The following is a 56,081-nucleotide window of genomic DNA, read 5'->3' on the forward strand; positions in this document are numbered from 1 at the left end:
TTCACTTCATTCGCTGTGACCAGCTTATGGCGGGACTTGCACCCGCAGGAGTGCGCCCATGCTGGGCGCACAACGACGAAGCGCCGCGGTCGGGCGACGCGCGGCGCTTCGTATCGTGCGCGTTTCAACTGAAGCGGTGCGCTCCGCGATCCGCTTGCCAGCGAGTCACAGGCCGGGACGCGGGCACGGATTGGGAGCTGCGCCCTGATATCCGCCGGCGACGGCGCCCAGCGCGGCGGCGGCCAGGGACGTGCCGAGCGCTTTCAACACCCCCTCCGTCGACAACGGCTCGCCGCTCGACATCACACGCCCCGAATACGCGGAGCATGCGGACGACGATGCAACCGTCTTCACGGGCCTGGCACTCCACGCGATATTGTCGGCAGGCGTATTGGCGAAGGCCGGCGCGGCCAGCATCAATGCCAGAACGGAAATCGGGATACGGACGGTGTGTTTCATCGGCGGGCCCCTCGGTGCGTTGTACTTCTTGTGCGGAAAGTAAGCACGATATTACACGCTACACGCGGCCGGTTTTTCGAGCGAGGTCCGATGCCGGGCGGCGAAATCGGCGTCAATAAAAAAGCGCTGCGGTCAGTCGACCGGCAGCGCTTTTTCGCGAACGGCCCCTGCCGGGGGCACGTTCGACTTCTGGTGCGTGAGGCCGGACTCGAACCGGCACACCCTTGCGGGCGTCAGGACCTAAACCTGGTGCGTCTACCAATTTCGCCACTCACGCGCATTTCCGTCGCCTGATCGCGCGGGACGCAAGATGCGTGCTCCACGCCCCCGGGACCGCTCGGGACACTTCAGCCGGCCCGAAAACCGGCACGCCCGATCAGGCGAGCGCGAGATTCTACCCGATCCGTGCGGCGTTGTCTCGCCCCGCCGGCACCTGTCGTGCCGCGGTGCTAGAATGCCGCGCTCGACGTTTCGGCAGCGCGCCGCCGCGCGTCCCCCGAACCCGCCCCATCCGATTGAGCCCGTGAACTTCGACGACTACTGTCAGCAAAAGGCCGCCCCCGCAGGCTCCAGCGTCTACTACGCGCTGCGTCAGGCGCCGCTCGCCACGCAGCCGCGCCTGACCGCGCTGTTCGCGCTGCGCCGCGAACTCGAGGAAACCGTCAAGGAAACCAGCGATCCGACCGTCGGACACACGAAGCTCGCGTGGTGGCACAAGGAACTCGCGGCGCTGGCCGACGGGCAACCGTCGCACCCCGTCACGAAGGCGCTCGCGCAGCATCACCCCGCGATCGCCGCCGAGGCCGATGCGCTGCGCACGCTCGTCAACGGTTACGGGATGGATCTCGAACAGGCGCGCTACCTCGATTTCGCGAACCTGCAGCGCTATATCGCGCAGGTCGGCGGCACCTTCGCGTCGCTGGTGGCGCGCGCCAGCTCGACGCACCCGGCCGACCCGCAGCCATGGGCCGCGGACGTCGGCCGCGCGCTGATGCTCGCGCAATTCGTGCAGGAGCTCGGCAACGACGCACGCCACGGCCGCATCTATCTGCCGATCGACGAACTGCAGCGCTACAACGTGACCGCGGCCGATCTGCTGAACCGCCGCTACAGCCCGGCGTTCACCGAATTGCTGCAATTCCAGACGACCCGCGCGCGCGAAGCGCTCGCGGCCGCCGATGCGGCGATTCCCGCCGCCGAACGCCGCGCGCAGCGCACGCTGCGCGCGCAGATCGCGCTGGCCGGCGCGCTGCTCGACGAAATCGCGCGCGACGGCTACCAGGTGCTGCATCAGCGCATCGCGCTGACGCCGATCCGCAAGCTGTGGATCGCGTGGCGCGCCGCGCGCCGCCGTTGAGCGGCGCGCATCACGCCTTCAGCAGCGGCAGCGTGTCGAAACGCTGCTGCAGCACGCGCGTCGCGTCGAGCCCCCACCAGGACGCGAGCACGGTCGCATAAAGCTGGCGGAAATCGACCGCGACCGGCAGGTTGCCGTTGCCGTCGAGCCGCCCGAACGCGGGCGGTGCACCGTACAGCCCACCCGCCACGCGACCGCCCATCACGAAATGCGGTGCGGCCGTGCCGTGATCGGTGCCGTTGCTCTGGTTCTCGCGCACGCGCCGGCCGAATTCCGCATACGTCATCACGAGCGTCTCGTTCCAGCGCCCGAGTTCGATCAGCGCCGCGCGCATCGCGCTCATCCCGTCCGCGAACTGCTTGAGCAGCGCGGCGTGCTGCCCCGGCTGGTTCTGGTGCGTGTCGAAGCCGTTGAGCGTCAGGCGCAGCACCGCGACACCGTCCTGCGCGCCGGACCCCGACGCTTCGCACGCGGCCAGCACCTGCATCGCGGTCTTCACCGACGTGCCGAACGCACCGGCCGGAAAGGCCGTCCTGAATTCGCGCATCCCGCCGCGCGGGCGCAGCCGGTCGGCCGCCTTCACGATGTCGTTCTCGACGTCGACGATGTGCGCGAGCGCCGGGTTCTGTTCGCGCAGCGACGACGGCTCGGCGAGCCGGGCCGCACGGATGAACTGCGCGGGATTGACGAGCGCGATCGCGCGCGCGCCGTTCGACAACGGCCCCATCTCGGCGCTGCCGAGCACGACGCCGTCCGCCGCGAAACCGGGCGGCACGGGCGCCTGCGCGAACGTGCGCGTGAGCCAGCCTTCGTGCAGGTACTGATCCGAGCGCGACGCGGTGTCCCAGATCTCGATCGAGCGGAAATGCGACAGGTTCGGCTGCGGATAGCCGACACCCTGCACGACCGCGACCTGCCCGTCACGCCACAGCGGCATCAGCGGCGCGAGCGACGGATGCAGCCCCGTCTGCGCGTCGAGCTGCAGCACCTGCTCGCGCTTGATGCCGATGCCGCGCCGGAACGAGTAGTACAGCGGGTCCGCGTACGGCACCACCGTGTTGAGGCCGTCGTTGCCGCCCTTGAGCTCGACGAGGATCAGCACGTTCGCATACCCGGCCGCAGGCTTTCGGCCGGCCTGCGGCGCGGCAGCCGCCACCGCGCTCGCCTGCCACATCGACACGCCGGCGGCCGCCGCGGCGCCCGTCAGTGTCAGAAAATCACGTCGGTTCATCGCACATCCTTTGGTTCGCCGCCCGCCTTGGCCGCGGCCGCCACCCGCTTCGTCGTCGTTCGCATCATTTCAGTTGATAGGCCGGATCCATCAGCAGCGCCTCGAGATACGCGCTGCCGGTCGAATCCGTGTCGATCGCCGCGACCGGCGAGAGTTGCAGCACCGCGTGCTGCAATTGCAACTCGGTGGACAATCCCACGATCGCCTGAGGCCGCGCACGATACTGCGCGAGCCAGCGCTCGAGGTCGAAACGCAAGCCGCCGCGCGCGGGCTTGGCGGGCATGCCGCGCGGGCCGGCGGCAGACGCCGCGTCGGCCACCGGCATCGCGTGCGCGCTCGGCGACGGCGCGATCGCACGGGCCGGCGGCCGCATGCCGGCCGTCTCGGTCGCGCGGAACAACTGCTCGACGAACTGCTTGCGCGACAGCAGCGTCGTGCTGTTGATCCACAGCGCGCCGCCTGGCCAGCCCTTCACGTTCGGCGGATAGAACAGGTTCTGTCCGAGCGTGCGCACGGTGTTCGCGAGCATCTGCGGATCGCCGTACGCCACGTCGAACAGCCGCACCGAGCCGACCACGAATTCCGCCGGCGACTTGACCAGCACGCCGCGGTTGCGCGGATCCCAGAACGCGTCGGTCGACCACAGCGCGGCGAGCGCCGCGCGAATGTCGTAGCCGCTCGCGCGAAACCGCTCGGCCACCGCGTCGAGCGCGCGCGGCTCCGGCGTATCGGACACGAACTCGCGCCACAGCTTGCCGGCGATGAAGCGCGCGGTGTCCGGCCGCTTCAGCAGGATGTCGAGAAAGCCGTCGCCGTCGAACGGCCCGGTTTCGCCGAGGATCGTCTTGTCGCCGGCATCGTGCCATTCGGGCCGCACCGCGAAGCGCAGCGTGTCGGGATCGACCGTCCAGCCCGTCATCGCGCGCGCGGCCTCGGTCACGTCGTATTGCGTGTAATGCCCTTCGCCGAGCGTGAACAGCTCCATCACCTCGCGCGCGAAATTCTCGTTCGGGCGCCCCTTGCGATTGCTCGCGCCGTCGAGATACTGCAGCATCGCCGGATCCTTCGCGACCGCGTGCAGCAGCGAGCCGAAGTTGCCGAGCGCCTCGCGGCGAAACAGCGCGTTCTGTGCGGCCATCGTCTGCGGGTAAGGCACCTTGTCCTGCCCGGACGTGAAATGCCCGTGCCAGAACAGCGTCATGCGCTCGGTGAGCGGCGACGGCGTCGCGACCATCTCGTTGACCCAGGCCGCGCGCAACGCATCGTAGCGGCGATTGCGCTCGCGCTGCTCGTCGCGCCGCATGTCGGGCGTCAGCGCCTGGCGCTGCGCGCGTGTCGGCGGCGGCTCGGCGAGCCAGTCGGGCCACGTCGTGACGGGTTCGCGTCGTGCATTGCCGAGCGTATCGGCCACGACCTGCGCGCGCGTCATGCCGACGATGCGCGCGACTTCGGCGGGAGCGGGAGAAAAACCGGTGCGGCCGAGAAAAAACACCGCGTCGTCGGCATCGAGCGGCGACTGCATGGCAGGCGACGACGCCGGTGCGGCAGCGTTCGCTTTCATCGTCATGGACTCCCGGAACGCACCGGCGGTGCGGATGCTCGTACAACGGCATTCGGCAGCCGAAAGTTGACGGAAAAAATGCTACGAATTCTTTCCGCGCGGGGATTTCCGCGCAAGGCGAACGACGGCACGCATCAGCGCTTGTACAACTCGCGCACGGCGTCTTCGATGTGCTGGCGCAACAGGTGCCGCTCTTCGGGTGTCATGTGCCCGTCGCGACGGCGCTGTTCGAGATCGGGAGGCACGGCGGAACGGGCCGTCATATCGGCGGCGCGATCGGGCTGCGGCGCTTTGCCGCGCGGCAGCTTGCGCGACGATGCGCCCTGCTCGGGGCGCTGCGCATACGCGAGGTTCGACGCATACGGACCGGCAAGCGCGATCGTCAGCATCAGTGCAATCCGGGCAGATCGCATGACCGTCCTCGCTTCTTTGGTCGATTTGTTCCCTTCGTCACGCGGCAACCGGCTACCTCTGGTACTTGAAAAACCCTGCGGAATTCGGGTGTACAAAGATGAAAGATGGAGTGCAGGGGAGTATCTACCGAATTTCGGCTTCGAGTAAAGGAATCTCTATAGCGTGCCTTTACTCGGCACGACACTACGGGTAAATTTTGTAACCGACTGTAACGCACGAAAATACGCGGCCGTGCGCCAATTCCCATTCACGATAAGATGCCGATCATGGAAACGAAAAACCCCTCCAAGATTCTCGTCGTCGACGACGACCCTCGCCTGCGCGATCTGCTGCGCCGCTATCTCGGCGAACAGGGTTTCAACGTCTACGTCGCGGAAAACGCAACCGCGATGAACAAGCTCTGGGTCCGCGAGCGTTTCGACCTGCTCGTGCTCGACCTGATGCTGCCCGGCGAAGACGGCCTGTCGATCTGCCGCCGGCTGCGCGGCAGCAACGACCGCACGCCGATCATCATGCTCACCGCGAAGGGCGAGGACGTCGATCGCATCGTCGGCCTCGAGATGGGCGCCGACGATTACCTGCCGAAGCCGTTCAATCCGCGCGAACTGGTCGCGCGCATTCATGCGGTGCTGCGCCGCCAGGCGCCGGCCGAACTGCCGGGCGCACCGTCGGAAACCACCGAGGTATTCGAGTTCGGCGAATTCTCGCTGAATCTCGCCACGCGCACGCTGACCAAGTCCGGCCAGGAAATTCCGCTGACCACCGGCGAATTCTCGGTGCTGAAAGTGTTCGCGCGTCATCCGCGCCAGCCGCTGTCGCGTGAAAAGCTGATGGAGCTCGCACGCGGCCGCGAATATGAAGTGTTCGACCGCAGCCTCGACGTGCAGATCTCGCGCCTGCGCAAGCTGATCGAACCGGATCCGGGCAGCCCGCGCTTCATCCAGACCGTCTGGGGCCTCGGCTACGTGTTCATCCCGGACGGCGCTGCCTGAGCTTTTTCCTTCCCGGTTTCGCCCCGCCCACGGCCCGTCCCATGCGTATCGACCGGCGCCTTCTGCAGCTCGCGTTCGGCGGGCTGTTCTGGCGCACCTTCCTGCTGATCGCGCTGCTGATCTCGGTCAGTCTCGCCGCGTGGTTCCAGAGCTTTCGCGTGATCGAGCGCGAGCCGCGTGCGCAACGCGTCGCGCTCCAGCTCGTCGCGGTCGTGAAGCTCACGCGCACCGCCCTGCTCTATTCCGATCCCGACTTGCGGCGCGCGCTGCTGCAGGATCTCGAGAGCAACGAGGGCGTGCGCGTGTACCCGCGCGAAAAAACCGACAAGTTCAAGTTGCAGCCCGACGAATCGCTGAACCGCCTGATCGAACACGACATCCGCAGCCGCCTCGGCGACGATACCGTGATCGCGCAGTCGGTCAACGACATTCCCGGCGTGTGGATCAGCTTCAAGATCGACGACGACGATTATTGGGTCGCACTCGATCGCGATCAGCTCGACAACGTCACGGGCCTGCAGTGGGCCGGCTGGGGGCTGTTCGCGCTCGCGCTGTCGCTGTTCGGCTCCGCGTTCATCACCAGCCTCGTGAACCGGCCGTTCTCGCGGCTCGCGCTCGCCGCGCGCCAGGTCGGTTCGGGCCAGGCGCCCGAGCCGCTGCCCGAGCGCGGGATGGGCGTCGCGGCCGAGACCAACCGCAGCTTCAACCAGATGGTGCGCGACCTCGAACAGCTCGAGGCCGATCGCGCGCTGATGCTCGCGGGCATCTCGCACGACCTGCGCACGCCGCTTGCGCGGCTGCGGCTCGAAACCGAGATGAGCCCGTCCGACCAGGCGACCAAGGACGCGATGGTCGACGACATCGAACAGATGGACCGCATCATCGCGGCCTTCATCGACTACGCGCGCCCGTCGCAGCGCAAGCCCGAGCCCGTCGATCTATCGTCGGTCGCGCAGGACGTCGCCGCGCGCGTGTCGGGCGAGGACGGCGTCGAAATCCGCACGCGGCTCGCGCCGAGCGCGATCATCGAAGCTGACGAGACCGACATGCGGCGCGTGATCGGCAACCTCGTCGAGAACGCGCGCAAGTACGGCCAGAGCAAGCAGGACGGCATCTCGCGGATCACGCTCGAGACGCGCGTGTCGCATGCGCGCGTCGAGCTGTCGGTGAGCGACGAAGGCCCCGGCATTCCCGAGGATCAGTTGCCGCTCGTGATGCGGCCGTTCTACCGCGTCGACACCGCGCGCACCAAGGCGGACGGCACAGGCCTCGGCATGGCGATCGTGCTGCGGCTCGTCGGCCGCTACCGCGGCGCGCTGCGCCTGCGCAACCGCCACCCGGACGCCGGCCTCGAAGTCACGCTCGAATTCCCCGGCGCCGGCAAGGCGCGTGCGACCGCATGACACGTTCGCGCACGCATCTTGCGCGTCACACTATCGATCCGGTTGACAAAAGCTATGAAGGGCGTTAGTCAAAATCTATTGAAGCGAAACATCAATAGTGTTATAGTCCCTTTCATGCTGTCACATCATCGTTGCAGCACCGAGGTAGCTTGACTCAGTCTTCTTCCCAACTCACACAGGAGTATCCGCATGAAAACCGTGGGCGATAAACTCGAAGCTTTCACCGTCGTAGCCGCGAAGCCGGGCTTCAACAATCACGAGGAAAACGGCCAGTCGGCGTTCGAGACCGTCACCGAAGCGTCGTTCCCGGGCAAGTGGAAGATCATCTACTTCTATCCGAAGGATTTCACGTTCGTGTGCCCGACGGAAATCGTCGAGTTCGCGAAGCTCACGAAGCAGTTCGAAGAGCGCGACGCCGTCCTGCTCGGCGGCAGCTCGGACAACGAATTCGTCAAGCTCGCATGGCGCCGTGAGCACAAGGACCTCGACAAGCTGAACCACTACTCGTTCGGCGACGTCAAGGGCGAACTGATCGACCAGCTCGGCGTGCGCGACAAGGAAGCCGGCGTGGCCCTGCGTGCGACGTTCATCGTCGATCCGGACAACACGATCCAGCACGTTTCGGTGAACAACCTGAACGTCGGCCGCAGCCCGGAAGAAGTCCTGCGCATTCTGGACGGCCTGCAAACGGACGAACTGTGCCCGTGCAACCGTGCAGTCGGCGGCGCAACGCTGTAAGCGCATCGATGCACGAAGCCCGCGGCGCACGTCCTGCCTGCGGGCTTTTTTAACGGCCAACCCATAGGAGATATCAATGGAATTCATCGACTCGATTAAGGCACGTATTCCCGACTACGCGAAGGACATTCGCCTGAACCTCGACGGCACGATCTCGCGCTCGTCGCTCGAAGGCACCGACGCGGTCGGCGTGGCGCTGGCGGCGGCCATCGCGGCGAAGAGCACGGTGCTCGTCAAGACGATTCGCGAAGCCGGCGTGCTGTCGCCCGAGGAGACGAACGCCGTGCTGACGGCGGCCGCGCTGATGGGGATGAACAACACCTGGTATCCGTATGTCGAGATGGCCGACGACGCCGACCTGAAGACGCAGCGCGCCGAATTGCGGATGGGCGCGTATGCAACGCACGGTGGCGTCGACAAGCGCAAGTTCGAGATGTACGCGCTCGCTGCGTCGATCGTCGGCAAGTGCCACTTCTGCGTGAAGTCGCACTATGCGCTGCTGAAGAACGAGCAAGGGATGACCGTCACGCAACTGCGCGACGTCGGCCGCATCGCGTCGGTGATCAACGCCGCCGCGCAGGTGATCGCCGCCGAAGGCGAATAAGCGATCCGGTCGCGCGGCCGCGAGAGCCGTGCCGGCTGCCAACGAAAATGCCACGCATTCGCGTGGCATTTTTCATTTCGGCGGTGTGGCGTGCGGCGCGAACCGCACGCCACGCCGGACGTCAGCCGCTCCGCTTCACCAGCAGCGCGGCGGCCTGCGCCTCGATACCCTCGCCGCGGCCGAGATAGCCGAGCTTCTCGTTGGTCTTCGCCTTCACGTTCACGCGGTCGAGCGGCAGCCCGAGATCGGCCGCGATGTTCGCGCGCATCCCGTCGATATGCGGCGCGAGCTTCGGCGCCTGCGCGATCACGGTGCTGTCGACGTTCTGGATCGCGAAGCCGGCCGCGTTCACGCGGGCGACGCACTCGCGCAGCAGCACGCGGCTGTCCGCGCCCTTGAACGCCGCATCCGTGTCGGAGAAATGGCGGCCGATGTCGCCGAGCGCGGCCGCGCCGAACAGCGCGTCGGTGATCGCGTGCAGCAGCACGTCCGCGTCCGAGTGGCCGAGCAGGCCGCGCGCGTACGGAATCGTCACGCCGCCGATGATGAGGGGGCGCCCTTCGACGAGCTGGTGCACGTCGTAGCCTTGTCCGATTCTGAAATCCATGCGTAATCCGGTTTGAGATGAGGGGAAAGTCAGGAAGCGTTCGCGGCCCGCGCGAGAATCGCTTCCGCGAGCGCGAAATCTTCCGGGTACGTGACCTTGAAGTTGCGCAGGCTGCCCTGCACGACGCGCGGCGTGTGGCCGGCCCATTCGATCGCGCTCGCTTCGTCGGTCAGGTCGTGCCCTTCGCGCTGAGCCTGCAGGATCGCGTCGCGCAGCATGCCGATGCGGAACATCTGCGGGGTCTGCGCCTGCCACAGCGCGTCGCGCGACTCCGTGCGCGCGATCGCGTCGCCGCCGGCCGGCACGCGCTTGAGCGTGTCCGCCACCGGCAGCGCGACGATGCCGCCGACCGGGTCGTCCTTCAGCGTCGCGACGAGCGTGCGGATCAGCGCCGGCGTGATGCCCGGGCGCGCGGCGTCGTGCACGAGCACCCAATCGTGGTCGGTCGCGCCGAATTCGGCCAGCTCCAGCAGCCCGTTCAGCACCGACGCCTGCCGCGAGCCGCCGCCGCAGCGGCGCACCGCGAAGCGCAGGCCCGCGAAGCGGCGTGCGTCGAAATGGGAATCGTCGGGCGCGAGCACGACGAGCGTCTGCGCGAACTCGCTGCACGCGTCGAACGCGGCGAGCGTGTAGTGCAGCAGCGCGCGGCCGGCCAGCGTGCGATATTGCTTCGGCACGGCCGAGCCGGAACGGCTGCCCGTGCCGGCACAGGGAATCAGGGCGAAAAGTCGGGGAGTCACGAAGGCAAACGCCGGAAAGATGAAATCGAGAAGCGGATTTTATAATAGGTCTTTCGTCTCGACCGGCGCACCGCGATGCGCCCGTGCACGCCACCCCTGTCGTCCCTATGCCAGATAACGCTTCCACCCCGTCCGCTTCACCCGTTGCCCGCGTCAAGCCCGGCCAGCGTTTCGCCTTCGACGGCGCGCACGGCTCCGCCGACGCGCTCGCCATCGCCCGTTATCTCGCCGACAACCGTCCGGACGTGCCGCTGCTCGCGGTGATCTGCGCGAACGCGGTCGACGCGCAGCGGCTGTCGCAGGAAATCCCCTACTTCTCGCCCGATGCGCGCGTGCGCCTGCTGCCCGACTGGGAAACGCTGCCGTACGACACCTTCTCGCCGCACCAGGACCTCGTGTCCGAGCGGCTCGCGACGCTGCACGACCTCGGCGAGGGCCGCTGCGACATCCTGCTCGTGCCCGCCACGACCGCGCTGTACCGGATGCCGCCGGCGTCGTTCATGGCCGCGTACACCTTCGCGTTCGCACAGGGCGAGCGGCTCGACGAGGCGAAGCTGAAGGCGCAGCTCACGCTGGCCGGCTACGAGCACGTGAGCCAGGTCGTGCGCCCCGGCGAATACTGCGTGCGCGGCTCGCTGATCGACCTGTTCCCGATGGGCTCGCCGCTGCCGTACCGGATCGACCTGTTCGACGACCAGGTCGATTCGATCCGCGCGTTCGATCCCGACACGCAGCGCAGCCTCTACCCGGTGCGCGACGTGCGCCTGCTGCCCGGCCGCGAGTTCCCGTTCGACGAAGCCGCGCGCACGGCCTTCCGCAGCCGCTGGCGCGAAACCTTCGAAGGCGACCCGAGCCGCGCGCCGATCTACAAGGACATCGGCAACGGCGTGCCGTCGGCCGGCATCGAGTATTACCTGCCGCTCTTCTTCGACGAGACGGCCACGCTGTTCCACTACCTGCCGCAGGACGCGCATCTCGTGTTCGCCGGCGATCTCGACGCATCGATCCGCCGCTTCACGGCCGATACGAAGCAGCGTCACGCGTTCCTCGCGCACGATCGCGAGCGGCCGATCCTCGAGCCGCAGCGGCTGTTCCTGTCCGACGAGGATTTCTTCGCGTTCGCGAAGCCGTTCGCGCGCATCGTGCTGCCCGCGCAGCCGGCCGGCGGCTGGGCGACCGCGCTGCCCGAACTCACCGTCGACCGCCATGCCGACGATCCGCTCGCATCGCTGCGCACGTTCGTCGAATCGTCGGGCAAGCGCGTGCTGCTGACGGTCGAATCGGCCGGCCGCCGCGAGACGATCCTGCAACTGCTCGCGGAGCACCACCTGCGCCCCGCGTCGAACGACCACTTCGCGGGCTGGCTCGCGAGCGACGAACGCTTCGCGCTCGGCGTCGCGCCGCTCGCGACCGGCTTCGCGGTGCCCGCCGAAGGCTATGCGATCGTCACCGAGACCGAGCTGTACGGCGCGCTCGGCCGCCGCGCGGGCCGCCGCCGGCAGGAACAGGCGAGCAACGTCGACGCGATGGTGCGCGACCTGTCGGAACTGAAGGTCGGCGACCCGGTCGTCCATGCGCAGCACGGCATCGGCCGCTACATGGGCCTCGTGTCGATGGATCTCGGCGAAGGCGAGACCGAATTCCTGCATCTCGAATACTCGGGCGACAGCAAGCTCTACGTGCCCGTCGCGCAACTGCACGTGATCTCGCGCTACAGCGGCGCCGATCCCGACAGCGCGCCGCTGCACGCGCTCGGCTCCGGCCAGTGGGAGCGCGCGAAACGCAAGGCCGCGCAGCAGATCCGCGATACGGCCGCCGAGCTGCTGAACCTGTACGCGCGCCGCGCGGCCCGCGAAGGCCACGCGTTCTCGCTCGATCCGCGCGACTACGTGAAATTCGCGGAAAGCTTCGGCTTCGAGGAAACCCCCGACCAGGCCGCGGCGATCGCGGCCGTGATCGGCGACATGACGAGCGGCAAGCCGATGGATCGCCTCGTGTGCGGCGACGTCGGCTTCGGCAAGACCGAGGTCGCGCTGCGTGCGGCGTTCATCGCGGTGCTGGGCGGCAAGCAGGTCGCACTGCTGTCGCCGACCACGCTGCTCGCCGAGCAGCACACGCAGACCTTCGCCGACCGCTTCGCGGACTGGCCGGTGCGGATCGTCGAGCTGTCGCGCTTCAAGACCGCGAAGGAAGTGAACGCGGCGATCGCGCAGATCAACGAAGGCAGCGTGGACATCGTGATCGGCACGCACAAGCTGCTGTCGTCGGACGTGCAGTTCAAGCGCCTCGGCCTCGTGATCATCGACGAGGAACACCGCTTCGGCGTGCGCCAGAAGGAAGCGCTGAAGGCGCTGCGCGCGGAAGTCGACGTGCTGACGCTCACCGCGACGCCGATTCCGCGCACGCTCGGGATGGCGCTCGAAGGGCTGCGCGATTTCTCGGTGATCGCGACCGCGCCGCAGAAGCGGCTCGCGATCAAGACCTTCGTGCGTCGCGAGGAAGAAAGCGTGATCCGCGAAGCGATGCTGCGCGAGCTGAAGCGCGGCGGCCAGGTGTACTTCCTGCACAACGAAGTCGAGACGATCGAGAACCGCAAGGCGATGCTCGAGGCGCTCGTGCCCGAGGCGCGCATCGTGATCGCGCACGGCCAGATGCACGAACGCGAACTCGAACGCGTGATGCGCGACTTCGTCGCGCAGCGCGCGAACGTGCTGCTGTGCACGACCATCATCGAGACCGGCATCGACGTACCGAGCGCGAACACGATCATCATGCACCGCGCGGACAAGTTCGGCCTCGCGCAGCTTCACCAGCTGCGCGGCCGCGTCGGCCGTTCGCACCATCAGGCGTATGCGTACCTGCTGGTCCACGATCCGCAGGCGCTGACCAAGCAGGCGCAGCGCCGGCTGGAAGCGATCCAGCAGATGGAGGAACTGGGCTCGGGCTTCTATCTCGCGATGCACGACCTCGAGATCCGCGGCACCGGCGAAGTGCTCGGCGACAAGCAGTCGGGCGAAATCCACGAGATCGGCTTCCAGCTCTATACGGACATGCTGAACGACGCGGTGAAGGCGCTGAAGAACGGCAAGGAACCCGACCTCACCGCCCCGCTCGCCGCGACGACCGAAATCAACCTGCACGCGCCCGCGATCCTGCCGGCCGACTACTGCGCGGACGTACAGGAGCGGCTGTCGCTGTACAAGCGGCTCGCGAACTGCGAGCACGGCGACGCGATCGACGGCATCCAGGAGGAACTGATCGACCGCTTCGGCAAGCTGCCGCCGCAGGCGCACGCGCTCGTCGAGACGCACCGGCTGCGGATCGCCGCGAAGCCGCTCGGCATCGTGAAGATCGACGCGAGCGAGGCCGCGATCGGGCTGCAGTTCGAGCCGAATCCGCCGATCGATCCGATGCGCATCATCGAGATGGTGCAGAAGCATCGCCACATCAAGCTCGCGGGCCAGGACAAGCTGCGCATCGAGACGCGCTCGCCCGACCTCGCGATCCGCGTGTCGACGATCAAGGAAACGCTGCGCGCGCTCGGCCCGAAACAGGGGGCGGCCGTCGCGGCCCGTTGACGCGATCCCGACGGGCGCGACGTTGCTGCACCGCATCGCGCCCGACGAAGGCGGGCCGGCGCGTTTTTGAGTATGATTTCCCATTCATCAGACGGAGTTTTGCCATGTCCACTCCCGACGCGACGGCACCGTCCGCCGCAACCGAAGGCGACGCATCGCTCGTCAGCCTGCCCTGGGTCAAGCAGCTCGTGTCGATGGACACGACGAGCCGCGTGCCGAACCTCGGCCTGATCGAAACGGTACGCGACGCGCTCGCCGCGAAGGGCATCGCGTCGACGATCACGCACGATCCGCGCGAAGGCTGGGCGAACCTGTTTGCCACCGTGCCCGCGCACGACGGCTCGACCAACGGCGGCATCGTGCTGTCGGGCCACACCGACGTCGTGCCGGTCGACGGCCAGCAATGGGACAGCAACCCGTTCGCGCCGGAAATCCGCGATGGCCGCCTGTACGGCCGCGGCACCTGCGACATGAAGGGCTTCATCGGCGCGGCGCTCGCGCTGCTGCCCGAGATGCAGGCGACGAAGCTCGCGAAGCCGATCCATTTCGCGCTGTCCTACGACGAGGAAATCGGCTGTGCGGGCGCGCCGCTGATGATCGCCGATCTGGTGAAGCGTGGCGTGCAGCCGTCCGGCTGCATCGTCGGCGAGCCGACCAGCATGCGGCCGATCATCGCGCACAAGGGCATCAACGCATACCGCTGCTGCGTGCGCGGCCATGCGGCGCATTCGTCGCTGACGCCGAAGGGGCTCAACGCGATCGAGTATGCGGCGCGCCTCATCTGCCACATCCGCGACATCGCCGAGCGCTTTCGCGCCGAAGGCCCGTTCGACGAACTGTACGACGTGCCGTTCACCACCGCGCAGACGAGCACGATCCAGGGCGGCAACGCGATCAACACAGTGCCGGCCGAGTGCCGCTTCGACTTCGAATTCCGCAACCTGCCGACGCTCGATCCCGAGCAGATCTTCACGCGCATCGAAACGTATGCGCAGGAAACGCTGTTGCCGCAGATGCTTCGCGAACATCCGAACGCCGCGATCGAGTTCTCGAAGATCGCCGCGGCGCCCGGCCTCGACGCGACCGAACAGGCCGCGATCACGCAGCTCGTGCGCGCGCTGACGGCCGACCAGGACAAGCGCAAGGTCGCGTACGGCACCGAGGCCGGCCTGTTCGAACGCGCGGGCATCCCGAGCGTCGTGTGCGGCCCCGGCAACATCGAGCAGGCGCACAAGCCGAACGAATATGTCGAGCTCGCGCAGCTCGCCGGCTGCGAGCAGTTCCTGCGCAAGTTCATCCGCAGCATGTCGGTCGACGCGCACTGACTGCCTCCCGCCACGCCGGCCCGCGTGTGCGGGCCGGTCCACTCCGCCACCCGCCACGTCATGTCGACTGAACAGCAAGGCACCGCCCATACGACGATCGACGGCGAGCCGATTCCGACGCTCGACGAAATCGCCGCGCAGCATTTCGCGTTGTCGCCCTGGGTCGCGCGCACGCCCGTGTTCGAACGCGCCGACCTGCCTTCCCTCGAAGGCACGCACGTCAACTTCAAGTTCGAACTGCTGCAGGCGAGCGGCAGCTTCAAGGCGCGCGGCGCGTTCACGCACCTGCTCGCGCTCGACGAAGGCCGCAAGAACGCCGGCGTCACCTGCGTGTCGGCCGGCAATCATGCAGCGGCCGTCGCATATGCGGCGATGCGGCTCGGCAGCAGCGCGAAGGTCGTGATGTTCCATACCGCGAGCCCGACGCGCATCGCGCAATGCAAGCAGTACCGCGCGGAAGTCGTGCTGGCGGGCAGCGCGTCGCAGGCGTTCGATCTCGTGCGGCGCATCGAGGCCGAGGAAGGGCGCTTCTTCATTCATCCGTTCAACGGCTATCACACAATCCTCGGCACCGCGACGCTCGGCTACGAATGGGCGACGCAAACGCCGGACCTCGACGCGGTGATCGTGCCGATCGGCGGCGGCGGTCTCGCGGCCGGCACGGCGACCGCGCTGCGGCTCGCGAATCCGCGCGTGCACGTGTACGGCGTCGAGCCGGAAGGCGCCGATGCGATGAGCCGCAGCTTCGCGGCCAATCACACGATCAAGATGAGCGCGATGCAGACGATCGCCGATTCGCTGATGGCGCCGCATACCGAGGAATACAGCTACCAGTTGTGCCGGCGCCACCTCGAGCGCATCGTCACCGTATCCGACGACGCGCTGCGAGCCGCGATGCTGTTCCTGTTCTCGCACCTGAAGCTGTCGGTCGAGCCGGCCTGCGCGGCCGCCCTCGCCGCGCTGCTCGGCCCGCTGCGCGAAACGCTGCAGGGCAAGCGCGTCGGCGTGCTGCTGTCGGGCACGAATACCGATCCCGCCACGCTCGGCATGCATCTCGCGCACGCGCAACTGCAACACTGAGCGCGCGCCGGCCAACTCAGGGTTATCCCCAGATTATGTTGACAGCCCTGTTGATAACCCGCCGGACACGCACGCAAGTGGTTGAGCATGCAGCGTTTTGCGCGCGCGAAGGTCGATCGTCACGAAATGGGCAGATGCGGCGGCTGGCTGCATGCGCGGCGGCGCTCGCGCTGCTCGCCGGTTGCGCGGCGCCGCCCTCGTCCACCTCCCGCGCGCAACCCGCGTCCTGCACGCAACCGGGCGAAAGCCGCATGCTGCAGGCCGACCTGCTGTTCGGACGCGACATTGCCGGGCGCGGCCCCGTCACCGATGCCGAACGTGCGGCATTCCTCGCCGACACGGTCACGCCGCGCTTCCCCGACGGCCTCACCTACTGGGACACGCACGGCCAGTGGCGCGACCGCTCGACCGGCGGGGTCACGCGCGAAGACAGCTTCGTGATCCGTATCATCGCCGACGATACGCCCGACACGCGTACGCGGCTCGCCGCGATCCGGCAAGCGTACGTCCGGCGATTTCACCAGCAATCGGTCGGCATGACCGTCGTGCCGGCCTGCGCGTCGTTCTGATACACCGTCTTCCGCTTCCGGCCGCGTAAAAAAGCGGGCGCCCGAAGGCGCCCGTCGCATGGGTGAAGAACGGCGTACCGCTTACTTGTTCTCGAACATGTCCATGATCTGCTGCTTCTCCTGCGGCGTGACGGGCGGCGGCGCGAGCCCTGCCGCGCCGGCCGAACCGAGTGCGTCGTTCGCGCTGATCGCGTTCTCGGCCGGGTTGATGTCGACGTTCGCGACGAAGCCGTTACCCGGCGTGCGATCGGCGTAGTACAGCTCGCCGTCGATCGTGGTCAGGCCGTCCGGCATCGGCATCTGCTGCTCGGGCACGCCGTTCAGCGCGGTGCGCATGTAGTTCACCCAGATCGGCAACGCGAGCTGCGCGCCGAATTCGCGGCTACCGAGGCTCTTCGGCTGGTCGAAGCCCATCCACGCGACCGCGACGAGCGACTGCTGATAGCCGGCGAACCAGCCGTCCTTCGCGTCGTTCGTGGTACCCGTCTTGCCCTGCAGGTCGTTGCGGCCCAGCGCGTTGGTACCCGCGCCCGTGCCGGCCGTCGCGACCGAATGCAGCAGGCTGTTCATCACGTACGCGTTGCGGCCTTCGATCGTGCGCGGCGCCGTACCGCCCGCGACCACCGGCTGCGACTTCTGCAACGGCTGGCCGCGCGCGTCGTCGACTTCGGCGATCAGGTACGGATCCACCTTGTAACCGCCGTTCGCGAACACCGCGTAGCCGGTCGCGAGCTGCAGCGGCGTCACGAGGCCCGCGCCGAGCGCCATCGGCAGGTAAGGCGGCGTCTTCGCCGGATCGAAGCCGAAGCGCTGCGTCACGTACTGCTGCGCATACTGCGTGCCGATCGACGCGAGGATCCGGATCGACACCAGGTTCTTCGAACGCTGCAGGCCGGTGCGCATCGTCATCGGGCCGTCGGGCTGGTCGTCGTCCTTCGGCTCCCATGCGGTGCCGCCCGGCACGCTCGGCGGGAAGTACAGCGGCGCGTCGTTGATCATCGTCGCCGGCCCGAGCCCCTTGTCCAGCGACGCCGAATAGATGAACGGCTTGAACGACGAGCCCGGCTGCCGCCATGCCTGCGTCACGTGGTTGAACTTGCTCTTGTTGAAGTCGAAGCCGCCGACGAGCGAGCGGATCGCGCCGTCCTGCGGCGCGATCGCGACGAGCGCGCCTTCGACCTGCGGCAACTGCACGACCTGCCAGCCCGTCTTGCCGTCCTTCAGCACGCGCACGACCGAGCCCGGCTTGATGCGCAGCGTGTTGTTCGCGCGGGCCCCGAGCGCGGCCGCTACGAAGCGCAGCCCGGCCGGTCCGATCGTCGTGGTCGCTCCGCCGACGAACTGCACCTCGACCGCGTTCGGCGAGGCGGACAGCACGACCGCCGACTGCAGGTCGCCGTTGTCCGGGTGATCGGCGAGCGCGTCGTCGATCGCCTCGTCGCGCTCGTCGCCGGCCGGCGGCAGGTTGATCGACGCTTCGGGGCCGCGATAGCCGTGACGGCGCTCGTAGTCGAGAATGCCGCGGCGCACGGCCTGATACGCGGCCTCCTGGTCGGCCGAGTTGATCGTCGTCGTGACGGTCAGCCCGCGCGTGTAGGTTTCGTCCTTGTATTGCTCGTACATCATCTGCCGCACCATCTCGGCGACGTACTCGCCGTGCACCGCGTACTGGTTGCCCGGCGTGCGCACGTGGATCTCTTCCTTGATCGCTTCGTCGTACTGCGGTTGCGTGATGTAGCCGATGTCGAGCATACGCTTCAGGATGTATTCCTGACGCACCTTCGCGCGCTTCGGATTGACGACCGGGTTGTACGCGGACGGCGCCTTCGGCAGCCCCGCGAGCATCGCCGCTTCCGCGAGCGTGATGTCCTTCAGGTCCTTGCCGAAGTACACGCGCGCCGCCGCCGCGAAGCCGTACGAACGCTGACCGAGATAGATCTGGTTCATGTACAGCTCGAGAATCTGGTCCTTCGTCAGGGCCTTCTCGATCTTGTACGCGAGCAGCATTTCGTAGATCTTGCGCGTATAAGTCTTCTCGCTCGACAGGAAGAAGTTGCGCGCGACCTGCATCGTGATCGTGCTCGCGCCCTGGCGCGCGCCGCCGTGCATCAGGTCGGCCACGCCCGCGCGCAGGATGCCGAGGAAGTCGACGCCGCCGTGCTCGTAGAAGCGGTAGTCCTCGATCGCGAGCACGGCCTTCTTCATCACGTCGGGAATGTCCTGGAAGCGCACGAGGCTGCGGCGCTCCTCGCCGAACTCGCCGATCAGCACGTGATCGGCGGTGAACACGCGCAGCGGCACCTTCGGCTGGTAGTTGGTCAGCGCATCGAGCGACGGCAGTTGCGGCGCCATCACGACCAGCGCGTAGCCGACGATCAGCGCGCCGACGACCGCCAGTGTCGCGAACAGGCCGACGAACCACAGCGCGACGCGCGAGCCGAACGTGCGGCGGCGCCCTGCGCCACCTCCGCTGCGCTGCTGCGCGCGGCGGCCGTCGTCGCGATCGTCGTCATCGGGGTAATAGGCTCCGGACGGCGAACGGCGCAGCGTGTAGTGGGGTTCGTTCCTGTCGGAAGAAGAAGGCGGTCGTTTGATAATTGGCATGTCGGAATGGCGGGCGTACATCGCGCCCTCGGACGCATGCGGAAATGCAAGCGGATGAATCAGAGTGGGTGCATCGAGATGCGGCTGTCACGTCGACAGACCCCGCCGCGCGGCGATCCGTTCCCGCGACGTGACAGCGCATTTTAATGAAATCGACCGAGGGCCTTCGCGATTTTTTGTAAAAATTCCCGCAATGCCGTGATTTCCGGAACGTATTGTCGGCATCCTCGGCCTATGATGGACACGCAATGCGGCATGCGCGGGCGAATTTCTTTCAGTGACGAAAGGTTTGGCGTCCCGATGCGCGAGCCGCTTGAACTCGCGCGTTTAAGCCGTATTTAAGTGAACCGGTGGTGTAATATCCGCCGGCTCACGCGGGCCCGAACCGGCTCGCCGCGGGCACTGCCGCGGTCGCGCGGCGCCTTTCAACCACGGAGGATTTCATGTCGCTTTTCGACTCTATTTCGCGCACGATCAAAGGTCTGCTGAACGATGCGGCCGATTCGGTACAGGATCCGTCGCGCGACGCACGGCAGATCGTGCGGGAGCTCGACGACAGCATCGGCCGTGCCGAGAATTCGCTGATCGAGATCGAGGCACAGGTCGCGACCCAACGCAGCAAGCGCGATGCGGCCGACGACAAGGTGAAGAAGTACGAGGACGGCGCGAAGCGTGCATTGCAGAGCGGCGACGAAGCGCTGGCCCGCGAGGCGCTCGCCGCCCAGTCGAATGCGGAAGCCGAGCGCGATGCGCTCGCGGCGGAGCTGACGACGCTCGAGCCGTCGGTCGAGAAGCTGAAGGGGCAGATCGCCGACATGCGTCAGCGCCGCAACGACCTGAATGCGCGCTCGAACATCCTGCAGGCCAAGCAGGAAATCGCGCAGGCGAAGGACGTGGCCGCCAGCGCGCTGGGCGGTATCGGCGGCAAGAACCTGTCCGAGGACTTCCAGAAGCTCGAGGACAAGGTCGCACTGCAGAACGCACGCTCGGATGCACGCCTCAATTCGGCCGACACGTCGAGCGGCAAGGCGCTCGACGACAAGCTCGCTGCGTTGAACAAGGGCCCGTCGGTCGAGGATCGCCTCGCCGCGCTGAAGAAGCAGCTCGATACGCCCGCGCAGTAACCGCCGCGCGGGCAACCGCGCCGCGCCCCGGCACGGGTGCGCGGCGCGCACCGATCGTCAGGAGACGGGCGCCTGCGCCCGGTTCGACCATGAAGAAATCCCTCGCCGCACTCGGCCTGTCGCTGATGTTGCTGTCGTCTGCCGCGTTTGCGGTCCCGTCGTTGCAGCAGGTCGAGCAATCGATCGCGCAGCGCGACTGGCAACGCGCCGACACGCAGCTGTCGCAAGTCATCGACGCCCATCCGAACAACGCGCACGCGCGCTACCTGTATGCGCAGGTGCTGGACCGCGAAGGCCGCGCATCCGACGCGCTCGCGCAACTGCAGCGCGCGAAATCGCTCGATCCGCAGTTGCGCTTCACCGACGCGTCGCGTTTCGCGCAGACGGAGTCGCGCATTCGCGCCGACGCCGCGCGCGTCAGCGGCAACACGCCGTCGGCCACGCAGGCCGGCACGCTGCAGCCGGGGCTCGCCCCCGCCGTCGCACCGGCCGACAAGCACGGCCCGTCGACCGGCATGTGGATCGGCCTCGGGCTGATCGTCGCCGTGATCGCGCTGGTGCTGCGCTGGACGCTGCGGCGCGCACGCACGGCCGACAACGGCCGCGCCGACGACGAACGCCGCACGCAGCTCAAGCGCGCGACCGACGTGCTGAACGACATCCGGCCGCTGAAGCTCGATGCGAAACTGTCGACGGCGCCCGGCGCCGCGGCGCTGACCGGCGAACTCGAAGCGATCGAGAACGACGCGCGCACGCTCGTCGAAACGCTGTCGAACGGCAAGAATCCGGTGCCGCCGTATCGCGTCGACGAACTCGAACAGCGTCACGCCAGCGTGAAGGCGCGCGTCGAAGGCCGCCCCGACCCGGCCGCGCAACCCGCAGCGCCGACGAACGGCAGCGGTTCCGTGTACGCGCAGGAAGCCGACCGCATGACGGGCGCCCAGGGCCAGCCGTATCAGCAACAGCCCTACCCGCCGCAGCAACCGTATCCGCAACAGCAGCCGCCAGTCGTGATCCAGCAAGGCGGCGGTTTCGGCGGTGGAATGGGCGGGCTGCTGACCGGCGTGCTGCTCGGCGAAGCGATGTCCGGCGGCCGCGATCGCGTGGTCGAACGCGACGTGATCGTCGACGGCGAGCACCGCCGGCACGAATCCGACCCGGGCTTCGATCTCGGCCGCGGCGACGATTCGAACTGGAGCGACGGCAGCAGCGGCGGCGGGATGGACCTCGGCAGCAACGACGACGGCTGGACCGACGACAACACCTGAGCACCCGCGCACCGGGCGTCGACTCGCGTGTCGACACCCGGCACGCACGCTAGGCCCCGCTGCATGACCGGCCGCGCCGACCCGCGGATTTGTCAATCATTTCAAGATGGACTACCGGCAATGGGGCACGTTCGCTATCATGCGGCCATCGGCGTGCCACCGACCCTCATTCGACGCAAAGCAATCCAGCGCGTCGCGGCACGCCTCCCTCGCCCCAACCAGGAGAAAGCCGCTCATGAGCATCATCAAGGAATTCAAGGAGTTCGCCGTCAAGGGCAACGTGATGGATCTCGCCGTCGGCGTGATCATCGGCGGCGCGTTCTCGAAGATCGTCGACTCGGTCGTGAAGGACCTCATCATGCCGGTCATCGGCGTGCTGACCGGCGGCCTGGATTTCTCGAACAAGTTCGTTCTGCTCGGCACCATCCCGCCGTCGTTCAAGGGTAATCCCGATTCGTTCAAGGATCTGCAGGCCGCGGGCGTCGCCGCATTCGGCTACGGCTCGTTCATTACCGTGGCGATCAATTTCGTGATCCTTGCGTTCATCATTTTCCTGATGGTGAAATTCATCAACAAGCTGCGCAAGCCGGAAGAAGCCGCGCCGGCCGAGACGCCGGAAGACACCGTGCTGCTGCGCGAGATCCGCGATTCGCTCAAGCAGCGCTGATCGCCGCACTGCGCCAGCCAGGCCCGCCCCGTGCGGGCCTTTTTATTGCGCACGCGATGCACCGCCGCATGCGGCCTATCTCATTTTTTTGTGACGAGCGAATGCACGCGCGGGAAAAGCAGGTCTATGATGGAGACTAAACGACAGTACGGGCGCCAAGACGCTGGCTGTGTCGATCATGGCGAGCAGGTCGACGGGAGACATTGATCGTCGTACTGCACGAATGCAGCATTTTCGTGTGCTATAAAGGATCGACATGCGGCGTACATAGCCGGGAGTGGGTCGCATGAAAGTGCCGCATTTCTTGCAATTGTTTTTGAGGCGAGTGTTTATGTCCTTCCCGAAAAAACGTCGGCGTGCGCCGCAGGATGGCCAGGAGTCGTTCCTCGCGGTCTTGCGCCACTCGAAACCGTTTGCCCAGCTCGACACCAAGATTGCCCGCGCCCGCGCGCAGGACGAGCCCGTCCTCTATGCGCACGTGCTGCCCGGCCTCGACGTGCTCCTGTGCAGCGTACGCGGCGCGCAGCCGCCCTATCCGGCCATCGCCGAACTGCGCAAGCGCTGCATCGAATCGATCGCCAACGCGCTCGAGCAGCCGCTCGACGGCCTCGAGAACGGCGGATACTGGTACGAAGCGAACGGCTTCGGCTTTCTCGTCTTTGCAAGCCGTGCGCGTGCGCGCATCCTGCCCGAGTTTGGTGCAGGCACGAAAGCCAGCCTGCGTGGCGGCCTCGGCCGCCAGAACGCGGGCGACACGACACCCCGCTCGCTCGGCTGAGCCGCCAGTCATTCGATGGGCCGCCTCCGGGCGGCCCATTTGCCATTCACGCGCCCCGCTTGCCGCTCACGACGCCTGCCGGCGACCGTTGTTCGGACGCACGATGTCGATGAACGCGGCGAAATCGGCCCCGGCGAGCCCCTGCGCGGCGCCGAGCCTCAGCACCTGCTGCACGGTGGCCGACACGGGCATCACCGCGCCCGTGTCGCGCGCGGCGTCCGCGATGGCATCGACATCCTTCTGAAACGTACTCAGCGCACCGATCGGTGGATGGCCGCCCGACGTCATGCGCGGCACGAACGTCTGCAGCAGCACCGAATCGGCCCACCCGCCGGCCAGCGCCTCGGCCAGACGCGCGGCGTCGATGCCGCTCGCCTGCGCCAGGCCGACCGCCTCGGCGATCGCGGTGACCGTCGCGGTGACGATCGCCTGGTTGCACAGCTTCGCCGTCTGGCCCGCGCCGGCGTCGCCCATGTGCGTGATGCGCGACGCATACGTATCGATCAGCGGGCGCACCGCATCGAGATCGGCCGCGCGGCCGCCGGCCATCACCGCGAGCGTGCCGGCCTGCGCGCCCGGCACGCCGCCGGACACCGGCGCATCGACCCAGCCGACCCCGAGCGCGGCCGCGCGCGCCGCATAGTCGCGCGTGGCGGCCGGCGGAATGCTCGAATGATCGACGATGCGCTGCAGGCGGCGCGTGCTCGCGTCGCCGGAAAGCAGTCCGTGCTCGCCGAACACGACGTCGCCGACCGCCCGGCCGTCGAGCACGCACACGAATACCGTATCGACGCGTTCGGCCAGCTCGCGCGGCGTGCCGACCACCTGCGCGCCGTCCTTCACCAGCGCGTCGGCCTTGTCGCGCGAGCGATTCCACACGCCGACGCGATGCCCGGCCGCCAGCAGATGCCGAATCATCGGCGCGCCCATCAATCCCGGTCCGCAAAATCCGACTTCCACGATGTTCTTCGTCTCCGATATGGGTTGCACTTGCCGCCCATCATACCTATCACTCAAGAAGCCGGGCACGCATGGGACCGTTGCGGAACCCGTAGCGGGACCGTAGCGGAACCGCGTCGGGACCGCGCCTTGCACCGGCCCATCATACGAACGTCCCAGGGAGCGCATCATGAGCGACCACGTATACAAGATGATCGAGCTGACCGGTTCGTCGCGGCAATCGAGCGACGACGCGATCCGCAACGCGATCTCGAAAGCCGGCAAGACGTTGCACAACCTGCACTGGTTCCAGGTGACCGAAACGCGCGGCCACATCGAAGGCGACCAGGTCGTGCACTGGCAGGTCACGCTGAAGGTCGGCATGCGCCTCGACGACTGACGCACCCGCCGCCTCCCCGCGCCGCGCTTCGGATCCGCGCAATCCGGATCCGCGCGGCGCCGCGCGCCCCGCGTTCCCCCCCCGTTCAGGTCCGTCGTCGCGGCCTGGCCGGCGGGCATCCGCGGGTATCCATCTCTTGACGCTGATTTTCGTTCATATTAAAAACGATATACCCGACCACCCCCTCGATCAGCCCAGCCATATAAACCGGAGATAACATGAGTCAGCAACGCGAGGCGATCGACACGTACCTCTTGCGCGTCTTGCACACCTTGTTGATGGAGCGCAGCGTCACGCGCGCGGCCGTCAAACTGAACCAGTCGCAACCGGCGATCAGCGCCGCGCTGCGGCGCCTGCGCGACATCACCGGCGATCCGCTGCTGGTGCGCGGCAAATCCGGCATGGTGCCGACCGAATACGGGCTGCGCCTGCTCGAGCCCGTGCAGAACGCGCTGCGTGAAATCGAGCGCATCAAGTTCCAGCAGCACAATTTCGACCCGGCCACGTCGATCCGCTGCTACCGGATCGGCTGTCCCGATTACCTGAACGTGCTGTTCGTGCCGACGGTCGTCGAACGCTTCCGTCAGGCCGCGCCGAACGCGACGCTCGAGTTCCACTCGCTCGGCCCCGCATTCGACTACGAGCTCGCGCTGGAGGACGGCAAGCTCGACATCGTCGTCGGCAACTGGCCCGAGCCGCCCGAGCAGCTGCACCTGTCGAACCTGTTCGTCGACGAAATCGTCTGCCTGATGAGCAACACGCACCCGTTCGCGAAGCGCGGCGGGCTCACGCTCGACCAGTACCTGAACGCGCCGCATCTCGCGCCGACGCCGTACTCGGTCGGCCAGCGCGGCGCGATCGACGTGCATCTCGCGCGCGAACGGCTCAAGCGTCATGTGGTCGTCACGCTGCCGTACTTCAACCTCGCGCCTTACGTGCTCGTGAAGTCGGACCTGATCTTCACGACCACGCGGCTGTTCGCCGATCACTACGCGAAGTTCCTGCCGCTGTCGGTCGTGCCCGCGCCGCTCGACTTCCCGCCGATGCAGTACTACCAGCTGTGGCACGAGCGCTGCCATTACTCCGACGAAGTGCGCTGGCTGCGCAGCCTCGTCGCAGAAGCCACCCGCACGCTGATCGAGGCGTAATCGCATACGGCGCGCAGTGCGCGCCGGTCGCACCGTTACGCGGCGGCCCGGTGCGCGGCGCGGCGGGTCACGGCCGCAACGGCCGCGCGGCCGCTGCGTAGCGTGCGGCGCCACCGCCCCGCCGACGCGTCAACGCGACGCTTCCACCAGCGCCTGCGCAAGCACGTTGTGACGCTCGATCACGGGCGGCAGATCGAGCGTCGCGAGCCGCCCTTCCCGCACCACCACCTTGCCGTTCACCACCGTGTACGCCGTCTGCGACGGCGCACAGAACACGAGCGCCGCGACCGGATCGTGCAGCGCGCCCGCGAACAGCGGCTGACGCAGGTCGAACGCGGCGAAGTCCGCGGCCATGCCAGGTTTCAGTGCGCCGATGTCGTCGCGGTTCAACACCTTCGCGCCGCCGAGCGTCGCGATCTCGAGCGCTTCGCGCGCGGTCATCGCATCGGGTCCGAAGCCGACCCGCTGCAGCAGCAGCGCCTGGCGCACTTCCGCCACCATCTGCGCGCCGTCGTTCGATGCGGAACCGTCGACGCCGAGGCCGACCGGCACGCCCGCGAGCCGCATCTTCTTCACCGGCGCGATGCCGGACGCCAGCCGCATGTTCGAACATGGGCAGTGCGCGACGCCCGTGCGGGTACGCGCGAACAGGCCGATGCCCGCCTCGTCGAGCTGCACGCAGTGCGCATGCCACACGTCGTGGCCGACCCAGCCGAGATCTTCCGCATATTCGGCGGGCGTCATCCCGAACTTCTCGCGGCTGTATGCGATGTCGTTGACGTTCTCCGCGAGGTGCGTGTGCAGCGACACGCCGTACTCGCGCGCGAGCACGGCCGCATCGCGCATCAGGTCGCGGCTCACCGAGAACGGCGAGCACGGCGCGACCACCACGCGCAGCATCGCGTAGCGGCCTTCGTCGTGATAGGTCTCGATCAGGCGCTGCGCGTCGCGCAGGATGTCGGGTTCGCGCTCGACGACCGAATCGGGCGGCAATCCGCCGTCGCGCTGGCCGACGCTCATCGCGCCGCGGCTCGCATGAAAACGCATGCCGATCCGCTGCGCGGCGCCGATGCTGTCGTCGAGGCGGCTACCGTTCGGGTAGATGTACAGGTGGTCGCTCGACGTCGTGCAGCCCGACTGCAGCAGCTCGGCCATCGCGGTGAGCGTCGACACCTCGATCATCTCGGGCGTCAGGTGCGCCCAGATCCGGTACAGGTTCGTGAGCCAGCCGAACAGTTCGGCGTTCTGCGCGGCCGGCACCGCGCGCGTGAGGCTCTGGTACATGTGGTGGTGCGTATTCACGAGCCCCGGGATCACGAGGTGGCCGCGCAGGTCGAGCACTTCGTCGGCCGTGTCGGGCAGCTCGGCGGTCGGGCCGACCGCGACGATCCGGTTGTCTTCGATGTAGAGCCCCGCGTCGCGCAGCTCGCGGCGCGTGTCGTCCATGGTCACGAGCACGTCGGCGTGCTTGACCAGCAGGGTCGTCGGGCGGGATGAGGAGGGGTTCGGCGCGCGTGCGCCGGCGTGCTGCTCGAGATTCATGCGTTCTCCGCGTCGGTCTGCCTCCAGGGGCTGCCCTGGAGGCGGTCACACAGCCGTTCGAACGCTGAATCGCGGCACGCCCGGTGCCTGCGTCCGTTCGAACGCCCTGGCCCGGTTACCCGGCGTGCTCGCCGTCTTCGGGGTACGCGCCGGCCACGGGCCGACGCGCACGGCGGGAGGATCGCCCAAGCGCGCGCCGCGCACAATACGCGATCCGGAATACCGCCCTTCAGGGATTCGGTATGGTACGCCGCCCGACGCCCCGCCGAGCGCCCCGAGGGGTGCCCCGACGGGTGCCCGAAATCCGCGCTCGAAGCCGTTCCGGCGTGCCGTCGACAGCCGCTCATGCGCGGCGCATTATCTTCGATATCGCGCCCGTATTTGCGCGGGGAACCTTTTTACAATGCCTGCACGGCGCTCGCTTCAATCTCGCCGACGGGTATGTAGCCACGTGACGTGGAGCCTCGATCCGCCGCACGGTCAATGGATCGAGTCGCCGCCGAACCTCGCATTCACACAAGGAACAACGAATGGGAAAGCTCACTACCCATGTACTCGATACGGCGCACGGTCGCCCCGGCGCCGCCATCAAGGTGGACCTCTACGCGCTGGACGGCGATTCGCGCCGCGCGATCAAGACCGTGCTGACCAATAGCGACGGCCGCTGCGACGAACCGCTGCTCGAAGGCGCCGCGCTCGCCGCCGGCGAATACGAACTCGTGTTCCATGCCGGCGACTACTTCGCGGCGCTCGGCGTGAAGGTGCCCGAACCCCGCTTCGTCGACCGCGTCGTCCTGCGCTTCGGCATCGCCGACACCGGCTCGCACTACCACGTGCCGCTGCTCGTGTCGCCGTGGTCGTACAGCACCTATCGCGGCAGCTGACAGGCGAATCAGCGCCTGCATCAAGACAAACGATCTGAGTCTGGAGGAGTTTCATGGAAGGCTTCATCACCGACTGGCTGAACCTCGCGCTGCGATGGCTGCACGTCATCGTCGCCATTGCGTGGATCGGCGAGTCGTTCTATTTCGTCGCGCTCGACAACAGCCTGAAACCGCCGACCGACCCGAACCAGCGCAAGCGCGGCGTGTTCGGCGAGCTGTGGCACGTGCACGGCGGCGGTTTCTACAACATGCAGAAGTACACGGTCGCCCCGCCGGAAATGCCCGACGACCTGCACTGGTCGAAGTGGCCGTCGTACACGACGTGGCTGTCGGGCTTCACGCTGTTCTTCGTGCTGTACCTGCTCGCACCGAACACGTACCTGATCGACAAGAACGTGCTCGACATGGGCCCGGTGGTCGCCGTGGCTTCCGCACTCGGCTTCCTCGCCGCCGGCTGGATCGTCTACGACTCGCTGTGCCGCATCCTCGGCACCAACGATCGCGTGCTCGGCATCTGCGTCGGCGTGTACGTCGTGATCGCCGCGTACCTCGCATGCCACATCTTCTCGGGCCGTGCCGCCTACCTGATCGTCGGCGCGATGCTCGCGACGATCATGTCGGCGAACGTGTTCTTCGTGATCATCCCGGGCCAGCGCAAGATGGTCGACAAGATGCTCAAGGGCGAGGAGCCGAACCCGATCTACGGCAAGCGCGGCAAGCAGCGTTCGGTGCACAACACGTACTTCACGCTGCCGGTCGTGTTCGCGATGCTGTCGAACCACTATGCGATGACGTACACGAACAAGTTCAACTGGGTCGTGCTCGTGCTGATCATGCTGGCCGGCGCGCTGATTCGTCAGTTCTTCGTGATGCGTCACCGCGGCAAGCAGCTGTGGTATCTGCCGATCGGCGGTGTCGCGCTGCTGTCGGGCGCGCTGGTGTGGACGATGCCGAAGCCGGTTGCTCCGGAAGCGCAAGCGGCCAACGCACCGAAGGTCGCGATCCACGACATCATGCCGATCCTGCAGCAGCGCTGTGTCGAGTGCCACTCGTCGAAGCCGACGCTGATGGGCAGCGCGCCCGCGGGCGTGATGTTCGACACGCCGGAAGAAGTGTCGAAGAACGCGCAGCGCATCTACGACCAGGCCGTACGCCTGAAGGCGATGCCGATCGGCAACGTCACGCACATGACCGACGACGAGCGGATGAAGCTCGCCGCGTGGTTCGAGGGCGGCGCCGTGAAGTAAGCACCGGGTTCGACCGCGCCTGAACGACTGGCCCGCTTCGGCGGGCCTGTTTTTTTTGTATGCCGCGGGACCGCTCGACGGCGACGTCGAGCCGCACCGGTCAGCCGGCCGAATAGCGCGGCGCGTAGCTCGCCTTGCGCGCGGCAAGCTGCGTCGCCCGCTCCGCCGGCGTGACGTAGCGAGTCGTCGCCGGCAGTACCGAGCGCAGGTCGGCCAGCTTCACGAGCATCGCATGCGCGGCAGGCGCCGCGCATGCCGACGTCGCGGGTAGCCCTTGCCAGCGCAGATTCAGAAAGCCTTCGTGGATGCCGACCGTATCCACCCAGTTGTAGACGCCCGGATCGCTCGGCGATACGACGAACGTGAGCGTACCGTCCGGATTCGCGACCGCCTGGCTGTTGTTCAGCGACTGCGTGTGATTCACGTAGTCGGTCGTGATCAGCCAGCGGCCATAGGCGGGCGCAATGAAGTATTTCGCGCCGCCAAGGCTGACCGTCACCACCAACGCTTCGTCGTCGGCGATCCGGAACGCGCTGTAGGTGGCCGCCTGCGTCGACAGCCGCCCGGCCGAGCCACCCAGCGATACGGCCGGAATCGTATTGACCGGCTGCGCGTTCGCGAGCGCGTTGTAGCTGGCGAACGTGCTGCCGCCGTTGCCGACCTGCGCGGCCAGCGCGGCGATCATCTCGGCCTTGGTCGGCGCCGCCGCCGACGAAGCGCCGGACACGCGCTCGACCGACAGATCGTCGAATTGCTGCACGCCCCATTCGGCGACGGTATCGCGAATGAAGAACGATGCGGCGACCGCCGGCAACACGACGTGATTGCCGGTACCGTCTCCCGCGCCGGAATCCGCGGTAATCGTGAAGCTGCCGTCCGCACCGACCCGCAACTGATCGCCGGTCAGGTTCGACAGCGTCGCGTGACGGCTGTCCCACAAGCTGACGTTGCTGTCGACCGGGCCGTCGCGATGCACGTTACCGCGAATCACGTAACGCGCCGTCGGGTCGACCGGAAAGCTGCGATAAATCGTATCCGGATTGTCGAACGTCGTGCGCGAGCCCGGCACGTCGATGCCGAACCACGTATGCGGCGCGGCGAGTCCGGAGATTACTTTCGGCGCGTTCGGATCACGGTTCGTGATCGCGAGCGCGCTCGACATCGCCGATTCGTCGACGGCCGTCTGCAGATAGGCGAGCGACTCGTCCGGCACGCCGCCCACCGCCTGGGCCGCGGCCAGCCATTGCGCCTTCAGCGCAGCCTTCGCCTGCACGACCGCGGGCGCGGCCACCAGTTCGAGCGCGAGTTTCTCCGCCGCGATCTGATCGGGCGTGGCCAGCGGGTTCGCGCTACGGGCCGCGCTCGTGCCGGTACTGGCGACGATGTCGCCGTCGCTGCCGTCGCATGCGGCGAGCGCCAGCACGGCCGCCGCCACTGCCGCGGCGATCGGGAGTCTTCCATTCATATCGGGATGTTCGTGGGAGGAGGTTCGAGGATTCGGAACGTACCGGCCCGCCGGGCCGACAAATCGGTCAAGATACCGGGCTCCCGTGCCGCAACGAACCAACGATATGGAATATGCAAAGTCCTCGCGCGACAACCGTGCAGCGAAATGAAAAAAGCCCGCGCATCGTGCGCGGGCTTTCCGGGTAACGCCGCCGTCGGCTCAGGCCGTCACCGCGTCCAGTGCATCCTCGGTGAGCCACAGCGACTCCTGCAGATCCTGCTCGTTCAGGTTCAGCCCATCGCCGCCGCGATCGACGACGATGAAGTCGCTCACGCCGCCCAACGCGATCAGCGGGTGATGCCACACGCCCTTCGCATAGTTGACGCCCTGCCAGCCGCTCGTCGCGAATGCGCGAATCTTCGCGGGATCGAGCTCGCCCGCGGGCGCGACGACGACGAGATACGGCTGGTCGTTCAGCGGCACGAACGCCTGACTGCCGAGCGGATGCCGCTCGAGCATCTTCACCTCGAACGGCAGCGTGCGCGGCTGGCCGCGGAACAGGTTGACGAGCGTGCGGCCGCCTTCATCGGTCACGTCGACTTTCGCGAGATCGTGAAAGCGGATCGTCGTGCCGAGGTTGATCGGGATCTGCTTGGCCCCTTCCGTTTCGATCACGTCGCCGAACGGCGCAAACGCTTCCTTGGTCAGCGGTTCGATGGCAAGCGTCTTCATTTGTCGAGCGTCCCCCACAGACGCAGGCGCGATACGCCGCCGTCCGGAATGATGTTCAGCCGCACGTGCGTGACGGGGCCGAGCGATGCGACGTCGTGTTCGAAGTAGTGCTGCTTGTCCATCTGCAGCTTCTGTTCGCCGAGCAGCACCGGCCAGAACATCGACTGCGTGATCAACGAGCTGTCCGTGCCGCCCGACACATAGGCAGCCTGGATCGAGCAGCGATCCGGGTAATTGCCCTTGAAGAACGCGGTATCGACTTCGATCTTGCGAATCACGCCCGGGTGCGCGAGCGCGATGATCGCCCAATCGTTGCCCGGTTCGCGGCGGCGGCGAGTTTCCCAGCCGTCGCCCATGTTCACGCCGCGGCCCGGCAGCAGCAGGTTCGACGCGACGCCGAAGTGCTGGTTGTTCGCCGCCACCACGTAACCGCCGTTTTCCATCGCCGCGAGGTCGAACTGCTCGGTCGCGCTCGCGCCGGCCCAGTCGAGCTGCGGCTGGCCGTACACGCGCAGGCGCGCGATGCCGCCGTCCGGGTAGATGTTTATGCGCAGGTGCGTGAACGCGCGCGCGTCGCTCGCTTCGACGTAGTGATGGCTGTTGCCTTGCAGCGTGGTCGACGCGACGATCTCGACCCACTCGGTGGCCTGCGTCGGCGCGCCGTCGGCCACGAACGCGGCCTCGATCGACGCCGCCGGCGGGAAGTTGCCGGTGAAGTGGCTCGTATCGATGTCGAAGCCCTTGATCACGCCGGGGCGCGCGAGCTTGACGATGCACCAGTCGTAGCCGGTCGTGCGCTTGCGGCGCGTCTCCCAGCCGTCCATCCACTTGCCGTGGTCGTCGTACTTGCCGGGGATGAAGACGGCGGGCTCGGGGTTCAGCATCCGGTCCTTCGGCGCGAAGAAATCGTCGCTGGCCTCGAGCGCCTGCGCACCGAGACGCGGGTCGGCAAGATTCACGTAGCGCCGCGTGAAATCGGGTGCGTTCGGATCGAGAAGCGGAACAGCCATGATGTTTCCTTGTTTCAGTGAGGCGATCGGGCCGCTGCGACGCAGCAGGCCGTATTGCGGTGTCAGGCGGCGGTGTCAGACGTCGATCAGGTCATCGAGGCGAAAGCGCGCGATCCGGTAAATCTGGTCGAGGCTCGCGCGCAGCTCCTCGGCCCGCGAATGATTCACGCGCGACTCGAAGTTCGCGATGATGCCGTGGCGGTCATAGCCGCGCACCGCGAGGATGAACGGGAAGCCGAACTTCTCGCGATACGTGCGGTTCAGCGTCAGCAGCTTGTCGAATTCTTCCTGCGTGCACTGGTCGAGGCCCGCGCCGCTTTGCTCGCGGGTCGACTCGGCCGTCAGTTCGCCGCGCACGGCGGCCTTGCCGGCCAGCTCCGGGTGGGCGTTGATCAGCGCGAGCTGGCGCGCTTCGCCGCTGGTTTCCACCGCGTCCGACATCGTCTTGTGCAGCGCGTCGATGCTCGCGAACGGCCGCTCGCCCGCGGCGACCTCGGCCACCCACGGCGAATGTTCGAAAATCCCCGACAACGCCGCGACGAATGCGCTCGGCGCCATCGTGTTCAGTTGTTCCAACGTGTAGCGCATCGCCTTCATGCTTTCCCTTCGTTTCGATGATTGGGCTGATACGGATGATGTTCACGCCAGTGACGCGCGATATCGACACGGCGCGTCACCCATACGCGATCGTGCTTCTCGATGTGATCGAGGAAACGCTGCAGCCCGCGGAACCGGCCCGGCCGGCCGAGCAGCCGGCAGTGCATGCCGATCGACAGCATCTTCGGCGCCTCGTCGCCCTCCGCGTACAGCACGTCGAATGCGTCGCGCAGGTAGTGGAAGAAGTGATCGCCGGTGTTGAAGCCCTGCGGCGTCGCGAAACGCATGTCGTTCGTGTCCAGCGTGTACGGCACGATCAGTTGCGGCGACGTGCGGCCGCCCGACACCTCGACGTCCATCCAGAACGGCAGGTCGTCGCCGTAGTTGTCGGAGTCGTACAGGAAGCCGCCGTATTCGGCGACCAGGCGGTGCGTGTTCGGGCTGTCGCGGCCGGTATACCAGCCGAGCGGGCGCTCGCCCGTCACGCGCTCGATCGCTTCCATCCCGAGGCGCATGTGTTCGGCTTCGAGTTCCGGCGTCATGCTCTGGTAGTGAATCCAGCGCCAGCCGTGGCACGCGATTTCATGGCCGAGCTCGACGAATGCGCGCGCAAGCTCCGGATGACGCTCGATCGCCATGCCGACGCCGAATACCGTCAGCGGCAGCCCGCGCTTCTCGAATTCGCGCAGGATGCGCCACACGCCGGCCCGCGACCCGTATTCGTAGATCGACTCCATGCTCATGTGGCGGTCCGGATACGCGGCGGCGCCGACGATTTCGGACAGGAACTGCTCGGAGCCCGGATCGCCGTGCAGCACGCAGTTCTCGCCGCCCTCCTCGTAATTCAGCACGAATTGCACGGCGACGCGGGCGCGCCCCGGCCAGTTCGCCTGAACGGGATGGCGGCCGTAGCCGATCAGGTCGCGAGGATAGTTGGGATCGAGTGACATGGTTCGAAATGCAACGAATGCGGGCCGAGTGAGCGGGCCGAATAATGGGTTCGCATCGACGGCGCGGCGCCCGGAGGCGGGCCGCACCAGCCGATGCGACGACGGCCCAGTGTAGCGAAAACGTTCATACGCGCCCATACAGCGGCGCAGATAGTGCGTGTCAGACGGTGTGTATGTGCGGGTGCGGCAAATCCGGGACCGGTTCCGCCGCATCCCCGTCCGGCGGGCTGAAGCGGGCGAACGCACCGTCGTAGCGCTTCGGCAGCGGCCGCGCGTAGTCGCCGCGCTTCGCGGTCGCGAGGCGCAACGCGACGAGCGCCTCGGCCCACTTGACGGCCGCCGTGACGCCCTCGACCACCGGCGCACCGATCTGCTGCTCGATCTCGTGCGCGAATTCGGCCATCCCCGCGCAGCCGAGCACGATCGCGTCGGCGCCGTCCTCGTCGAGCGCGCGCCGGCATTCGTCGACGATGATCCGGCGCGCGGCCGAGCCGGGCCGGTCGAGTTCGAGCACCGCGACGTCGGTTGCGCGCACGTTGCGGCAGAACCGCTTCATCCCGTAGCGCTCCGCGAGGTGCCACGCCATCCCGCAGGTACGCGCGAGCGTCGTGACAACCGAGAAGCCCGGCGCGAGCACGCTCGCCGCATGCATCGCGGCCTCGGCGATGCCGATCACCGGCCCGCGCGCGAGTTCCCGCGCCGCATACAGGCCCGGATCGCCGAAACACGCGATCACGTATGCGTCGCAGCCGTCGCGCTCGCCCTGCGCGATCTCGGCGAGCAGCCCCGGCGTCGCGAGCGCCTCGTCGTAATACCCTTCGATCGACGGCGGCCCCATCGGCGGGCTCACGGCCACGATCTCCGTGCCGGCGGCCGCGACCTCGCGCGCGCAGCGGCCCATCGCGTCGGTCATCCGCTGCGTCGTATTCGGATTGATCAGTCGGATCTTCATCGCAGGCTCCTTACGCCTTCGCGCCTGCCAGCAGCCGGTAGAACCCGAAGCCGAGCCCCGCGCCGATGAACCACGAGAAATTCGCGACGCCCTGCCAGCCCGGCACCATCACGCACACGACCGCGATCACCGCAGCCGGCAGCAGCGCGGCGAGCGCGCGGCGGTTCACACCGCCCGTATACCAGTAGGCGCCGCTTTCCGACATCGTGTACAGGTCGTCGCGCACGAGGCGGCCGCGCTTGACGAGGTAGAAGTCGGCGATCAGCACGCCGTACAGCGGGCCGATGAACGCGCCGAGCACGTCGAGCGTGTAATGGATCACCGCCGGGTTGTTGAACAGGTTCCACGGCGTGATGAAGATCGATGCGACGGCGGCGAGCATCCCGCCCGCGCGCCAGCTGATCAGGCGCGGCGCGACGTTCGAGAAATCGAACGCGGGAGACACGAAGTTCGCGACGATGTTGATGCCGATCGTCGCGATCGTGAACGTCAGCGCGCCGAGGATCACCGCGGTCGGATGGTCGATGCGGCCGACCGTCTCGACCGGATCGGTGATCAGTTCACCGAACACCGGCAGCGTCGCGGCGGTGGTGATCACCGTGACGAGCGAGAACGCGAGGAAGTTGACGGGCAGCCCCCAGAAATTGCCGCGCTTCACGTCGCCGAACGAGCGGCAGTAGCGCGAGAAGTCGCCGAAGTTGAGCATCGGCCCGGAGAAGTACGACACGACGAGCGACACGGCGGTGATCATCACCGGAATCACTTCGGCGCCGTGATACTTGACGCCGCCGAGGTTGATGCCGATGTTGCGCCAGCCCGCGCGCCACACCATGTAGCCGGCCAGGATGAACATCACGACATAGACGGCCGGGCCCGCGAAGTCGATGAACTTCTTGATCGTCTCCATCCCGTTCCAGAACACGAACGCCTGGAGCACCCACAGCAGCATGAAGCCGGCCCAGCCGACCGCCGACAGCCCGAGGAAGCCGTAGCGATGGACGTCCGCATACGGCAGCCATTGCGGGAAGAATTTCAGCACGACGATCACGAGCGCGCTCGACGCGAGATAAGTCTGGATTCCATACCATGCGATCGCGATCAGCCCGCGGATCACGGCCGGCACGTTCGCGCCGAGCACGCCGAAGGTCGCGCGGCACGCGACCGGATACGGCACGCCGATCTGCTGGCTCGGCCGCGCGATCAGGTTGCACAGCCCGTTCACGAGGCCGATGCCGACGATCAGCGCGATCAGCACCTGCCAGCTCGTCAGCCCGAGCGCGAACAGGCTGCCCGCGAACACGTAGCCGCCGACGCTGTGCACGTCCGACATCCAGAACGCGAAGATGTTGTACGCGCCCCACGTCTGATTTTTTAGGGGTGCCAAATCTTCGTTATACAGACGTTCGCTGTAACCGTCCGGCAATGCCGGACCGCCGCCCTCGCCGCCTTCTTCCGCCGGATAGGCGCTGTCGTGCGCCACACTGAATTGAGCCATGACTTCTCCTTGACGCGGCCGGAAGGCCGCTCCACCGTCATCGATATCGCTCCGGATCATCGCCCGGAGTCGGACCCGCGGCCCTCGGCAAACACCGCAGGCCTGCATTGCTCTCGTCGTGTGGCGCGGCCGGGTTCGCGTCGCCGCTCAGGCGCCGCCGAACACTTCGCGCAAATCGACCTGCCCTTGCGCGGGCCGGTCCAGCATCTTCAGTTCGACATGCTGCAGGTGGCGCGCCATCAGCGTCACCGCCTGCTTCGGATCGCCCGCCTCCAGTGCGGCGAGGATCTCGTCGTGGTCGTCGCACGAACACGGGCTGCGCCCGTGCGATTCGTACAGCGCCGACATCAGCGTCGAGCGTGCGACGAGCCCTTCGAGGCACTCGCTGAGCGTCGCATTGCCCATCAGCGTCGCGAGCGCCGTATGGAATTCGCCCGACAGCCGGATCCACGCCGCGAAGTCGTGCCGCTCGAACGCCTTGCGTTCCTTGTCGATCAGCGCCGCGACGCCCTTCAACCGCCTGGCGCCGGGGCCGGTCGCGAGCCGCTCGACCACGGCCAGCTCGATGATCCGGCGCATCTCGAACACTTCGTGCACGTCCTGCAGCGACGGGCTCGCGACGAACGCGCCGCGGTTCGGCTCGAGGTCGACCAGTTTGTCGGTCGCGAGCTGCGCGAGCGCCTGGCGGATCGTCCCGCGCTTCACGCCGAACACTTCGCAGAGCTGCGCCTCCGTCAGCTTCGCGCCGGGCGCGAGCCGATGCTCGAGGATCGCGGTGCGGATGCGCTCGGCGATCGCTTCGGGACCAACTGCGCCGGACGGATGGGAATCGGGCTCGTTCATGATCTGCATCGTGTGATGGTCCTCATCCTAGGATGGACATAAAGATTGTCAACAATTCTTTTGCGAGATTTCGCACGATCGGCGTGCGTCGGCGTGTCCCCATTCGGTGCAACGCGCACGAGATCCATGCACCACAAGCTTGGAAAGCAAGACGGAGGCTCTTCTCGTCGTATACCCTGCCGGCTATTTTGTTGACAAAAATGGTGCAAAACCGAGCGAAGATCATGTGGGCGTCGACGAAAAATATTGACCGTTAGTTGCGCACTTACATAAAGAAAAAGGCGGGAAACCCGCCTTTCGATCGATCGCGCCGGCGTCAGCCGAGATGCGGATAGTTCGACAGCGTCAGCCGGAACCCGTGCGCATTCGCGACCAGTTGCGCCTGGGCGCCGAACGGCAGCGTCAACAGGTCGGGCACATGGCCGAACTGGAGCCCCGTGACGACCGGAATCCCGACCACCGCGCGCACCTGGTCGATCATCGCCTGCATGTCGTAGCCGTTGTCGTACTCGAACGGCCGCGCGCCGGTGAACTGGCCGAGCACGAGCGCCTGCTGGCGCGCGAGCAGCCCGGACAGGTGCAGTTGATAGATCATCCGCTCGATCCGAAACGGCTGCTCGTTGACGTCTTCGATGAACAGGATGCCGCCCTCGATGTCGGGCATGTACGGCGTGCCGACCAGCGACGTGAGGATCGCGAGGTTGCCGCCCCACAGCGTGCCCGTCACGTTCACCGTCTGCACCTGCGGTGCGTCGGCGACGATCGTCGTGCTCGGCTGCGTCAGCGTCTGCCAGAAATGCTGCATCGTGAAGTCGCTCGGCGTTTCCGCGCCGAAATCGGCCGACAGCATCGGGCCGCCGAACGTCTTGATGCGCGCCTTCGCGTACAGCGCCAGCTGGATCGCCGTGAAGTCGCTGTGACCGACGAGTGCGATCGGCTGGTCGCGCAGCCGGCGCTCGAGCCCGCGATAGTCGAGCCCGTGCAGGATGCGCGCGGCGCCGTAGCCGCCGCGCACCGCGAGCGCGATGTCCGGCAGCGGCCGCTCGGGATCGGCGAGGCGGTTCAGGTCGCCCGCCCGCTCGCCGTCGGTGCCGCCGAAACGCTGGAAGCGCCGCTGCGTCGCCTCGATGTTCTCGATGCGCTGCTGCGCGCTGCTGAGGCGCTCGAGCGCGCGGTTGATCGCGTCGGGGTCGTGCGGATAGCCGGATGGCGCCAGCAGGCGGATGGTGTAGGACGCGGCGGGCTGGAAGGACATGGCGAAAGGTGTCGGGATCGTCAAACCTGCTTAGAGGGTCCGAACCGTGTCCGGTTCACGAAAACCGTGCACGCCCGTAACGACGGGCGCGACAGCGGCGCCTATGACGCGCCCGATTCGGCGTCGCGGGCGAGCCGCGCTTCGCGCAGCGCGCGACGGCGCTCGGCGAAGAACGACTTCAGCGCGGCGCCGCACTCGTCGGCGAGCACGCCGCCGGTCACTTCGGTGTGGTGGTTGAGCTGCGGATTCGCGAATGCGTCGATCACGCTGCCGCACGCGCCCGTCTTCGGATCGGCCGCGCCATAGACGACCCGCGCGATGCGCGCATGCATGATCGCGCCTGCGCACATCAGGCACGGCTCGAGCGTCACGTACAGCTCGCAGCCGGGCATCCGGTAATTGCGCAGCTGCTGCGCGGCCATGCGCAGCGCGGCCATTTCGGCATGCGCGGACGGATCGTGCCCGCCGATCGGATGGTTGAAGCCGCGTGCGATCACTTCGTCGCCGCGCACGAGCACCGCGCCGACCGGCACTTCGCCGGCTGCGCGCGCCTCTTCGGCGGCGGCCTGCGCCAGACGCATGAAATGCAGGTCGCGCGCCGATACGGGCGCGGCTTCGTGAACGGGAGAATCGGCGGCGGGGTCAGCGGCCGCGGGTGCCGCGTGAGCTACGTCGTGCAGCGCGTCGGACGTCACATCGTCCCCGCTTCGGCGGGCGCGTCGTCGAGCCCGCGCTCGCACAGGCGTTCCGCGATGCGCCGGCAGTAGTCGCGCGGCATCACCATCGGGCCGCCGCGCAGCGATTCGAGCGCCATGTCGAGCGCGAGGATCTTCGCCTGCAGCCGGCAGCGCGCGGCGCGGTCGCTGACCGCCTGCACTTCGTCGTGCAGGTTGCGCAGCGCGCGCAGTTGCTCGACGGCCGGCGGCACGAAGCCCGCGTTCTTCAGGATACGGTTGGCCACCCGCACCTCCTCGGGCACGAGGAGGTCGTCATCCAGCGCCTGCGGCGCGCCGGTACCCGGCAAATCGTCGAACTCGCCCCGCGCGGCGGCGGCGGCAATACGTTGTTCGACCAGGGCGTCAAGCAATCTCATCAGTCAATCGGAACAATGCGGCAGGCCGAATTCTAGCAGGGTGACGCCGGTATGACAGGCCCTTCGAATATATGCTCGATATCGCGTTTTTAGGGGCCGAATCGCAGCGCATGCGCGCCGATCGCCTTCACTTGCCGCTGTGCTGCGCCGCAGCAGGCCGAGCGCCGTCCCGACGCTTCCGGACGGGGGCGATGGCCTACCCCATTTTTTATCCACGACGATCCCGCAGGCCCCCGCCGACCCGACGAAAATGCCGGCCTCCTGCCTGCCTCCCCGCCTTCGCCGCCCGATTACGCAGCTACCGTTTCCGGCCGCGCTTTCGCGAACGGGCGGAACATCGTCGCGATCAGGAACGCGCCGACCCCGATCGCGAACGATCCGAGGTACAGTCAGCCGTAGCTGCCGAGCGCGTCGACGATCAGCCCGCCCGCGACCGGGCCCGCGGCCATCCCGAGGCTGCCGGCCATCGCGCAGCCGCCGATCACGGTGCCCATCATCCGCAGCGGGAAATTCTCGCGCGCGAGCACCGAATAGAGCGGCATCACGCCCGCATAGACGAAACCGAACAGCGTCGCGACCGCGTAGAAGCCGTCGAGCGAGCGCACGAAGTAATAGCCGAGCGCGCCGAACGCCTGCGCGAGCAATCCCGCCACCAGCATGCGCTTCGCGCCGAGGCGATCGCCGAGTATCCCGAACGCGATCCGGCCGCCCATGCCCGCGAGCCCTTCCACGCTGTAGATCGACACCGCGACGATCAGCGGAATCCCGCAGGTCACCGCGTAGCTGACCGTGTGGAAGATCGGGCCCGAATGTGTCGCGCAGCAGAAGAAATTGGTCAGCAGCAATACCGCGAACTGCGGCGAGCGCAGCGCATCCGCGACCGACATCGCGGCGGGCGCGCCGGCGGACGCTGGCGCGGGCGCCGCGTGCGCGGCTGCAGCGTCGAGCGCCGGCGCCCGGCGCACCAGCAGCGACACCGGAATCATCACGGCGGCCGCCAGCGCGGCAATCAGCAGCATCGACGTGCGCCAGTCGCGCACCGACACGAGCCATGCGGCCAGCGGCGCCATCGTCATCGGCGCCATTCCCATGCCGGCCGACACGAGCGATACCGCGAGGCTGCGGTGCGTGTCGAACCAGCCGGTCACGCACGCCATCATCGGCGCGAATATCGCGGCCGTCGCGCTGCCGACGGCCAGGCCGAAGGTCAGCTGGAACACGAGCAGCGACGGCGCGCGGCTCGCCAGCGCCAGGCTCGCCGACAGCAGCACGGCGCCCGCGACGACGACCGGCCGCGTGCCGACCCGGTCCGACAGGCTGCCCCACGCCATGCTCGCAAACGCCATCGCGATGAAGCCGAGCGTCATCGCGGCCGAAATGCCGGTCATCGACCAGCCCGTATCGCGCGCGATGGACCGCAGGAACACCGGTAACGAAAACATCGCGCCGATCGCGACGCAGCCCATCAGGCCGCCCGCGGCGACGATCACCCAGCGGTATCGGGAATCCGGCATGTGACGTGTCATGTGGCATCTCCTCGTTCGTTGCGCCATTCGCGGCAACCCGGTGCCGGCCGCAGGGCGCGGCGCACTGCCCGGTCGATATCGATACGACGGGCGACGCATCGGGAAATCGACATGCGCGGCGCATGGGCCGCGGAATTTTTATTGTCGACGATTCCGCGCGGCTCGCAAGGGTCGGATCATCCGGTCGCCCCGCCGCCTGCCGCCCCGCTTTTCCGCAACGGGAAATTCGAAAGCAGAAATGGTTGGTTGGGGCGCGCACGTGCGCTGGCTACACTCGCCCCATCTTGTCATAACAAGTTGACCGATGACTCCATCCAACGTCGTGCCGCTGTCCGCGGCCCCGCTCTACGTGCAGATCAAGGACGCGCTGCGCGCGCGCATTCTCGACGGCACCTATGCGCCGCACAGCCGGATGCCGTCCGAGCACGAACTCTGCGCGATGTTCGACGTCAGCCGCATCACGGTGCGCCAGGCGCTCGGCGACCTGCAGAAGGAGGGCCTGCTGTTCAAGCTGCACGGCAAGGGCACGTTCGTGTCGAAGCCGAAGGCCTTCCAGAACGTGACGTCGCTGCAGGGGTTCGCCGAGGCGATGTCGTCGATGGGCTACGAAATCGTCAACCAGTTGCGCAGCCTGCGCACCGTGAAGGCCGATCGCCATCTCGCGACGAAGCTGAACGTGCCCGAAGGCGCGCCGCTTGTCGAGATCCATCGCGTGCGGCTGCTGAACCGCGAACCCGTGTCGCTCGAACAGACCTGGGTGCCCGAAGCGCTCGGCAAGCGCCTCGCCGGCGCCGATCTCGCGACCCGCGACATCTTCCTGATCCTGGAGAACGACTGCGGCATTGCGCTCGGCCATGCCGACGTGTCGATCGACGCGATCCTCGCCGACGACGAAATCGTCGACGCGCTGCACGTCGAGGAAAGCAGCCCCGTGCTGCGTATCGAGCGTCTCACGCACGATGCATCCGGTGCGCCGATCGACTACGAAACCCTCTACTTCCGCGGCGACGCCTTCCAGTACCGGCTGCGCATCGATCGGCAGAAGGCGCGCAAACCTGCAAGGAACCCGCGATGAACACCCATGTGCACGAATACGACATCGTCGTGGTCGGCGGCGGCACGGCCGGCCCGATGGCGGCCATCAAGGCAAAGGAGCGCGATCCGTCCCTGCGCGTGCTGCTGCTCGAGAAGGCCAACGTGAAACGCAGCGGCGCGATCTCGATGGGCATGGACGGCCTGAACAACGCGGTGATCCCCGGTCATGCGACGCCCGAGCAGTACACGCGCGAGATCACGATCGCCAACGACGGGATCGTCGACCAGGAAGCCGTGTACGCGTACGCCGCGCACAGCTTCACGACGATCGAGCAGCTCGATCGCTGGGGCGTGAAGTTCGAGAAGGACGGCACCGGCGACTACGCGGTGAAGAAGGTCCATCACATGGGCTCGTACGTGCTGCCGATGCCGGAGGGCCACGACATCAAGAAGGTGCTGTACCGGCAACTGAAGCGCGCGCGCATCGCGATCACGAACCGGATCGTCGCGACGCGCGTGCTGACCGACGCGCAGGGCCGCGCGAGCGGCGTGCTCGGCTTCGACTGCCGCACAGCCGAATTCCACGTGATCCGCGCGAAGGCCGTGATCCTCTGCTGTGGTGCGGCGGGCCGCCTCGGTCTGCCGGCATCGGGCTATCTGATGGGCACGTACGAGAATCCGACCAACGCGGGCGACGGCTACGCGATGGCCTATCACGCGGGCGCGGCGCTCGCGAACCTCGAATGCTTCCAGATCAATCCGTTGATCAAGGATTACAACGGCCCGGCGTGCGCGTACGTGACCGGCCCGCTCGGCGGCTTCACCGCGAACGGCAAGGGCGAACGCTTCATCGAATGCGACTACTGGAGCGGCCAGATGATGTGGGAGTTCTACCAGGAACTGCAGAGCGGCAACGGCCCCGTGTTCCTGAAGCTCGACCATCTCGCGGAAGAAACGATCCGGACCATCGAGCAGATCCTGCATACGAACGAACGGCCGAGCCGCGGCCGTTTCCATGCGGGGCGCGGCACCGACTACCGCAGCCAGATGGTCGAGATGCACATCTCGGAGATCGGCTTCTGCAGCGGCCACAGCGCATCGGGCGTGTATGTGAATGCGCGCGCGGAGACGACCGTGCCGGGGCTGTACGCGGCCGGCGACATGGCGGCCGTTCCGCACAACTACATGCTCGGCGCCTTCACGTACGGCTGGTTCGCCGGGCAAAACGCGGCCGACTACGCGGCCGGCCGCGAACACGCGCCGGTGGACGACCAACAGGTCGACGCCGAGCGCTCGCGCGTGCTCGCGCCGTTGCTGCGCGAGCGCGGCCTGGCGCCGGCGCAGGTCGAGTACAAGCTGCGCCGCATGGTGAACGACTACCTGCAACCGCCGAAGGTGACGCGCAAGATGGAAATCGGGCTGCAACGTTTTGACGCAATTACTGAGGATATCGAAGAAATCAAGGCCGATAATCCGCACGAACTGATGCGCGCAGCCGAAGTGCGCGCGATCCGCGATTGCGCGGAAATGGCCGCACGCGCGTCGTTGTTCCGCACCGAGAGCCGCTGGGGGTTGTACCACCATCGCGTCGATTTCCCGCACCGCAACGACGCCGAATGGTTCTGCCACACGTGGCTGCGCAAGGATGCCGCGGGCGCGATGCGCAGCGAGAAGCGGCCGGTCGAACCATACGTCGTGCCGCTTGCCGACGACGAACGCGGCGCCTACGCGCAGTTGCGCATCCGCGAACCGGCCGCGCTCGCGGCCGCCCTTTGAGGAACCTTGCCATGCCCCATACCCCGCACGACATCTTCCAGCGCAGCAGCGCGCCCGTGACGATCGACGAGACGCTGTGCATCGCCGACAAGGGCTGCACCGTCTGCGTCGACGTGTGCCCGCTCGACCTGCTCGCGATCGACGTCAGCAAGGGCAAGGCGTACATGCAGTTCGACGAATGCTGGTACTGCATGCCGTGCGAACGCGACTGCCCGACCGACGCAGTCAAGGTTGACATTCCTTACCTGCTGCGCTGACACGGCGCGCCACCCGCACCGACGACAGTACGACCGAGCCCGCGTGCGTCGACATCGAGCGCCGCTGTCTCGCGCTGTTGCGCAACGCCGCCTGAGCATGCGTGCCTGCCCATTCACCGCACCGACTTTTTCCATGACCGCCTCTTCCTCCGCTTTCCCGCCGCCCGGCGTGCCGGCCGCCGATCATGCCGCGCTCGTCGCGCGCCTCGCCGCAGCCGATGCCTCGGTGCGCCGCATCGCACTGCTCGAACTCGCCGATCTCGAGGCGCCCGAACTCGTGCCGGCGTTCGTCGCGGCGCTGCGCGACGACCCGTCGGCCGACGTGCGCAGCGAGGCCGCACGCGTGCTCGACGCGTGGGAGCAGCCCGATGTCGTCGACGCGCTGTGCCATGCGCTGCTCGATCCGGACGACGGCGTGCGCGCAACGGCCGCGCACAGCCTGTCCGAACTGAAGGACGCGGCGTCGGGCGCCGTGCTGTGCCGTTGGGCCGACCGGCCCGAACCGTTCGTGCGCACCGCCGTGCTGCGCGGCTTGCGCGAATTGCGCGACCCCGACGCGTTCGCGCCCGCGCTGCGCGCGCTCGACGCGAGCACCGCCGCCGTACGCACGGAGGCGGTCGTCGTGCTCGGCTGGCTCAAGGATGGCCGCGCGCTGCCGCTGCTCGCCCGAGTCGCGACCGCGGACGCCGATGCCGACGTGCGGCGCGCCGCGGTCGGCGCGATCGGGTTTGCAGCGGCCGGCGATACCGCCGTCGTCACCGCGCTGCTCGCGGCGCTGCGCGACGTCGAATGGCAGGTGCGCGAGGAAGCGGCTGCCACGCTCGGCAAGCTGCGCGTCGCCGTTGCGCGCGACCCGCTCGTCGCCGCGCTCGACGACGACTACTGGCAAGTGCGCGTGCGCGCCGTCCGCGCGCTCGGCCAATTGCGCGATGCGGCCGCGGCATCGGCCGTCGTCGCGCTGCTCGCGCATGCGATCAGCAACCTGCGCAAGGAAGCCGCGCTCGCGCTCGGCGAATTGCGCGACCGCGCGACGCTGCCCGCGCTGCACGACGCGCTCGACGATCGCGACCCCGAAGTCCGCAAGGCCGTGCGGATCGCGATCGGACAGATCGACGAGGCGTCGCGATGATTACGCCGATCGAAATCGCACTCGATCACCCGGCACGCGCACTGAAGCTGTCCTGGCCTGACGGCTCGGCGCAACGCATCGACTATGCGCGGTTGCGCAGCGATTGCCCGTGCGCGGAATGCCGCAAGATCCGGCTCGATGGCGGCCGCATCGATGCGCGGCCGGGCCTGACGCTGGACGGCGTGGAACCGCTCGGCTACGGCGTACGCTTCCTGTTCGGCGACGGCCATGCACGCGGCATTTATCCGTGGCCGTACCTGGCGGAGATCGTGTAGCGGCGACGACGCGGCTGCCGCGGTCGAGCGGACCGGATGGCAGGCATGCGAAAACGCTGCGATACTGACGCCCACGATCGTCGCCACCTCCCGTGGGAGCAGCACCATGCAAACCCCTATCGGATTCATCGGCCTCGGCGTGATGGGCACGCCGATGGCGCTCAATCTCGCGCGGGCCGGCACGCCGCTCGTCGTGTGGAGCCGTTCGCACGGCAACGACGATGCGCTGCGCGACGCCGGCGCGCGCGTGGCCGAGGACATCGACGACGTATTCGTGTCCTGCCGCACCGTGATCCTGATGCTCGCGAACGACGCGGCGATCGATGCCGTCCTCGCGCGCGGCACGCCCGGTTTTGCCGCGCGGGTCGACGGGCACACGATCGTCAACATGGGTACGAATGCGCCCGAATACTCGCGTGCGCTCGCCGACGACATCGCCGCCGCGTCGGGCCGCTACGTCGAGGCGCCGGTATCGGGCTCGCGCAAGCCGGCCGAAGCCGGCCAGCTCGTCGCGATGCTGGCCGGCGCACCCGACGACGTCGAAGCCGTCCGCGCGCTCGTGAAGCCGCTGTGCCGCGACAGCTTCGTGTGCGGCGACGTGCCAGCGGCGCTGACGATGAAGCTCGCCGTCAACCTGTTCCTGATCACGATGGTCACCGGTCTCGCCGAAGCCACGCATTTCGCGCAGCGTCACGGTATCGACCTCGCGCGCTTCGCCGACGTGCTGAACGCCGGCCCGATGGCGAGCGACGTGTCGCGCGTGAAACTCGGCAAGCTCGTCGCGGAAGATTTCTCGGTGCAGGCCGCGATCACCGACGTGCTGAAGAATGCGCGCCTCGTCGCCGAATCCGCGCGGGGCATCGGCATCGCGTCGCCGCTGCTCGACATCTGCCACGCGCTTTATGGCGAAACCGAGCAGGCCGGGCATGGCGCGGCCGACATGGTCGCCGTGATCCGCGCGATCGAACGGCGTACCGGGAACGCACGATGAGCCGCGTGTACGCTCACGCGTTCGTTCGAACCAACGGATACGCATGACCCTGTCCGCAACCGGCCACGCTGCTTCCTTGCGCCCCGTTCCCGCCGTGATCGGCATCGTGCTGCGCGAACGCGACGTGCTGCTCGTGCGCCGCGCGAATCCGCCCGATGCGGGCTGCTGGGGTTTCCCCGGCGGCAAGATCGAGCCGGGCGAGCCGCTCGCGGATGCGGTCGTGCGCGAGATCGCGGAAGAGACCACGGTCGACGTGGCAGTGCTCGACGCCTTTACCGCGCTGGACGCATTCGATTACGATGCGCACGGCGCCGTGCGCCAGCATTTCATCCTGGTCGCGGTGCTGTGCAGATGGCTGCGCGGCACGCCGGCCGCCGGCGACGATGCGCTGGACGCACGCTGGTTCGACATCGACGAACTCGAGCGCGACGATCTGCCGATGAGCGCGGGCGTGCGCGACGTCGCGCGACGGGCAATCGAGCGGGCGGCGGTACTGGGCAACGCGCGTCCGCCATCCGCCTGACACTTCCGCTGTCGCTTGCGTATCGGCGCGATGCGTTCGGTCCGTCACGGCGCCAGCGACCTGCCGAGCGCCGCCGAATCACAACCTATCAAACCATGATCAGAATTCGACGATCCACCGAGGCCGATCGCACACGCGTGCTGGATATCTGGCGCAACGCCGTCGACGCCACCCATCACTTCCTGAGCGACGACGATCGTCGCGCGATCGAATCCGAAGTCGTCGCGTTTTTACCGCGCGCGCCACTCGACCTGGCCGTCGACGCGAGCGATCGCGCGATCGGCTTCATGCTGCTCAACGGCAATCACATGGAAGCACTGTTCGTCGATCCTGAACACCATGGCACGGGGGTCGGGCGGCGGCTGGTCGAAGAAGCGCTCAAGCGCCATCCCGACCTGTCGACCGACGTCAACGCGCAGAACGAAGCGGCGGCGGGATTCTATGAACGGCTCGGATTCGAACGCTGCGGGCGGTCGGAGGTGGATGCTCAGGGGCGGCCTTATCCGCTGATTCATCTTCGTTATCGCGGAGGTGGTCGGGACTGAGCCGGAGTCCGGGCAGGAACGGGACACGGCACCGGCCCGGGCCGGACGCGCCGAAACGACACCGCCCTTGCGGTATCGCGATTATCGCGAGGAGTTGCCGGTCGTCAGCGGCCAGCGCCCCAACACGTCGTAGTGCGACTTCCCAAGCCAGCTATCGATCAGGACGAAGTCGAACACGGTCCAGGTAATCGGCTCGATCCGATACTCATCGGGCCTGCGTGCGCCATACAGCAGCGTCACGTGCGGGGTGAAACCCGAAGGAAGAATGCTCAGCCCCGCGTCTCGTTTCAGCACACGTCGCAACTGCCGTCGAAAGTCGATCAAGTTTTCCAGACCGGCCCGTCCCAGCAGCACCAGTGGCTGATGACCAGGCCGTCCGTTGAAGCTGATGATCTTGTCGAACCTCACGGAGAAAGGCGGCACATCCACGCGGTCCGCGACCGCGCGGGCCCGCGCGAGCTTAGCGCCCGGCACGTAAGCAAAGTCGCCTAGCGAACCCAGCGTGATGTGCAGACGCTCGGTGCCCACCGGCCGGTCCTTCGCCAGCCGCATGCTTTCGGCAAGGCCGGCAATGCGCCCCGCCGCGGCCGGATCCGGCATTACGGCGAAAAAGAAGCGGTGCACGGGAACCGGCGGCGGCGCATCGAATCCGGGTAGCGTCAGTTGAGTCACGGCAGCATGTCCGACAGGCCTGGAGCGAGATTTTCATTATCGTCAATCGGACGCCGGCCTGCTCGCCGTTTGATGAATCCGCCGTTCGCGAGCACGGAGATGCTACCCTCTCGGCCAAACTCGACACCCTCTGATGAAGCATCCGAATTCAACCATGCAAACCGTCGCGGTACTGGACTTCGAAACAACCGGGCTGTCGCCGAATCTGGGCGACCGTGCGACCGAAATTGCCGTCATCCTGCTGCGCGACGGGCAAGTCGTCGACCGTTTCCAGAGTTTGATGAATGCCGGCAGACGCATCCCGTCCGATGTCGTTGCGCTCACCGGCATCACCAACGACATGATCGCGGCGGCGCCCCCGGCGTCCGAAGTCATGAAGGAAGCGGCGGCGTTCGTCGGCAAGCATGCGGTCGTGGCCCACAACGCCGGTTTCGACAAACGCTTCTGGCAGTCGGAACTCGGGCTGCTCGGCATGTCGGCCGACCATGCGTTTGCATGCACGATGCTGGTGGCGAGACGGATCTACCCGGACGCCCGGAGTCACCGGCTGTCGAGCCTCGCCGAGATGTTGCGGTTGCCGCAGACGGGCCGTGCGCACCGCGCGATGGTCGATGCCGAGATGGCTGGGCATCTGTGGTGCCGGTTGCAGCAGGATATTTCGCGGACTTACGGGCTGGATCGGATCGATCACGCACTGATGTCGCGGGTTCAGGCGACGACCAAGGCGAAGGTGCCGATGTATTTGCGGTCGCTGGTGCGTGCGCAGGCGTGACCCATCCGATACCGGAACGGAAAACATCACACGCGCCGACCGACTTCACGCGTTAACGCAAAACGGCCTGGCAATTGATTGCCAGGCCGCTGCGTGAGCCGGCGACAGCCAGCCAACCGAACCGGCGACCCGCTTGCGAACTATTGCGACATCAGCCGATGCGCAACGACGCAGGGGAATCGAACGCCGATTCGGCCGGAATGTTTACTCCCACTCGATCGTCGCCGGCGGCTTCCCCGAGATGTCGTACACGACCCGATTGATCCCGCGCACTTCGTTGATGATCCGGTTCGACGCGCGGCCGAGCAGTGCATACGGCAGGTGCGCCCAGTGTGCGGTCATGAAGTCGGTGGTCTGCACCGCGCGCAGCGACGTCACGTAGTCGTACGTCCGCCCATCGCCCATCACGCCAACCGACTTCACCGGCAGGAACACCGCGAACGCCTGGCTCGTCAGGTCGTACCAGGTCTTGCCGACGTCGGCCTCGCCGCACAGGCCGGCTGCCGCGTCCTGCGCGGTGGCCGTCGTGCCGCGCAGTTCCTCGATGAAGATCGCGTCCGCACGGCGCAGCAGGTCCGCGTACTCGCGCTTCACTTCGCCGAGAATCCGCACGCCGAGGCCCGGGCCCGGGAACGGATGGCGGTACACCATCTCCGGCGGCAGGCCGAGCGCGACGCCCAGCTCGCGCACTTCGTCCTTGAACAGGTCGCGCAGCGGCTCGAGCAGCTTCAGGCCGAGCGTCTCCGGCAGGCCGCCGACGTTGTGGTGGCTCTTGATCGTCGTCGCCTTCTTCGTCTTCGTGCCGCCCGATTCGACCACGTCCGGGTAGATCGTGCCCTGCGCGAGCCACTTCGCCTTCGACAGCTTCTTCGCCTCGGCCTGGAACACCTCGACGAACTCGCGGCCGATGATCTTGCGCTTCGCTTCCGGATCGGTCACACCGGCCAGGTGGCCGAGGAACTGGTCGGACGCATCGACGTGCACGACCTTCGCATGCAGGCGGCCCTCGAACATGTCGAGCACCATCTTGCCTTCGTTCAGGCGCAGCAGGCCGTGGTCGACGAACACGCACGTCAGCTGATCGCCGATCGCACGATGAATCAGCGCGGCCGCGACGCTCGAATCGACGCCGCCCGACAGGCCGAGAATCACTTCCTCGTCGCCGACCTGCTCGCGGATCTTCGCGACGGCTTCCTCGATGTGGTTCTTCATGATCCAGTCGGGCTTCGCGCCGGCGATCTGCAGCACGAAGCGTTCGAGGATCTGGCGGCCCTTCACCGTGTGCGTGACTTCCGGATGGAACTGCACCGCGTAGTAGCCGCGCGCCTCGTCGGCCATGCCGGCGATCGGGCAGCTCGGCGTCGACGCCATCAGCGCGAAGCCCGGCGGCAGCTCGGCAACCTTGTCGCCGTGGCTCATCCAGACCTTCAGCATCCCGTGGCCTTCGGCCGTCGTGAAATCCTCGATACCGTCGAGCAGGCGCGTATGGCCATGCGCACGCATTTCCGCGTAGCCGAATTCGCGATGGTCGCTCCACTCGACCTTGCCGCCGAGCTGCACGGCCATCGTCTGCATCCCGTAGCAGATGCCGAGCACCGGCACGCCGAGCTCCCACACGGCCTGCGGCGCGCGCAGCTGATGGTCTTCGTACGTGCTCGCGTGGCTGCCCGACAGGATCACCGCCTTCGGCGCGAACTCGCGGACGAAGTCGTCGGACACATCGTTCGGATGGATTTCGCAGTAGACGTGCGCTTCACGCACGCGCCGTGCAATCAGTTGGGTGACTTGCGAACCGAAGTCGAGAATCAGGATTTTGTCGTGCATGGCTGCGGACGGGATGAAGAGAATAAGAAAAGCAGCGCATCGAGCGCTGCGTCAAAAGCATGGTTGGCGGCGTCGGGCGGCAGGCGGCACGCGCGACGCATCGCCGGTCAATCCTGCGACGGCGGGCGCGCGTCGAACGCGACGCTGCCTGACGCGCGGTCGGACGCGGCCGACGAGGTCGCCGCGGCCGGCGCCGAAGGCGCCACCGGACGGCCGACGACCGGCTCGACCCGCGGCTGCGCTGTGGAGGCCGGCGCCGGTTCGACCGGACGCTGCGCGCTCCGGCCTTCGAGCGCCTGCACTTTCTCGCGCCGGCGCACGGCCGATGCGAGCCGCACGCCGCCGAGGCCGAGCACGATCAGCGCGACCCCGGCCACGGCCGACAGCACCCGGCCGGCGGCCGCCAGTGCGGGCCCGCTGCTGGTGCCGATCGACCACACGATCGTCAGCACGCCGGTCAGCCAGTACACGTGGCCGACCGACCGCGCGACGGGCGCCGTGAGATCGCCGTTGAACGCCGCATGAAACGCGAGCCACGCGAGCCCGAGCAGCGCGATACCGAACGCCTGGCCGAGCATCGCCGGCTGGATGTTAGCCAGTTGCAGCGCGTTGAACAGCGCCTGCCAGGGCGTCAGTACGAACAGCACGCCGAACGCCAGCAGCAGCACGGCATCGACGATCAGCACGGCTCGCAGCAGCGGTTTCATCGGCGATCAGTCCACGTGATAGTTGGGCGCTTCCTTCGTGATCTGCACGTCGTGCACGTGCGACTCGCGCATGCCCGCCGCGGTGATCTGGACGAACTCGGCCTTCTCGTGCAGCTCGTCGATCGTACGGCAGCCGCAGTAGCCCATGCTGGCGCGCACGCCGCCGACCAGCTGGAACAGGATCGCGTTGACCGAACCCTTGTACGCGACGCGGCCTTCGATGCCTTCCGGCACGAGCTTGTCGATGTTCGCCGAGTTGTCCTGGAAGTAGCGGTCCGCCGCGCCGTCCTTCATCGCGCCGACCGAACCCATGCCGCGATACGACTTGTACTGGCGGCCCTGGTACAGGAACACGTCGCCCGGCGCCTCTTCGGTGCCCGCGAACATGCTGCCCATCATCACCGCGTTCGCGCCGGCCGCGAGGGCCTTCGACACGTCGCCCGAGAAACGCACGCCGCCGTCGGCGATGCACGGCACGCCGGTGCCCTTCAGCGCTTCCGCGACGTTCGCGATCGCGCTGATCTGCGGCACGCCGACACCCGCGACGATCCGCGTGGTGCAGATCGAGCCCGGGCCGATACCGACCTTGACCGCGTCCGCGCCGTATTCGACCAGCGCCTTCGCGGCGGCGGCCGTCGCGATGTTGCCGCCGATCACCTCGACGTGCGGGAAGTTCTGCTTGACCCAGCGAACGCGCTCGAGCACGCCCTTGCTGTGACCGTGCGCGGTATCGACGACGATCACGTCGACGCCGGCCTGCACCAGCAGTTCGACGCGCTCCTCGTTGTCCGGACCGACGCCGACCGCCGCGCCTGCGCGCAGCTTGCCGTGTTCGTCCTTGCACGCGTCCGGGTGCTCGGTCTGCTTCGTGATGTCCTTGACGGTCATCAGGCCGCGCAGCTCGAACGCATCGTTGACGACCAGCACGCGCTCGAGGCGGTGGCTGTGCATCAGCGCCTTCGCTTCGGCGAGCGGCGTGCCTTCCTTGACCGTGACGAGGCGCTCGCGCGGCGTCATGATCGACTTGACCGGCTCGTCGAGGCGCGTTTCGAAACGCAGGTCGCGGTTCGTGACGATGCCGACGAGCTGCGGGCCTTCGACGACCGGGAAGCCCGAAATGCCATGCTGGCGCGACAGCGCGATCACGTCGCGCACCTTCATCTGCGGCGGGACCGTGATCGGGTCGCGGACGACGCCCGACTCGAAACGCTTGACCTTCGCGACTTCACGGGCCTGTTCGGCCGGCGTGAGGTTCTTGTGGACGATACCGACGCCACCCTGCTGCGCCATCGCGATCGCGAGGCGACCTTCGGTGACCGTGTCCATCGCGGCGGACACGAGCGGCATGTTCAGGGAGATGTTGCGGGTCAGCTTGGTCTTGAGGCTGGTGTCGCGCGGGAGAACGTCGGAGAAGGCGGGAACGAGGAGCACGTCATCGAAAGTGAGTGCTTTTTGGATCAGACGCATGGCAAATCCTATGGGCGCAAAAGCGAATTATACGCGAAGCGCTGCGAATTTTCACAACACGAACAACGGCTTAGCCGGTTTCGGCCGTTCGGGGGCCGAATCGTTCGGATCGCCGTTCGGTTCGTTTTCGATCGCTTTTCGTTTCATCGCCGCATCGAGCCATTCGCGCAACCGGCAGTTTGGGCGGCAAGCACCCGTGTCGCGGCGGGGCCACACGGCCACTTCGGCAGCGGCCGCGCACGGCCCGGCGCCCCGCCGAAGCGGCTGGCCTGCCGCGCGTCACGCCAGCCCGGCCGCGCGAACGATCATCGCCACGCCGCCCGCTACCGTCCCGCAACCGACGATCCGCGCGACGCGGCCGCCGGCCGGCGCAACGCGTTCGGCGGCGATGGCCACCGTCACGGCGGCCATCACGCGCAGATCCATCATGCCGGCCGCCAGTGCGACCGCCATCAGGTTTCCGCAACACGCCCCGCATCGAATGGCAGCGCGCACGCCGGCCCGCCATGCCGCGACGGTCGCCACCTGCGGCCAATGCGCGGGCGCCGCCGCGTGCCGGCAGCATGCCAGCCGGCGCGCCTTCCAACCGGAGAATTGCAACGCGCCCGCGGCCACCACGACGGCGCCGGCCGCAAGGGGCATCGCACGGGCGAGCGCCGGTAGCCGGGCGCCGGCCGCCGTCAGTGCGGCGCCGGCCGGAAACACGAGCGCCCCGAGCGCCATCCAGACCGAGAAATATCCCGCCCCCACGACGACGACGAGCCAGGCCGACCGCGCCGTCCGCGGGCCGATGCGCTGCCAGTCATGCCAGAGCTGCGGCGCAAGCACGGGCAGCATCATCGTCACCGTCATCGCGCCCCACATTCCGGCAAACGCCGCGAATGCGCGCCCGGCGCCCCGGCCGCACGGCCGCAGCCAGACGGCCGAGGCCATCCAGTCGCCGGACATCGGTTCGCCGCCCATCGCGGCCATCGACGCGTGCTGCGCCAGCGTCGCCATCGCGGCGAGCACGAACACGGCCACGGCCGCCGCGCCGAATGCCCGCGGATCGGCTGCCGCCTCGCCGGTTGTCGGCCGTGTCATCGCGCGCTCCCGCTCGTCACCGGCCGCTCAGCCGCGCGCGTACTCGTCGTGACGGCGCCACCACGGGCCGGCCTCGTTGCGGCCGCGCGGCGCGCGATCGAGCCACTGGTACATCCCCCACAACCCGTCGAGGCCGCGCGCGTAGGTCGAATACGTGTGATAGACGGCGCCGTCCTCGCGCACGAACGCGCTCATCCCCGGCCGGTCGAGCGAATACGTGGCCGCGTCGGTGCCGCACGTGGCCGCGAACTGCACGACGGGCGCCGGCGGCGGATCCATGTCCATCGCGTGAGCGGCCCGCGCATAGTTGTATTCGACGTCGCCCGCGCGCCGCTGCGTCTCGGTGAACGACACGTTGAAGTCGAAGTTGAAATCGCTGTCGACCGACGACGCCCACGGGAACGTCCACCCCATCCGCTGCCGGTACGCGAGCAGTTTCGCGAGCGGCGCGCGCGACACGGCCGCGAGCGTCACGTCGTGGTGCGCCAGATGCACGGCGAAGCCGTCGAAGCCGTCGGCGAGCGCCGAGCACGACGGGCAGCCCGCCTTGTAGTCGGGACCGAACATGAAGTGATAGACGAGCAATTGCGAACGGCCGCCGAACAGGTCGTCGAGCGTCGCCTGCCCTGCTTCGGTATCGAACCGGTAGGTCTTGTCGACGCGCACCCACGGCAGCGCCTGGCGCCGCCGCGCGAGTTCGTCGCTTTGCCGCGTCAGCGCCTTTTCCGCGTCGAGCAGCGCGCGGCGTTCGGCCAGCCATTCGTCGCGTGTTCCGGTGAGATGGGTCGTCATTGCGGGTTCCTCCTTCCGATGGGTATCCGGGCACGGCGTACGGGGCCGTGTGCGTGGTGCTAGATTAGTGCCGGGCATCGGACCGGAGGGAGTGACAAGTGTGTCGGGATTCGAATGGATTCGCTGATCACGGCGGCCGCGCGCGCGCTCGCGGCCGGTGACGCGCTCGGTGCGCTGAACCGCGTCGCGCTGCGCGACGATGCGCCGGCGCTCGCGCTGCGCGGCATCGCGCTCGCGCAGCTCGGCGATTTCGAACGTGCACGGGCGCTCGTGCGCGGCGCCGCACGTGCATTCGGCGCAAAGGAAGCGATCGCCCGGGCGCGCTGCGTCGTCGCGGAAGCCGAGATCGCGCTCGCGTCGCGCGACCTGCACTGGCCGACGCGCGCGCTCGATGCGGCCTGCGCGACGCTCGACGCGCACGGCGACCGCGCGAACGCCGCGCATGCCCGCTATCTCGGCGTGCGCCGGTTGCTGCTGATCGGCCATCTCGACGAGGCCGAGCGGCTGCTCGCGCATCTCGATCCCGCGCCGCTGCCGCCCGCATCGCGCGCCGCCCATGAATTGATCGCGGCCGGCATCGCGATGCGCCGCATTCGCACGCACGCGGCCCGCGCGGCGCTTGCCCGGGCGCGGACGGCCGCCCGCGCCGCCGGCATCGCCGCGCTGACGGCCGAGGTCGACACCGCGGCGCGCGTGCTCGACGCACCGGCCGCGCGGCTCATCGCGCGCGGCACGTCGCGGCTCGTGCCGCTCGACGAAGTCGAGACGCTGTTCGAATCGAATGCGCTCGTCGTCGACGCGTGCCGCCACACGGTGCGCGATGCGCGCACGACCGTGTCGCTCGCGCGGCGTCCGGTGCTGTTCGTGCTCGCCCGCGCGCTCGGCGAGGCGTGGCCGGCCGACGTGTCGAGAAACGCGCTCGTCGCCGCCGCGTTCCGCGCGAAACAGGCCGACGAATCGCATCGCGCACGGCTGCGTGTCGAGATGGGCCGGCTGCGCGCGGTGCTGCGCCCGCTCGCGAACGTCGTCGCGACGCCGCGCGGCTTCGCGCTCGAACCGCTCGGCGTGCGCGAG

53 protein-coding genes, 1 tRNA gene and 1 pseudogene (1 of these 55 running past the window's edge) are annotated in these 56,081 nt (G+C 67.6%); 27 read left to right on the forward strand and 28 right to left on the reverse strand.

Annotated elements, in window-relative coordinates; genetic code table 11:
• Window positions 1–165 precede the first annotated feature (165 nt).
• Complete coding sequence (locus WT97_RS28140) at window positions 166–459, reverse strand: hypothetical protein (protein ID WP_059505996.1); 294 nt, start codon at window positions 457–459, stop codon at window positions 166–168.
• 190 nt (window positions 460–649) lie between these two features.
• A tRNA-Leu gene (locus WT97_RS28145) sits at window positions 650–736 on the reverse strand.
• Window positions 737–982: 246 nt separating this feature from the next.
• Here WT97_RS28145 and hpnD point away from each other — a divergent pair.
• Complete coding sequence (gene hpnD / locus WT97_RS28150; RefSeq protein WP_059790633.1) at window positions 983–1,816, forward strand: presqualene diphosphate synthase HpnD; 834 nt, start codon at window positions 983–985, stop codon at window positions 1,814–1,816.
• 10 nt (window positions 1,817–1,826) lie between these two features.
• On the opposite strand, the gene WT97_RS28155 is transcribed toward hpnD, so the two are convergent.
• From WT97_RS28155 to WT97_RS28165, 3 genes are all read right to left on the reverse strand, one after another.
• A complete protein-coding gene (locus tag WT97_RS28155) occupies window positions 1,827–3,047 on the reverse strand; it encodes a DUF1501 domain-containing protein (RefSeq protein WP_060354827.1) in 1,221 nt (406 codons plus the stop codon).
• A gap of 64 nt (window positions 3,048–3,111) precedes the next feature.
• Window positions 3,112–4,608, reverse strand: a complete 1,497-nt coding sequence (locus WT97_RS28160; protein WP_060354860.1) for a DUF1800 family protein — start codon at window positions 4,606–4,608, stop codon at window positions 3,112–3,114.
• Between the two features lie 134 nt (window positions 4,609–4,742).
• Window positions 4,743–5,021, reverse strand: a complete 279-nt coding sequence (locus WT97_RS28165) for a hypothetical protein (protein ID WP_034207558.1) — start codon at window positions 5,019–5,021, stop codon at window positions 4,743–4,745.
• A gap of 258 nt (window positions 5,022–5,279) precedes the next feature.
• Between WT97_RS28165 and ompR the strand changes: the two genes are divergently transcribed.
• The 4 genes from ompR (at window position 5,280) to WT97_RS28185 (ending at window position 8,759) form a co-directional block, all read left to right on the forward strand.
• Window positions 5,280–6,014, forward strand: a complete 735-nt coding sequence (gene ompR / locus WT97_RS28170; protein WP_006478565.1) for a two-component system response regulator OmpR — start codon at window positions 5,280–5,282, stop codon at window positions 6,012–6,014.
• Window positions 6,015–6,055: 41 nt separating this feature from the next.
• The gene (locus WT97_RS28175) at window positions 6,056–7,417 is read left to right on the forward strand and encodes an ATP-binding protein (RefSeq protein ID WP_059505991.1); all 1,362 of its coding nucleotides are present in this window, start codon (window positions 6,056–6,058) and stop codon (window positions 7,415–7,417) included.
• 189 nt (window positions 7,418–7,606) lie between these two features.
• A complete protein-coding gene (locus WT97_RS28180; protein ID WP_006478563.1) occupies window positions 7,607–8,155 on the forward strand; it encodes a peroxiredoxin in 549 nt (182 codons plus the stop codon).
• A 76-nt stretch (window positions 8,156–8,231) separates the two neighbouring features.
• Window positions 8,232–8,759 carry a carboxymuconolactone decarboxylase family protein gene (locus WT97_RS28185; protein ID WP_006478562.1) on the forward strand — a complete coding sequence of 176 codons (528 nt, stop codon included), beginning with the start codon at window positions 8,232–8,234 and terminating at the stop codon, window positions 8,757–8,759.
• A gap of 121 nt (window positions 8,760–8,880) precedes the next feature.
• Here WT97_RS28185 and ispF read toward each other — a convergent pair whose 3' ends face one another.
• Together ispF and ispD are read right to left on the reverse strand one after the other, a co-directional pair.
• The gene (gene ispF, locus WT97_RS28190; RefSeq protein WP_059505989.1) at window positions 8,881–9,366 is read right to left on the reverse strand and encodes a 2-C-methyl-D-erythritol 2,4-cyclodiphosphate synthase; all 486 of its coding nucleotides are present in this window, start codon (window positions 9,364–9,366) and stop codon (window positions 8,881–8,883) included.
• A gap of 29 nt (window positions 9,367–9,395) precedes the next feature.
• Entirely contained in the window at window positions 9,396–10,106 is a 711-nt protein-coding gene (ispD, locus tag WT97_RS28195) for a 2-C-methyl-D-erythritol 4-phosphate cytidylyltransferase (RefSeq protein WP_059505987.1), read from the reverse strand.
• Window positions 10,107–10,213: 107 nt separating this feature from the next.
• Here ispD and mfd point away from each other — a divergent pair, with 107 nt between their 5' ends.
• The 4 genes from mfd (at window position 10,214) to WT97_RS28215 (ending at window position 16,658) form a co-directional block, all read left to right on the forward strand.
• Window positions 10,214–13,684 (forward strand): transcription-repair coupling factor, encoded by a 3,471-nt coding sequence (gene mfd, locus WT97_RS28200; RefSeq protein WP_059505985.1) that lies wholly within the window; start codon window positions 10,214–10,216, stop codon window positions 13,682–13,684.
• Between the two features lie 104 nt (window positions 13,685–13,788).
• Window positions 13,789–15,009, forward strand: a complete 1,221-nt coding sequence (gene argE, locus WT97_RS28205) for an acetylornithine deacetylase (RefSeq protein WP_060354828.1) — start codon at window positions 13,789–13,791, stop codon at window positions 15,007–15,009.
• Window positions 15,010–15,069: 60 nt separating this feature from the next.
• Window positions 15,070–16,089, forward strand: a complete 1,020-nt coding sequence (locus WT97_RS28210) for a threonine/serine dehydratase (RefSeq protein WP_059505980.1) — start codon at window positions 15,070–15,072, stop codon at window positions 16,087–16,089.
• A gap of 134 nt (window positions 16,090–16,223) precedes the next feature.
• Complete coding sequence (locus tag WT97_RS28215) at window positions 16,224–16,658, forward strand: DUF3574 domain-containing protein (RefSeq protein ID WP_060033803.1); 435 nt, start codon at window positions 16,224–16,226, stop codon at window positions 16,656–16,658.
• A gap of 81 nt (window positions 16,659–16,739) precedes the next feature.
• Here WT97_RS28215 and WT97_RS28220 read toward each other — a convergent pair whose 3' ends face one another.
• Window positions 16,740–19,262, reverse strand: a complete 2,523-nt coding sequence (locus tag WT97_RS28220) for a penicillin-binding protein 1A (protein WP_059506105.1) — start codon at window positions 19,260–19,262, stop codon at window positions 16,740–16,742.
• A 443-nt stretch (window positions 19,263–19,705) separates the two neighbouring features.
• On the opposite strand from WT97_RS28220, the gene WT97_RS28225 reads away from it, so the two are divergent.
• The 4 genes from WT97_RS28225 to WT97_RS28240 all read left to right on the forward strand — a co-directional run bounded on the left by WT97_RS28225 (window position 19,706) and on the right by WT97_RS28240 (window position 23,099).
• Window positions 19,706–20,386: a PspA/IM30 family protein gene (locus WT97_RS28225; RefSeq protein ID WP_059505976.1), complete on the forward strand. Its 681-nt coding sequence runs from the start codon at window positions 19,706–19,708 to the stop codon at window positions 20,384–20,386.
• Window positions 20,387–20,475: 89 nt separating this feature from the next.
• Window positions 20,476–21,654: a lipopolysaccharide assembly protein LapB gene (locus WT97_RS28230; RefSeq protein WP_060354829.1), complete on the forward strand. Its 1,179-nt coding sequence runs from the start codon at window positions 20,476–20,478 to the stop codon at window positions 21,652–21,654.
• Between the two features lie 235 nt (window positions 21,655–21,889).
• The gene (mscL, locus tag WT97_RS28235) at window positions 21,890–22,321 is read left to right on the forward strand and encodes a large conductance mechanosensitive channel protein MscL (protein WP_059505972.1); all 432 of its coding nucleotides are present in this window, start codon (window positions 21,890–21,892) and stop codon (window positions 22,319–22,321) included.
• Between the two features lie 331 nt (window positions 22,322–22,652).
• Window positions 22,653–23,099 (forward strand): hypothetical protein, encoded by a 447-nt coding sequence (locus tag WT97_RS28240; protein ID WP_006488003.1) that lies wholly within the window; start codon window positions 22,653–22,655, stop codon window positions 23,097–23,099.
• A gap of 66 nt (window positions 23,100–23,165) precedes the next feature.
• Here the strand turns inward: WT97_RS28240 and WT97_RS28245 are convergent, their stop codons facing one another.
• Window positions 23,166–24,059: an NAD(P)-dependent oxidoreductase gene (locus tag WT97_RS28245; RefSeq protein WP_059790619.1), complete on the reverse strand. Its 894-nt coding sequence runs from the start codon at window positions 24,057–24,059 to the stop codon at window positions 23,166–23,168.
• Between the two features lie 169 nt (window positions 24,060–24,228).
• On the opposite strand from WT97_RS28245, the gene WT97_RS28250 reads away from it, so the two are divergent.
• Both WT97_RS28250 and WT97_RS28255 read left to right on the forward strand, forming a co-directional pair.
• The gene (locus WT97_RS28250; protein ID WP_059505968.1) at window positions 24,229–24,438 is read left to right on the forward strand and encodes a dodecin; all 210 of its coding nucleotides are present in this window, start codon (window positions 24,229–24,231) and stop codon (window positions 24,436–24,438) included.
• A gap of 218 nt (window positions 24,439–24,656) precedes the next feature.
• A complete protein-coding gene (locus WT97_RS28255) occupies window positions 24,657–25,586 on the forward strand; it encodes a LysR substrate-binding domain-containing protein (protein WP_006762467.1) in 930 nt (309 codons plus the stop codon).
• A 129-nt stretch (window positions 25,587–25,715) separates the two neighbouring features.
• On the opposite strand, the gene WT97_RS28260 is transcribed toward WT97_RS28255, so the two are convergent.
• Window positions 25,716–27,128, reverse strand: coding sequence for an 8-oxoguanine deaminase (locus WT97_RS28260; RefSeq protein WP_060354830.1), 1,413 nt, complete (start codon window positions 27,126–27,128; stop codon window positions 25,716–25,718).
• 530 nt (window positions 27,129–27,658) lie between these two features.
• On the opposite strand from WT97_RS28260, the gene uraH reads away from it, so the two are divergent.
• Together uraH and WT97_RS28270 are read left to right on the forward strand one after the other, a co-directional pair.
• Window positions 27,659–28,012 carry a hydroxyisourate hydrolase gene (gene uraH / locus WT97_RS28265; protein WP_027784716.1) on the forward strand — a complete coding sequence of 118 codons (354 nt, stop codon included), beginning with the start codon at window positions 27,659–27,661 and terminating at the stop codon, window positions 28,010–28,012.
• A gap of 53 nt (window positions 28,013–28,065) precedes the next feature.
• Window positions 28,066–29,259 (forward strand): urate hydroxylase PuuD, encoded by a 1,194-nt coding sequence (locus WT97_RS28270; RefSeq protein ID WP_060354831.1) that lies wholly within the window; start codon window positions 28,066–28,068, stop codon window positions 29,257–29,259.
• A 100-nt stretch (window positions 29,260–29,359) separates the two neighbouring features.
• Here the strand turns inward: WT97_RS28270 and WT97_RS28275 are convergent, their stop codons facing one another.
• The 12 genes and pseudogenes from WT97_RS28275 to WT97_RS28330 all read right to left on the reverse strand — a co-directional run bounded on the left by WT97_RS28275 (window position 29,360) and on the right by WT97_RS28330 (window position 41,147).
• Window positions 29,360–30,724, reverse strand: coding sequence for a hypothetical protein (locus WT97_RS28275; protein WP_060354832.1), 1,365 nt, complete (start codon window positions 30,722–30,724; stop codon window positions 29,360–29,362).
• A 201-nt stretch (window positions 30,725–30,925) separates the two neighbouring features.
• Window positions 30,926–31,438 (reverse strand): ureidoglycolate lyase, encoded by a 513-nt coding sequence (locus tag WT97_RS28280; protein WP_060354833.1) that lies wholly within the window; start codon window positions 31,436–31,438, stop codon window positions 30,926–30,928.
• Window positions 31,435–32,448, reverse strand: coding sequence for an allantoicase (alc, locus tag WT97_RS28285; protein ID WP_059505956.1), 1,014 nt, complete (start codon window positions 32,446–32,448; stop codon window positions 31,435–31,437). The genes WT97_RS28280 and alc overlap by 4 nt, the downstream gene beginning before the upstream one ends.
• A gap of 75 nt (window positions 32,449–32,523) precedes the next feature.
• Window positions 32,524–33,045 carry a 2-oxo-4-hydroxy-4-carboxy-5-ureidoimidazoline decarboxylase gene (gene uraD / locus WT97_RS28290; RefSeq protein ID WP_059505954.1) on the reverse strand — a complete coding sequence of 174 codons (522 nt, stop codon included), beginning with the start codon at window positions 33,043–33,045 and terminating at the stop codon, window positions 32,524–32,526.
• Window positions 33,042–33,995 carry an allantoinase PuuE gene (gene puuE, locus WT97_RS28295; RefSeq protein ID WP_034207577.1) on the reverse strand — a complete coding sequence of 318 codons (954 nt, stop codon included), beginning with the start codon at window positions 33,993–33,995 and terminating at the stop codon, window positions 33,042–33,044. The genes uraD and puuE overlap by 4 nt, the downstream gene beginning before the upstream one ends.
• Window positions 33,996–34,155: 160 nt before the next feature.
• Window positions 34,156–34,947, reverse strand: coding sequence for an aspartate/glutamate racemase family protein (locus WT97_RS28300; protein WP_060354834.1), 792 nt, complete (start codon window positions 34,945–34,947; stop codon window positions 34,156–34,158).
• Window positions 34,948–34,957: 10 nt separating this feature from the next.
• A complete protein-coding gene (locus tag WT97_RS28305; RefSeq protein ID WP_059505951.1) occupies window positions 34,958–36,442 on the reverse strand; it encodes an NCS1 family nucleobase:cation symporter-1 in 1,485 nt (494 codons plus the stop codon).
• A 147-nt stretch (window positions 36,443–36,589) separates the two neighbouring features.
• Window positions 36,590–37,294 (reverse strand): GntR family transcriptional regulator, encoded by a 705-nt coding sequence (locus WT97_RS28310; RefSeq protein WP_059505948.1) that lies wholly within the window; start codon window positions 37,292–37,294, stop codon window positions 36,590–36,592.
• Between the two features lie 307 nt (window positions 37,295–37,601).
• A complete protein-coding gene (ldcA, locus tag WT97_RS28315; protein WP_060354835.1) occupies window positions 37,602–38,540 on the reverse strand; it encodes a muramoyltetrapeptide carboxypeptidase in 939 nt (312 codons plus the stop codon).
• A gap of 101 nt (window positions 38,541–38,641) precedes the next feature.
• Window positions 38,642–39,235 carry a tRNA adenosine(34) deaminase TadA gene (tadA, locus tag WT97_RS28320; RefSeq protein ID WP_060354836.1) on the reverse strand — a complete coding sequence of 198 codons (594 nt, stop codon included), beginning with the start codon at window positions 39,233–39,235 and terminating at the stop codon, window positions 38,642–38,644.
• Entirely contained in the window at window positions 39,232–39,633 is a 402-nt protein-coding gene (locus tag WT97_RS28325) for a DnaJ family domain-containing protein (RefSeq protein ID WP_027784729.1), read from the reverse strand. The genes tadA and WT97_RS28325 overlap by 4 nt, the downstream gene beginning before the upstream one ends.
• Before the next feature lie 290 nt (window positions 39,634–39,923).
• Window positions 39,924–41,147 (reverse strand): annotated as a pseudogene (locus tag WT97_RS28330) (MFS transporter).
• Window positions 41,148–41,463: 316 nt separating this feature from the next.
• Here WT97_RS28330 and WT97_RS28335 point away from each other — a divergent pair.
• The 8 genes from WT97_RS28335 to WT97_RS28370 all read left to right on the forward strand — a co-directional run bounded on the left by WT97_RS28335 (window position 41,464) and on the right by WT97_RS28370 (window position 47,690).
• The gene (locus WT97_RS28335) at window positions 41,464–42,234 is read left to right on the forward strand and encodes a GntR family transcriptional regulator (protein WP_060033774.1); all 771 of its coding nucleotides are present in this window, start codon (window positions 41,464–41,466) and stop codon (window positions 42,232–42,234) included.
• On the forward strand, window positions 42,231–43,970 hold the full coding sequence (locus WT97_RS28340) for a fumarate reductase/succinate dehydrogenase flavoprotein subunit (RefSeq protein WP_060354837.1): 1,740 nt from the start codon (window positions 42,231–42,233) through the stop codon (window positions 43,968–43,970). Before WT97_RS28335 ends, WT97_RS28340 begins: the two co-directional genes overlap by 4 nt.
• 11 nt (window positions 43,971–43,981) lie before the next feature.
• Window positions 43,982–44,227: a ferredoxin family protein gene (locus WT97_RS28345; RefSeq protein WP_060354838.1), complete on the forward strand. Its 246-nt coding sequence runs from the start codon at window positions 43,982–43,984 to the stop codon at window positions 44,225–44,227.
• Window positions 44,228–44,360: 133 nt separating this feature from the next.
• On the forward strand, window positions 44,361–45,356 hold the full coding sequence (locus tag WT97_RS28350) for a HEAT repeat domain-containing protein (protein WP_060354839.1): 996 nt from the start codon (window positions 44,361–44,363) through the stop codon (window positions 45,354–45,356).
• On the forward strand, window positions 45,353–45,631 hold the full coding sequence (locus WT97_RS28355; protein WP_060354840.1) for a gamma-butyrobetaine hydroxylase-like domain-containing protein: 279 nt from the start codon (window positions 45,353–45,355) through the stop codon (window positions 45,629–45,631). The genes WT97_RS28350 and WT97_RS28355 overlap by 4 nt, the downstream gene beginning before the upstream one ends.
• Before the next feature lie 106 nt (window positions 45,632–45,737).
• Window positions 45,738–46,622, forward strand: coding sequence for an NAD(P)-dependent oxidoreductase (locus WT97_RS28360; protein ID WP_060354841.1), 885 nt, complete (start codon window positions 45,738–45,740; stop codon window positions 46,620–46,622).
• 43 nt (window positions 46,623–46,665) lie between these two features.
• Window positions 46,666–47,145: an NUDIX hydrolase gene (locus WT97_RS28365; protein WP_082751497.1), complete on the forward strand. Its 480-nt coding sequence runs from the start codon at window positions 46,666–46,668 to the stop codon at window positions 47,143–47,145.
• A 95-nt stretch (window positions 47,146–47,240) separates the two neighbouring features.
• Window positions 47,241–47,690, forward strand: coding sequence for an acetyltransferase (locus WT97_RS28370; protein ID WP_060354842.1), 450 nt, complete (start codon window positions 47,241–47,243; stop codon window positions 47,688–47,690).
• Window positions 47,691–47,771: 81 nt separating this feature from the next.
• On the opposite strand, the gene WT97_RS28375 is transcribed toward WT97_RS28370, so the two are convergent.
• On the reverse strand, window positions 47,772–48,362 hold the full coding sequence (locus WT97_RS28375) for a 2'-5' RNA ligase family protein (protein ID WP_060354843.1): 591 nt from the start codon (window positions 48,360–48,362) through the stop codon (window positions 47,772–47,774).
• A gap of 154 nt (window positions 48,363–48,516) precedes the next feature.
• Between WT97_RS28375 and WT97_RS28380 the strand changes: the two genes are divergently transcribed.
• Window positions 48,517–49,134, forward strand: coding sequence for a PolC-type DNA polymerase III (locus WT97_RS28380; protein WP_060354844.1), 618 nt, complete (start codon window positions 48,517–48,519; stop codon window positions 49,132–49,134).
• A 204-nt stretch (window positions 49,135–49,338) separates the two neighbouring features.
• Here WT97_RS28380 and guaA read toward each other — a convergent pair whose 3' ends face one another.
• The 5 genes from guaA to WT97_RS28405 all read right to left on the reverse strand — a co-directional run bounded on the left by guaA (window position 49,339) and on the right by WT97_RS28405 (window position 55,007).
• Window positions 49,339–50,958, reverse strand: coding sequence for a glutamine-hydrolyzing GMP synthase (gene guaA / locus WT97_RS28385; protein ID WP_059505925.1), 1,620 nt, complete (start codon window positions 50,956–50,958; stop codon window positions 49,339–49,341).
• Between the two features lie 107 nt (window positions 50,959–51,065).
• Entirely contained in the window at window positions 51,066–51,665 is a 600-nt protein-coding gene (locus WT97_RS28390) for a hypothetical protein (protein ID WP_060354845.1), read from the reverse strand.
• A 6-nt stretch (window positions 51,666–51,671) separates the two neighbouring features.
• On the reverse strand, window positions 51,672–53,132 hold the full coding sequence (guaB, locus tag WT97_RS28395; RefSeq protein WP_034207642.1) for an IMP dehydrogenase: 1,461 nt from the start codon (window positions 53,130–53,132) through the stop codon (window positions 51,672–51,674).
• A gap of 279 nt (window positions 53,133–53,411) precedes the next feature.
• Window positions 53,412–54,215 (reverse strand): DUF2182 domain-containing protein, encoded by an 804-nt coding sequence (locus WT97_RS28400; RefSeq protein ID WP_060354846.1) that lies wholly within the window; start codon window positions 54,213–54,215, stop codon window positions 53,412–53,414.
• A gap of 27 nt (window positions 54,216–54,242) precedes the next feature.
• Window positions 54,243–55,007, reverse strand: a complete 765-nt coding sequence (locus tag WT97_RS28405; protein ID WP_059790579.1) for a DUF899 domain-containing protein — start codon at window positions 55,005–55,007, stop codon at window positions 54,243–54,245.
• A 114-nt stretch (window positions 55,008–55,121) separates the two neighbouring features.
• Between WT97_RS28405 and WT97_RS28410 the strand changes: the two genes are divergently transcribed.
• On the forward strand, window positions 55,122–56,081 hold the 5' portion of the coding sequence (locus WT97_RS28410; RefSeq protein WP_059505921.1) for a hypothetical protein. The gene runs 261 nt beyond the window's last position; only the first 960 of its 1,221 coding nucleotides appear in the window; the start codon lies at window positions 55,122–55,124; its stop codon lies off the right edge, out of view.

It is taken from the genome of Burkholderia sp. MSMB1459WGS, assembly GCF_001534535.1.
Taxonomy (GTDB): Bacteria; Pseudomonadota; Gammaproteobacteria; order Burkholderiales; family Burkholderiaceae; genus Burkholderia.

What these genes read in the sequence shown, in the direction of transcription:
- WT97_RS28365 (WP_082751497.1), top strand. Translation starts at nt 46,666, where the DNA reads ATGACCCTGTCCGCAACCGGCCACGCTGCTTCCTTGCGCCCCGTTCCC.
- WT97_RS28350 (WP_060354839.1), top strand. Translation starts at nt 44,361, where the DNA reads ATGACCGCCTCTTCCTCCGCTTTCCCGCCGCCCGGCGTGCCGGCCGCC.
- WT97_RS28335 (WP_060033774.1), top strand. Translation starts at nt 41,464, where the DNA reads ATGACTCCATCCAACGTCGTGCCGCTGTCCGCGGCCCCGCTCTACGTG.
- WT97_RS28380 (WP_060354844.1), top strand. Translation starts at nt 48,517, where the DNA reads ATGCAAACCGTCGCGGTACTGGACTTCGAAACAACCGGGCTGTCGCCG.
- WT97_RS28175 (WP_059505991.1), top strand. Translation starts at nt 6,056, where the DNA reads ATGCGTATCGACCGGCGCCTTCTGCAGCTCGCGTTCGGCGGGCTGTTC.
- WT97_RS28230 (WP_060354829.1), top strand. Translation starts at nt 20,476, where the DNA reads ATGAAGAAATCCCTCGCCGCACTCGGCCTGTCGCTGATGTTGCTGTCG.
- WT97_RS28355 (WP_060354840.1), top strand. Translation starts at nt 45,353, where the DNA reads ATGATTACGCCGATCGAAATCGCACTCGATCACCCGGCACGCGCACTG.
- WT97_RS28325 (WP_027784729.1), bottom strand. Translation starts at nt 39,633, where the DNA reads ATGAGATTGCTTGACGCCCTGGTCGAACAACGTATTGCCGCCGCCGCC.
- WT97_RS28220 (WP_059506105.1), bottom strand. Translation starts at nt 19,262, where the DNA reads ATGCCAATTATCAAACGACCGCCTTCTTCTTCCGACAGGAACGAACCC.
- WT97_RS28270 (WP_060354831.1), top strand. Translation starts at nt 28,066, where the DNA reads ATGGAAGGCTTCATCACCGACTGGCTGAACCTCGCGCTGCGATGGCTG.
- uraD (WP_059505954.1), bottom strand. Translation starts at nt 33,045, where the DNA reads ATGAAGGCGATGCGCTACACGTTGGAACAACTGAACACGATGGCGCCG.
- WT97_RS28180 (WP_006478563.1), top strand. Translation starts at nt 7,607, where the DNA reads ATGAAAACCGTGGGCGATAAACTCGAAGCTTTCACCGTCGTAGCCGCG.
- guaA (WP_059505925.1), bottom strand. Translation starts at nt 50,958, where the DNA reads ATGCACGACAAAATCCTGATTCTCGACTTCGGTTCGCAAGTCACCCAA.
- argE (WP_060354828.1), top strand. Translation starts at nt 13,789, where the DNA reads ATGTCCACTCCCGACGCGACGGCACCGTCCGCCGCAACCGAAGGCGAC.
- WT97_RS28405 (WP_059790579.1), bottom strand. Translation starts at nt 55,007, where the DNA reads ATGACGACCCATCTCACCGGAACACGCGACGAATGGCTGGCCGAACGC.
- WT97_RS28255 (WP_006762467.1), top strand. Translation starts at nt 24,657, where the DNA reads ATGAGTCAGCAACGCGAGGCGATCGACACGTACCTCTTGCGCGTCTTG.
- WT97_RS28225 (WP_059505976.1), top strand. Translation starts at nt 19,706, where the DNA reads ATGTCGCTTTTCGACTCTATTTCGCGCACGATCAAAGGTCTGCTGAAC.
- alc (WP_059505956.1), bottom strand. Translation starts at nt 32,448, where the DNA reads ATGGCTGTTCCGCTTCTCGATCCGAACGCACCCGATTTCACGCGGCGC.
- WT97_RS28345 (WP_060354838.1), top strand. Translation starts at nt 43,982, where the DNA reads ATGCCCCATACCCCGCACGACATCTTCCAGCGCAGCAGCGCGCCCGTG.
- WT97_RS28165 (WP_034207558.1), bottom strand. Translation starts at nt 5,021, where the DNA reads ATGCGATCTGCCCGGATTGCACTGATGCTGACGATCGCGCTTGCCGGT.
- WT97_RS28360 (WP_060354841.1), top strand. Translation starts at nt 45,738, where the DNA reads ATGCAAACCCCTATCGGATTCATCGGCCTCGGCGTGATGGGCACGCCG.
- WT97_RS28370 (WP_060354842.1), top strand. Translation starts at nt 47,241, where the DNA reads ATGATCAGAATTCGACGATCCACCGAGGCCGATCGCACACGCGTGCTG.
- WT97_RS28155 (WP_060354827.1), bottom strand. Translation starts at nt 3,047, where the DNA reads ATGAACCGACGTGATTTTCTGACACTGACGGGCGCCGCGGCGGCCGCC.
- WT97_RS28215 (WP_060033803.1), top strand. Translation starts at nt 16,224, where the DNA reads ATGCGGCGGCTGGCTGCATGCGCGGCGGCGCTCGCGCTGCTCGCCGGT.
- ompR (WP_006478565.1), top strand. Translation starts at nt 5,280, where the DNA reads ATGCCGATCATGGAAACGAAAAACCCCTCCAAGATTCTCGTCGTCGAC.
- uraH (WP_027784716.1), top strand. Translation starts at nt 27,659, where the DNA reads ATGGGAAAGCTCACTACCCATGTACTCGATACGGCGCACGGTCGCCCC.
- guaB (WP_034207642.1), bottom strand. Translation starts at nt 53,132, where the DNA reads ATGCGTCTGATCCAAAAAGCACTCACTTTCGATGACGTGCTCCTCGTT.
- WT97_RS28310 (WP_059505948.1), bottom strand. Translation starts at nt 37,294, where the DNA reads ATGCAGATCATGAACGAGCCCGATTCCCATCCGTCCGGCGCAGTTGGT.
- WT97_RS28300 (WP_060354834.1), bottom strand. Translation starts at nt 34,947, where the DNA reads ATGAAGATCCGACTGATCAATCCGAATACGACGCAGCGGATGACCGAC.
- ldcA (WP_060354835.1), bottom strand. Translation starts at nt 38,540, where the DNA reads ATGTCCTTCCAGCCCGCCGCGTCCTACACCATCCGCCTGCTGGCGCCA.
- WT97_RS28390 (WP_060354845.1), bottom strand. Translation starts at nt 51,665, where the DNA reads ATGAAACCGCTGCTGCGAGCCGTGCTGATCGTCGATGCCGTGCTGCTG.
- mscL (WP_059505972.1), top strand. Translation starts at nt 21,890, where the DNA reads ATGAGCATCATCAAGGAATTCAAGGAGTTCGCCGTCAAGGGCAACGTG.
- ispF (WP_059505989.1), bottom strand. Translation starts at nt 9,366, where the DNA reads ATGGATTTCAGAATCGGACAAGGCTACGACGTGCACCAGCTCGTCGAA.
- WT97_RS28160 (WP_060354860.1), bottom strand. Translation starts at nt 4,608, where the DNA reads ATGAAAGCGAACGCTGCCGCACCGGCGTCGTCGCCTGCCATGCAGTCG.
- WT97_RS28275 (WP_060354832.1), bottom strand. Translation starts at nt 30,724, where the DNA reads ATGAATGGAAGACTCCCGATCGCCGCGGCAGTGGCGGCGGCCGTGCTG.
- WT97_RS28305 (WP_059505951.1), bottom strand. Translation starts at nt 36,442, where the DNA reads ATGGCTCAATTCAGTGTGGCGCACGACAGCGCCTATCCGGCGGAAGAA.
- WT97_RS28400 (WP_060354846.1), bottom strand. Translation starts at nt 54,215, where the DNA reads ATGACACGGCCGACAACCGGCGAGGCGGCAGCCGATCCGCGGGCATTC.
- WT97_RS28140 (WP_059505996.1), bottom strand. Translation starts at nt 459, where the DNA reads ATGAAACACACCGTCCGTATCCCGATTTCCGTTCTGGCATTGATGCTG.
- WT97_RS28260 (WP_060354830.1), bottom strand. Translation starts at nt 27,128, where the DNA reads ATGAATCTCGAGCAGCACGCCGGCGCACGCGCGCCGAACCCCTCCTCA.
- WT97_RS28210 (WP_059505980.1), top strand. Translation starts at nt 15,070, where the DNA reads ATGTCGACTGAACAGCAAGGCACCGCCCATACGACGATCGACGGCGAG.
- WT97_RS28185 (WP_006478562.1), top strand. Translation starts at nt 8,232, where the DNA reads ATGGAATTCATCGACTCGATTAAGGCACGTATTCCCGACTACGCGAAG.
- WT97_RS28340 (WP_060354837.1), top strand. Translation starts at nt 42,231, where the DNA reads ATGAACACCCATGTGCACGAATACGACATCGTCGTGGTCGGCGGCGGC.
- WT97_RS28280 (WP_060354833.1), bottom strand. Translation starts at nt 31,438, where the DNA reads ATGAAGACGCTTGCCATCGAACCGCTGACCAAGGAAGCGTTTGCGCCG.
- WT97_RS28240 (WP_006488003.1), top strand. Translation starts at nt 22,653, where the DNA reads ATGTCCTTCCCGAAAAAACGTCGGCGTGCGCCGCAGGATGGCCAGGAG.
- WT97_RS28250 (WP_059505968.1), top strand. Translation starts at nt 24,229, where the DNA reads ATGAGCGACCACGTATACAAGATGATCGAGCTGACCGGTTCGTCGCGG.
- puuE (WP_034207577.1), bottom strand. Translation starts at nt 33,995, where the DNA reads ATGTCACTCGATCCCAACTATCCTCGCGACCTGATCGGCTACGGCCGC.
- mfd (WP_059505985.1), top strand. Translation starts at nt 10,214, where the DNA reads ATGCCAGATAACGCTTCCACCCCGTCCGCTTCACCCGTTGCCCGCGTC.